Annotated in this window: 45 protein-coding genes (2 of these 45 running past the window's edge); 19 read left to right on the forward strand and 26 right to left on the reverse strand. The window is 60.0% G+C overall.

The features are described from left to right. From KGB18_RS06330 to KGB18_RS06350, 5 genes are all read right to left on the reverse strand, one after another. Positions 1 to 240, reverse strand: partial view of a vWA domain-containing protein gene (locus KGB18_RS06330; protein WP_223569546.1) — the 5' portion only. Its footprint begins 855 nt before the window's first position; the window shows 240 of its 1,095 coding nt (coding positions 1-240); the start codon lies at positions 238 to 240; the stop codon falls past the left edge of the window. Then, the gene (locus KGB18_RS06335) at positions 233 to 727 is read right to left on the reverse strand and encodes a DUF4381 domain-containing protein (protein ID WP_007901179.1); all 495 of its coding nucleotides are present in this window, start codon (positions 725 to 727) and stop codon (positions 233 to 235) included. Before KGB18_RS06335 ends, KGB18_RS06330 begins: the two co-directional genes overlap by 8 nt. Then, the gene (locus KGB18_RS06340; RefSeq protein ID WP_123722977.1) at positions 724 to 1,668 is read right to left on the reverse strand and encodes a DUF58 domain-containing protein; all 945 of its coding nucleotides are present in this window, start codon (positions 1,666 to 1,668) and stop codon (positions 724 to 726) included. The genes KGB18_RS06335 and KGB18_RS06340 overlap by 4 nt, the downstream gene beginning before the upstream one ends. Positions 1,669 to 1,673: 5 nt before the next feature. After that, on the reverse strand, positions 1,674 to 2,633 hold the full coding sequence (locus KGB18_RS06345; RefSeq protein WP_007901181.1) for an AAA family ATPase: 960 nt from the start codon (positions 2,631 to 2,633) through the stop codon (positions 1,674 to 1,676). Between the two features lie 289 nt (positions 2,634 to 2,922). Further along, positions 2,923 to 3,276 (reverse strand): hypothetical protein, encoded by a 354-nt coding sequence (locus KGB18_RS06350; RefSeq protein WP_123722976.1) that lies wholly within the window; start codon positions 3,274 to 3,276, stop codon positions 2,923 to 2,925. Between the two features lie 502 nt (positions 3,277 to 3,778). Here KGB18_RS06350 and KGB18_RS06355 point away from each other — a divergent pair. Further along, entirely contained in the window at positions 3,779 to 8,686 is a 4,908-nt protein-coding gene (locus KGB18_RS06355; protein ID WP_123722975.1) for an NAD-glutamate dehydrogenase, read from the forward strand. Positions 8,687 to 8,877: 191 nt separating this feature from the next. Here KGB18_RS06355 and KGB18_RS06360 read toward each other — a convergent pair whose 3' ends face one another. From KGB18_RS06360 to KGB18_RS06370, 3 genes are all read right to left on the reverse strand, one after another. Further along, the gene (locus KGB18_RS06360) at positions 8,878 to 9,297 is read right to left on the reverse strand and encodes a cupin domain-containing protein (protein ID WP_123722974.1); all 420 of its coding nucleotides are present in this window, start codon (positions 9,295 to 9,297) and stop codon (positions 8,878 to 8,880) included. A gap of 225 nt (positions 9,298 to 9,522) precedes the next feature. After that, positions 9,523 to 9,816: an antibiotic biosynthesis monooxygenase family protein gene (locus tag KGB18_RS06365; RefSeq protein ID WP_008010413.1), complete on the reverse strand. Its 294-nt coding sequence runs from the start codon at positions 9,814 to 9,816 to the stop codon at positions 9,523 to 9,525. 123 nt (positions 9,817 to 9,939) lie between these two features. Then, positions 9,940 to 11,373 (reverse strand): PLP-dependent aminotransferase family protein, encoded by a 1,434-nt coding sequence (locus KGB18_RS06370; protein ID WP_123722973.1) that lies wholly within the window; start codon positions 11,371 to 11,373, stop codon positions 9,940 to 9,942. A gap of 205 nt (positions 11,374 to 11,578) precedes the next feature. On the opposite strand from KGB18_RS06370, the gene KGB18_RS06375 reads away from it, so the two are divergent. Next, positions 11,579 to 12,019 carry a carboxymuconolactone decarboxylase family protein gene (locus KGB18_RS06375; RefSeq protein ID WP_123722972.1) on the forward strand — a complete coding sequence of 147 codons (441 nt, stop codon included), beginning with the start codon at positions 11,579 to 11,581 and terminating at the stop codon, positions 12,017 to 12,019. 169 nt (positions 12,020 to 12,188) lie between these two features. Continuing rightward, entirely contained in the window at positions 12,189 to 13,169 is a 981-nt protein-coding gene (locus tag KGB18_RS06380) for a LysR family transcriptional regulator (protein ID WP_123722971.1), read from the forward strand. Positions 13,170 to 13,295: 126 nt separating this feature from the next. On the opposite strand, the gene KGB18_RS06385 is transcribed toward KGB18_RS06380, so the two are convergent. From KGB18_RS06385 to KGB18_RS06410, 6 genes are all read right to left on the reverse strand, one after another. Then, positions 13,296 to 13,442: a hypothetical protein gene (locus tag KGB18_RS06385; protein ID WP_187326501.1), complete on the reverse strand. Its 147-nt coding sequence runs from the start codon at positions 13,440 to 13,442 to the stop codon at positions 13,296 to 13,298. Positions 13,443 to 13,624: 182 nt separating this feature from the next. Continuing rightward, positions 13,625 to 14,380 carry a metal-dependent hydrolase gene (locus KGB18_RS06390; RefSeq protein WP_223569547.1) on the reverse strand — a complete coding sequence of 252 codons (756 nt, stop codon included), beginning with the start codon at positions 14,378 to 14,380 and terminating at the stop codon, positions 13,625 to 13,627. Positions 14,381 to 14,383: 3 nt separating this feature from the next. Continuing rightward, positions 14,384 to 15,367 (reverse strand): fatty acid desaturase family protein, encoded by a 984-nt coding sequence (locus KGB18_RS06395; protein WP_223569548.1) that lies wholly within the window; start codon positions 15,365 to 15,367, stop codon positions 14,384 to 14,386. A gap of 3 nt (positions 15,368 to 15,370) precedes the next feature. Further along, the gene (locus KGB18_RS06400; protein WP_201060317.1) at positions 15,371 to 16,204 is read right to left on the reverse strand and encodes a fatty acid desaturase family protein; all 834 of its coding nucleotides are present in this window, start codon (positions 16,202 to 16,204) and stop codon (positions 15,371 to 15,373) included. 85 nt (positions 16,205 to 16,289) lie between these two features. After that, entirely contained in the window at positions 16,290 to 17,627 is a 1,338-nt protein-coding gene (locus KGB18_RS06405) for an MFS transporter (protein ID WP_223569549.1), read from the reverse strand. Beyond that, positions 17,564 to 18,358, reverse strand: a complete 795-nt coding sequence (locus tag KGB18_RS06410) for a hypothetical protein (RefSeq protein ID WP_223569550.1) — start codon at positions 18,356 to 18,358, stop codon at positions 17,564 to 17,566. Before KGB18_RS06410 ends, KGB18_RS06405 begins: the two co-directional genes overlap by 64 nt. Positions 18,359 to 18,687: 329 nt before the next feature. On the opposite strand from KGB18_RS06410, the gene KGB18_RS06415 reads away from it, so the two are divergent. After that, on the forward strand, positions 18,688 to 19,203 hold the full coding sequence (locus KGB18_RS06415; RefSeq protein WP_201060320.1) for a GNAT family N-acetyltransferase: 516 nt from the start codon (positions 18,688 to 18,690) through the stop codon (positions 19,201 to 19,203). Between the two features lie 126 nt (positions 19,204 to 19,329). On the opposite strand, the gene KGB18_RS06420 is transcribed toward KGB18_RS06415, so the two are convergent. Beyond that, positions 19,330 to 20,022 (reverse strand): aspartate/glutamate racemase family protein, encoded by a 693-nt coding sequence (locus tag KGB18_RS06420; RefSeq protein ID WP_201060321.1) that lies wholly within the window; start codon positions 20,020 to 20,022, stop codon positions 19,330 to 19,332. A 93-nt stretch (positions 20,023 to 20,115) separates the two neighbouring features. Between KGB18_RS06420 and KGB18_RS06425 the strand changes: the two genes are divergently transcribed. Then, complete coding sequence (locus KGB18_RS06425) at positions 20,116 to 20,892, forward strand: helix-turn-helix domain-containing protein (RefSeq protein WP_223569551.1); 777 nt, start codon at positions 20,116 to 20,118, stop codon at positions 20,890 to 20,892. Positions 20,893 to 20,962: 70 nt separating this feature from the next. Next, on the forward strand, positions 20,963 to 21,457 hold the full coding sequence (locus KGB18_RS06430) for a hypothetical protein (RefSeq protein ID WP_123359653.1): 495 nt from the start codon (positions 20,963 to 20,965) through the stop codon (positions 21,455 to 21,457). A gap of 55 nt (positions 21,458 to 21,512) precedes the next feature. Here KGB18_RS06430 and KGB18_RS06435 read toward each other — a convergent pair whose 3' ends face one another. Then, positions 21,513 to 21,734 carry a hypothetical protein gene (locus tag KGB18_RS06435; protein ID WP_050681889.1) on the reverse strand — a complete coding sequence of 74 codons (222 nt, stop codon included), beginning with the start codon at positions 21,732 to 21,734 and terminating at the stop codon, positions 21,513 to 21,515. Between the two features lie 15 nt (positions 21,735 to 21,749). Next, positions 21,750 to 23,177 (reverse strand): cytochrome-c oxidase, cbb3-type subunit I, encoded by a 1,428-nt coding sequence (gene ccoN / locus KGB18_RS06440; protein WP_123722964.1) that lies wholly within the window; start codon positions 23,175 to 23,177, stop codon positions 21,750 to 21,752. A gap of 478 nt (positions 23,178 to 23,655) precedes the next feature. Between ccoN and KGB18_RS06445 the strand changes: the two genes are divergently transcribed. Further along, entirely contained in the window at positions 23,656 to 24,624 is a 969-nt protein-coding gene (locus KGB18_RS06445) for a hypothetical protein (protein WP_123722962.1), read from the forward strand. A 274-nt stretch (positions 24,625 to 24,898) separates the two neighbouring features. Further along, positions 24,899 to 25,570, forward strand: coding sequence for a DUF3313 domain-containing protein (locus tag KGB18_RS06450; protein WP_223569552.1), 672 nt, complete (start codon positions 24,899 to 24,901; stop codon positions 25,568 to 25,570). A 143-nt stretch (positions 25,571 to 25,713) separates the two neighbouring features. On the opposite strand, the gene KGB18_RS06455 is transcribed toward KGB18_RS06450, so the two are convergent. Continuing rightward, a complete protein-coding gene (locus KGB18_RS06455) occupies positions 25,714 to 26,139 on the reverse strand; it encodes a YciI family protein (RefSeq protein WP_201060324.1) in 426 nt (141 codons plus the stop codon). A 257-nt stretch (positions 26,140 to 26,396) separates the two neighbouring features. Here KGB18_RS06455 and tpx point away from each other — a divergent pair, with 257 nt between their 5' ends. From tpx to KGB18_RS06490, 7 genes are all read left to right on the forward strand, one after another. Continuing rightward, positions 26,397 to 26,897: a thiol peroxidase gene (gene tpx / locus KGB18_RS06460; protein ID WP_048397645.1), complete on the forward strand. Its 501-nt coding sequence runs from the start codon at positions 26,397 to 26,399 to the stop codon at positions 26,895 to 26,897. 178 nt (positions 26,898 to 27,075) lie between these two features. Further along, complete coding sequence (locus tag KGB18_RS06465; RefSeq protein WP_223569553.1) at positions 27,076 to 28,392, forward strand: MdtA/MuxA family multidrug efflux RND transporter periplasmic adaptor subunit; 1,317 nt, start codon at positions 27,076 to 27,078, stop codon at positions 28,390 to 28,392. Further along, complete coding sequence (locus tag KGB18_RS06470) at positions 28,389 to 31,493, forward strand: MdtB/MuxB family multidrug efflux RND transporter permease subunit (protein ID WP_223569554.1); 3,105 nt, start codon at positions 28,389 to 28,391, stop codon at positions 31,491 to 31,493. Before KGB18_RS06465 ends, KGB18_RS06470 begins: the two co-directional genes overlap by 4 nt. Continuing rightward, entirely contained in the window at positions 31,490 to 34,597 is a 3,108-nt protein-coding gene (locus KGB18_RS06475; RefSeq protein WP_123722957.1) for an efflux RND transporter permease subunit, read from the forward strand. Before KGB18_RS06470 ends, KGB18_RS06475 begins: the two co-directional genes overlap by 4 nt. Continuing rightward, positions 34,594 to 36,075 (forward strand): efflux transporter outer membrane subunit, encoded by a 1,482-nt coding sequence (locus KGB18_RS06480; protein WP_223569555.1) that lies wholly within the window; start codon positions 34,594 to 34,596, stop codon positions 36,073 to 36,075. Before KGB18_RS06475 ends, KGB18_RS06480 begins: the two co-directional genes overlap by 4 nt. A gap of 336 nt (positions 36,076 to 36,411) precedes the next feature. Next, positions 36,412 to 38,493 carry a putative bifunctional diguanylate cyclase/phosphodiesterase gene (locus tag KGB18_RS06485; protein WP_223569556.1) on the forward strand — a complete coding sequence of 694 codons (2,082 nt, stop codon included), beginning with the start codon at positions 36,412 to 36,414 and terminating at the stop codon, positions 38,491 to 38,493. Positions 38,494 to 38,724: 231 nt separating this feature from the next. Further along, a complete protein-coding gene (locus KGB18_RS06490; RefSeq protein WP_123722954.1) occupies positions 38,725 to 39,471 on the forward strand; it encodes an SDR family oxidoreductase in 747 nt (248 codons plus the stop codon). A 151-nt stretch (positions 39,472 to 39,622) separates the two neighbouring features. On the opposite strand, the gene mapR is transcribed toward KGB18_RS06490, so the two are convergent. The 3 genes from mapR to KGB18_RS06505 form a co-directional block, all read right to left on the reverse strand. Further along, positions 39,623 to 41,032 (reverse strand): GntR family transcriptional regulator MpaR, encoded by a 1,410-nt coding sequence (gene mapR, locus KGB18_RS06495; RefSeq protein WP_201060330.1) that lies wholly within the window; start codon positions 41,030 to 41,032, stop codon positions 39,623 to 39,625. 146 nt (positions 41,033 to 41,178) lie between these two features. Next, the gene (ccoG, locus tag KGB18_RS06500; protein WP_223569557.1) at positions 41,179 to 42,591 is read right to left on the reverse strand and encodes a cytochrome c oxidase accessory protein CcoG; all 1,413 of its coding nucleotides are present in this window, start codon (positions 42,589 to 42,591) and stop codon (positions 41,179 to 41,181) included. A 195-nt stretch (positions 42,592 to 42,786) separates the two neighbouring features. Further along, complete coding sequence (locus tag KGB18_RS06505; RefSeq protein WP_123722951.1) at positions 42,787 to 43,020, reverse strand: DUF3203 family protein; 234 nt, start codon at positions 43,018 to 43,020, stop codon at positions 42,787 to 42,789. A 130-nt stretch (positions 43,021 to 43,150) separates the two neighbouring features. Here KGB18_RS06505 and KGB18_RS06510 point away from each other — a divergent pair, with 130 nt between their 5' ends. After that, positions 43,151 to 43,651, forward strand: coding sequence for an MgtC/SapB family protein (locus KGB18_RS06510; RefSeq protein WP_201060333.1), 501 nt, complete (start codon positions 43,151 to 43,153; stop codon positions 43,649 to 43,651). Between the two features lie 18 nt (positions 43,652 to 43,669). Here the strand turns inward: KGB18_RS06510 and KGB18_RS06515 are convergent, their stop codons facing one another. Further along, on the reverse strand, positions 43,670 to 43,843 hold the full coding sequence (locus KGB18_RS06515; RefSeq protein ID WP_201060485.1) for a hypothetical protein: 174 nt from the start codon (positions 43,841 to 43,843) through the stop codon (positions 43,670 to 43,672). Between the two features lie 214 nt (positions 43,844 to 44,057). Between KGB18_RS06515 and KGB18_RS06520 the strand changes: the two genes are divergently transcribed. The 3 genes from KGB18_RS06520 (at position 44,058) to glgB (ending at position 51,792) form a co-directional block, all read left to right on the forward strand. Beyond that, a complete protein-coding gene (locus KGB18_RS06520; protein WP_223569558.1) occupies positions 44,058 to 46,055 on the forward strand; it encodes an alpha-1,4-glucan--maltose-1-phosphate maltosyltransferase in 1,998 nt (665 codons plus the stop codon). Positions 46,056 to 46,216: 161 nt separating this feature from the next. Then, a complete protein-coding gene (gene treS / locus KGB18_RS06525; protein ID WP_223569559.1) occupies positions 46,217 to 49,558 on the forward strand; it encodes a maltose alpha-D-glucosyltransferase in 3,342 nt (1,113 codons plus the stop codon). A gap of 2 nt (positions 49,559 to 49,560) precedes the next feature. Continuing rightward, the gene (glgB, locus tag KGB18_RS06530; protein WP_123722947.1) at positions 49,561 to 51,792 is read left to right on the forward strand and encodes a 1,4-alpha-glucan branching protein GlgB; all 2,232 of its coding nucleotides are present in this window, start codon (positions 49,561 to 49,563) and stop codon (positions 51,790 to 51,792) included. A gap of 49 nt (positions 51,793 to 51,841) precedes the next feature. On the opposite strand, the gene KGB18_RS06535 is transcribed toward glgB, so the two are convergent. The 4 genes from KGB18_RS06535 to glgX all read right to left on the reverse strand — a co-directional run. Beyond that, complete coding sequence (locus tag KGB18_RS06535; RefSeq protein WP_223569560.1) at positions 51,842 to 52,909, reverse strand: autotransporter outer membrane beta-barrel domain-containing protein; 1,068 nt, start codon at positions 52,907 to 52,909, stop codon at positions 51,842 to 51,844. Positions 52,910 to 53,335: 426 nt separating this feature from the next. Next, entirely contained in the window at positions 53,336 to 54,136 is an 801-nt protein-coding gene (locus KGB18_RS06540) for an endonuclease/exonuclease/phosphatase family protein (protein WP_223569561.1), read from the reverse strand. Positions 54,137 to 54,397: 261 nt separating this feature from the next. Then, positions 54,398 to 55,156 (reverse strand): PIG-L deacetylase family protein, encoded by a 759-nt coding sequence (locus KGB18_RS06545; RefSeq protein ID WP_123722944.1) that lies wholly within the window; start codon positions 55,154 to 55,156, stop codon positions 54,398 to 54,400. Positions 55,157 to 55,588: 432 nt separating this feature from the next. Continuing rightward, a protein-coding gene (gene glgX, locus KGB18_RS06550) for a glycogen debranching protein GlgX (protein ID WP_038983511.1) crosses the window boundary here: on the reverse strand, positions 55,589 to 57,671 show its 3' portion. Its footprint extends 77 nt past the window's final position; the window shows 2,083 of its 2,160 coding nt (coding positions 78-2,160); the start codon falls outside the window, past its right edge — the gene reads right to left on this strand; it ends in the stop codon at positions 55,589 to 55,591.

Raw genomic sequence — 57,671 nt, forward strand, 5'->3', positions numbered from 1 at the left:
GCCGAGCCATTGCGGGCGCGCGGCGGCGATCAGCAATAACAGCCACAGCAAAATGAACGGTGCTTGCTGACGCCACGCTGGCAGATTCGCCCGGGCACGGCGGCGAGCGAGGCCTTCGAGGTCGCTGAGGAAGCTGACTTTGAGCGCCGGTTCGCCACTGTCGGCGACCGGCAGCAGCACCCGCATCAGCCACGGCAGTGGCAGCAGGGCGAAGATCCACGGCCAGGCGAACTCAAACATGTTTGCGAATCCAGGTGTCGACGGCTTGAGTCAGGCCGGCGATGGCCTTGTCGTCGAGTTTGCATTCGGGTTTGTAGGCGCCTTCCACCAGCACCATCCAGCGTGTAAGGCCGGCGGCCGGGCAGCGGTTATCAAGGAACGCCAGCCATTTGCGTCCGTTAAGGGTGTGGCTCTGGCTGTAGGGGTAATGGTTGCGGCACAGGCGTTTGAGCAAGCCATTGAGTTGCTGCAGCCAGGCACCGGCCGGGGCGCCGTCGTAGGGCTTGGGCATCCGGGCGAGTTCGGCCAGCGCCGCGAGACGCACCGGGTCCAGCGGTTGTTCGGCGCGGACGATAGGGCGCTTGTTCGGAATGAAACGGCGCAACTGCCACAGGCCGAAACCGATCAATGGCAGCAATAACAGCAGCAGCCACCAGCCCGGCGCCGGGGGCCAGAAGCCGATCGGTGGCGGGGAAATCAGCGGTTGCAGTTGATCGAGGCTGCTCATCGACCTTTCCCCGGACGCTGCGGGTTCAGGTATTCGCGCAGTTGCTCGACCATTTCGCTTTGGGTGCTCAAAGGCATCAGCAATACCCGCAACTTCTGCGCCAGCAGCTCCCAGCGGGCGATACGCGCTTCCGCTTGCGCGCGATAGGCCTGGCGCAAGTCGAAATTCAATGTGTCGAGTTCCAGCTGCGCCCCCCGTTCCGCGAAACGTAAAAGCCCGGCAGCGGGCAGGGCGTGATCCAGCGGATCGGACACGGGCAGCAGCAACAGGTCGCAATGACGTGACAACAGGCTCAACTGCTGCTCGGCACCGTCGGACAAGGCGCGTTCATCGCAGATCACGATCACCAGGCTGCCGGGGCGCAATACTTCCCGGGCGCGACGCAGGGCAATGCCGAAGGCGTCGCGGTCCGGCTCGCGTTCGGTGTGCAGCGACTGATTGACCCGCACCAGTCGGTTGAGCAGTTGCAGCAGGCTCTGTTTGCTGCGTCGCGGCTTTATCTCGTAGTGCTCATCGTCGCCGAACACCAGCCCGCCGACCCGGTCGTTATGGCCCAAAGCGGCCCAGCCAATCAGGCTCGCTGCCTGGGCGGCAAGCACTGATTTGAACATCAGCCCCGAGCCGAAAAACAGCCGGCGGCTTTGTTCGACCATGATGAAAATTGGTCGCTCGCGTTCTTCGTGGAACAGCTTGGTGTGGGGTTCCTGAGTCCGTGCGGTGACGCGCCAGTCGATGCTGCGCACGTCATCACCGGCCTGATAGACCCGCACCTGATCGAAGTCCACCCCGCGCCCGCGCAGTTTTGAGTGGTGCAGGCCGATCAGCGGGCTGCGCTGGCTCGGTGTGGAAAACAGCTGCACTTCACGCACGCGATGGCGCATCTCGATCAGCTCGGCGAGGCTGACACGGATGCCCGGCTCGGGCGGCAGGAGGGCGTTCATCGGGGTCAAGCGACGGCTACGACGTCGAGAATCCGCTGGACCACCCGGTCCTGGTCGATGCCAGCGGCTTCGGCTTCAAAGGAAAGAATGATGCGGTGGCGCAACACATCGAACAGCACCGCCTGAATGTCTTCCGGGCTGACGAAGTCGCGACCGGCGAGCCAGGCGTGGGCCCGGGCGCAACGGTCCAGGGCAATGGAGCCCCGCGGGCTGGCGCCGTAGGCGATCCATTCGGCCATTTCCGGGTCGAACTTGGCCGGCGTGCGTGTGGCCATGACCAGTTGCACCAGGTATTCCTCCACGGCGTCGGCCATGTACAACCCGAGGATTTCCTTGCGCGCGGCGAAGATCGCCTGCTGGCTGACCCGGCGCTCGGGCTTGGTTTCGCCGTGCAGCGCTTCACCGCGAGCCTGTTGCAGAATCCGGCGCTCGACGGCGGCGTCAGGGAAGCCGATTTTTACGTGCATCAGGAAACGGTCGAGCTGGGCTTCGGGCAGCGGGTAGGTGCCTTCCTGCTCGATGGGGTTTTGCGTGGCCATGACCAAAAACAGCGGCGACAGGTCGTAGGTGCTGCGCCCGACGCTGACCTGGCGTTCGCCCATGGCTTCGAGCAGGGCCGACTGGACCTTGGCCGGGGCACGGTTGATTTCGTCCGCCAGCACCAGATTGTGGAAAATCGGGCCTTGCTGGAACACGAAGCTGCCGGTTTCCGGGCGATAGATTTCCGTGCCGGTGATGTCGGCCGGTAGCAGGTCGGGGGTGAACTGGATGCGATGGAACTGTGCTTCGATGCCTTCGGCGAGCTCTTTGATGGCCTTGGTCTTGGCCAGCCCCGGGGCGCCCTCGACCAGCATGTGGCCGTCGGCGAGCAAGGCGATGAGCAAGCGCTCGATGAGTTTTTCCTGGCCGAGAATCTGCGTTGAAAGAAAGGTTCGCAGCGCGAGCAGCGCTTCACGATGTTCCATCGATGACTGTTCCTGGAAAGGGTGACCGAAGACGTTCGAATAACGCCAGGGCTGGGGGCGTTACTTTAATCCATCGCAGGGTGCGGCGACTAACGGCATTTTGTGCAAAGTGCGGGAATTGATGGGTGAAATTGTTGGAAATTTGTAGGGTGGGCCGGGCGGTGGCTGTTCTGGCCTCATCGCGGGCAAGCCCGGCTCCCACAAGTTTCAGCGGTGTGCTTGCAATCTTTGCAACGCATCAGGCCCTGTGGGAGCGGGCTTGCCCGCGATAAGGTCCGCCCGAACACCATCAGAGCTGGCTGATGTAAGTGCCGGTACCTTTAAGAATGTTCCGCAAGGTTTCTTCCACTTCCGCCAGATCCTGCGCATCGGTGCTATGCAGAATTTCCAGCGAATCTTCGCCATCGAGCACATCGACGTCCGCGGCGGCGATTTCGATCAGCAGGCGGTCAGGGCTGAGGGTGACTTTCACACCGTTGAGGGCCGAAGGCTTGTCGTGGAAGATGATCTCCAGCTCATCCTCGTCCGGAAAACGGCTCATCAGGAACATTTCGCCCTCGACGCTGTTGCAGCAGAGCATGGCCAAGTTGTCTTCTTCTTCGTCGCACGGGTTGACGATCAAGAGGTCAGTTGTCATTTGCATGGGAAAATCCTGGCTCGGCGAGCGTGGTGAACGTAACAAAAGGCAATTCTGCCAGCCCCGGGGAATTTCTGCTCGCCTGAGTGTCAGAAGATGTGTCGTGAACATTCTGGGTGTTACTGGTCATTTTTGGCACGCATGTACCGTAAAACCGGGCATAAAGCGCCCGTTTTGCTGCGCGGCTGCTAGTGTTGTTCGAGGCACATGCCGCGAGTTACGTGCCGATGACCGAATATGTCGCAGCGCTGCAAGCACGGCCCTTGCCGCACTCGTTAAGCTGCGCAACGGATGAGCACCCGTAAAGGCATTGCCTGTTGCCTCGGCAGTCGTTTTTGCAGATGCCCATTCAATGGAAGGTGAATGTGACCTGAGTGTCTCGTCCAGCTTCACCCACCTGTCATCCTGTTTCCTCTGCCCGAGAATCAGGAACAGGGTGACGGATTGCCCCGAAAGGGGTTTGCACGCGACGCTTCCATCAATAACAAGCCCAAGCGGAGTACCACAGATGGCGTTCTTCACCGCAGCCAGCAAAGCCGACTTCCAGCACCAACTGCAAGCGGCACTGGCGCAGCACATCAGTGAACAGGCACTGCCACAAGTGGCGCTGTTCGCCGAACAATTCTTCGGCATTATTTCCCTGGACGAACTGACCCAGCGTCGGCTGTCCGATCTCGCCGGCTGCACCCTTTCTGCGTGGCGCCTGCTTGAGCGCTTCGATCACGCGCATCCGCAAGTGCGCGTCTACAACCCTGATTACGAACGCCACGGCTGGCAGTCGACCCACACCGCGGTCGAAGTGCTGCACCACGACCTGCCGTTTCTGGTGGACTCGGTGCGCACCGAGCTGAACCGTCGCGGCTACAGCATCCATACCCTGCAAACCACTGTGCTGAGCGTGCGTCGCGGCAGCAAGGGCGAGCTGTTGGAGATCCTGCCGAAAGGCACCCAGGGCGAAGGCATTCTGCAAGAATCGCTGATGTACCTGGAAATCGACCGTTGCGCCAACACGGCCGAACTGAACGTCCTGACCAAAGAGCTGGAGCAGGTTCTCGGTGAAGTCCGCGTCGCGGTCGCCGATTTCGAACCGATGAAAGCCAAGGTCCAGGAGCTGATCGAAGGCATCGACAACAGCCAGTTCATCATCAACGCCGACGAAAAGTCCGAAATCAAGAGCTTCCTGGAATGGCTGGTGGGCAACCACTTCACCTTCCTGGGCTACGAAGAATTCGTGGTGGGCGAGGATCAGAACGGCGGTCACATCGAATATGACCAGAACTCGTTCCTCGGCCTGACCAAACTGCTGCGCGCCGGCCTGACCGTCGATGATCTGCGCATCGAAGACTACGCCGTGAACTACCTGCGTGAACCGACGCCGCTGTCGTTCGCCAAGGCTGCACACCCAAGCCGTGTCCACCGTCCGGCGTACCCTGATTACGTATCGATCCGTCAGATCGATGCCAATGGCAAAGTCGTTAAAGAATGCCGCTTCATGGGCCTGTACACCTCGTCGGTGTATGGCGAAAGCGTGCGGGTCATTCCGTACATCCGTCGCAAGGTCGAGATCATCGAACAGCGTTCGGGCTTCCAGGCCAAGGCTCACTTGGGCAAGGAATTGGCCCAAGTGCTTGAAGTGTTGCCGCGCGACGACTTGTTCCAGACCCCGGTGGACGAGCTGTTCACCACCGTGATGTCGATCGTGCAGATCCAGGAACGCAACAAGATCCGCGTGTTCCTGCGCAAAGACCCGTACGGCCGTTTCTGCTACTGCCTGGCCTATGTGCCGCGCGACATCTACTCCACCGAAGTGCGTCAGAAGATCCAGCAAGTGCTGATGGATCGCCTGAAAGCCTCGGACTGCGAGTTCTGGACTTTCTTCTCCGAGTCCGTGCTGGCCCGTGTGCAACTGATTCTGCGCGTCGATCCGAAGAACCGTCTGGATATCGATCCACTGCTGCTGGAAAAAGAAGTGGTGCAGGCCTGCCGCAGCTGGCAGGACGATTACGCCAGCCTGACAGTTGAAAGTTTCGGCGAGGCTAGCGGCACCAACGTGCTGGCCGACTTCCCGAAAGGCTTCCCGGCCGGTTACCGCGAGCGTTTCGCAGCCCACTCGGCTGTGGTCGACATGCAGCACCTGCTGAGCCTGAGCGAAAAAAATCCGCTGGTCATGAGCTTCTATCAGCCGCTGGCTCAGGTCTCCGGTCAGCGCATGTTGCACTGCAAGCTGTATCACGCCGATACGCCGCTGGCGTTGTCCGACGTGTTGCCGATCCTGGAAAACCTCGGCCTTCGCGTGCTGGGTGAGTTCCCGTATCGCCTGCGTCACAACAATGGCCGCGAATTCTGGATTCACGATTTCGCGTTCACCGCCGCCGAAGGCCTGGAACTCGACATCCAGCAACTCAACGACACCTTGCAGGACGCTTTCGTCCACATCGTGCGTGGCGATGCCGAGAACGATGCGTTCAACCGCCTGGTGCTGACTGCCGGCCTGCCATGGCGCGATGTGGCGCTGCTGCGTGCCTACGCCCGTTACATGAAGCAGATCCGTCTGGGCTTCGACCTGGGTTACATCGCCAGCACCCTGAACAACCACACCGACATCGCTCGCGAGTTGACCCGGTTGTTCAAGACCCGTTTCTACCTGGCGCGCAAGCTGACCAGCGACGATCTGGAAGACAAGCAGCAACGCCTGGAACACGCGATTCTGGCAGCACTGGACGATGTTCAGGTGCTGAACGAAGACCGCATCCTGCGTCGTTACCTGGACCTGATCAAAGCGACCCTGCGGACCAACTTCTACCAGACCGATGCCAACGGTCAGAACAAGTCCTACTTCAGCTTCAAGTTCAACCCGCACCAGATTCCAGAGCTGCCGAAGCCGGTACCGAAGTTCGAAATCTTCGTTTACTCGCCTCGCGTTGAAGGCGTGCACCTGCGCTTTGGCAACGTTGCTCGCGGTGGTCTGCGCTGGTCCGACCGTGAAGAAGACTTCCGCACCGAAGTCCTGGGCCTGGTAAAAGCCCAGCAAGTGAAGAACTCGGTCATCGTACCGGTGGGTGCGAAGGGCGGCTTCCTGCCGCGTCGCCTGCCACTGGGCGGCAGCCGTGACGAGATCGCGGCCGAGGGCATCGCCTGCTACCGCATCTTCATCTCGGGCCTGTTGGACATCACCGACAACCTGAAAGACGGCGCGCTGGTACCGCCGGCCAACGTCGTGCGTCATGACGACGATGACCCGTACCTGGTAGTGGCGGCGGACAAAGGCACTGCGACCTTCTCCGACATCGCCAACGGCATCGCCATCGACTACGGCTTCTGGCTCGGCGACGCCTTTGCGTCCGGCGGCTCGGCTGGTTACGACCACAAGAAAATGGGCATTACCGCCAAGGGCGCGTGGGTCGGTGTACAACGCCACTTCCGCGAGCGTGGCATCAATGTTCAGGAAGACAGCATCACTGTGGTAGGCGTCGGCGACATGGCCGGTGACGTATTCGGCAACGGCTTGCTGATGTCCGAAAAGCTGCAACTGGTCGCTGCCTTCAACCACCTGCACATCTTCATCGACCCGAACCCGGAGCCTGCCAACAGCTTCGCCGAGCGTCAGCGTCTGTTCGATCTGCCGCGTTCGGCCTGGTCGGACTACGACACCAGCATCATGTCCGAAGGCGGCGGGATCTTCTCGCGCAGCGCAAAAAGCATCGCGATTTCCCCGCAGATGAAAGAGCGCTTCGACATTCAGGCTGACAAGCTGACCCCGACCGAACTGCTGAATGCCTTGCTCAAGGCACCGGTAGACCTGTTGTGGAACGGCGGTATCGGTACCTACGTGAAAGCCAGCACCGAAAGCCACGCCGATGTCGGCGACAAGGCCAACGATGCACTGCGCGTGAACGGCAACGAGCTGCGCTGCAAAGTCGTGGGCGAGGGCGGTAACCTCGGTATGACTCAGCTGGGTCGTGTCGAATTCGGCCTCAATGGCGGCGGTTCCAACACCGACTTCATCGACAACGCCGGTGGTGTGGACTGCTCCGACCACGAAGTGAACATCAAGATCCTGCTGAACGAAGTGGTACACGCCGGTGACATGACCGACAAGCAACGTAACCAGTTGCTGGCGAGCATGACCGACGAAGTCGGCAACCTGGTGCTGGGCAACAACTACAAGCAGACCCAGGCATTGTCCTTGGCGGCGCGTCGTGCCTTGCCGCGGATCGCCGAATACAAGCGTCTGATGAACGATCTGGAAGGCCGCGGCAAGCTGGATCGCGCCATCGAGTTCCTGCCGGCTGAAGAGGCGATCAACGAGCGCGTCGCGGCGGGCCATGGCCTGACCCGTGCCGAGCTGTCGGTTCTGATCTCCTACAGCAAGATCGACCTCAAGGAAGCGTTGCTCAACTCCTTGGTGCCGGACGACGACTACCTGACCCGCGACATGGAAACCGCTTTCCCGCCGACGCTGGTGAGCAAGTTCTCCGCTGCCATGCGCCGTCACCGCCTGAAGCGCGAAATCGTCAGCACCCAGATCGCCAACGATCTGGTAAACCACATGGGTATCACCTTCGTTCAACGACTCAAAGAGTCGACCGGCATGAGCCCGGCGAACGTGGCCGGTGCTTATGTGATCGTGCGCGACATCTTCCATCTCCCGCATTGGTTCCGTCAGATCGAAGCCCTGGATTATCAGGTATCGGCCGACGTACAACTTGAGCTGATGGACGAGTTGATGCGTCTGGGCCGCCGTGCTACGCGCTGGTTCCTGCGCAGCCGTCGCAACGAGCAGAACGCTGCCCGTGACGTCGCGCACTTCGGTCCGCACCTGGCGGCGTTGGGCCTCAAGCTCGACGAACTGCTGGAAGGCCCGACCCGCGAAGGCTGGCAGACCCGCTACCAGGCTTACGTCGCTGCTGGCGTGCCTGAGTTGCTGGCGCGCATGGTTGCAGGCACCACTCACCTGTACACCTTGCTGCCGATCATCGAGGCTTCGGACGTGACCGGCCAGAACGCAGCGGACGTGGCCAAGGCCTACTTCGCCGTGGGCAGCGCGCTGGACATCACCTGGTACCTGCAACAGATCAGCGCTCTGCCGGTTGAAAACAACTGGCAGGCCCTGGCCCGTGAAGCGTTCCGTGATGACGTCGATTGGCAACAACGTGCGATCACCATCTCCGTCCTGCAACAGGGCGACGGCACCCAGGACGTGGAAACACGCCTGGCGCTGTGGATGGAAGAGCACGAAGGCATGATCGAACGCTGGCGCGCCATGCTGGTGGAAATCCGTGCTGCTAGCGGCACTGACTACGCCATGTACGCGGTGGCCAACCGCGAACTGCTGGACCTGGCGTTGAGCGGTCAAGCGGTGGTGCCTACCACTGCCAATATGACTGCCAGCGCCGAGCTGGAGCCGGCTGCCTGATAGGCGTTGAATGAAAAAGCCCCGTCTCGAAAGAGATGGGGCTTTTTTTTGTCTGAAGGTTTTGTGGTGGCTGGTCGGGCCTCTTCGCGGGCAAGCCTCGCTCCCACAGTGGATCGCATGCTTCTGGAACAACCCGGTCACCTGTGGGAGCGGGCTTGCCCGCGATGAGGCCATCAGCATCACCTCCGCGATCAGTTCTCCAAAGGAATCAACACTTTCTCATCCGGAGCCAACACCATGAACACCAACAACTTGGCGGGTTGGGTGGCACTGGCGTTCTTCGAGACCAGATGTTCCGACCCGGCCGGTTCGTACCAGAACTCACCGGCCTTGTAGGTGATCGCTTTTTCACCTTTGACTTGCGAAATGATCTCCCCCGAAAGCACATAGGCCATGGCTGTGCCTTGGTGTTTATGGGCGATGGACGATTGGCCCGGCTGGTAATCGACTTCGATCATCAAGGCTTTTTTACCGGGTGCGTTTTTCAGCATCTGGTCCTGCAGGACGGTGACTTTTTCTGAAGGGGGGGCGGTGTCGTGGGCAAATGCCGGGGCTGAAACGCTCAGCGTCAGGGCGGCGAAAGGGGCAGCAAAAAAACGAAGCGCATTCATCGTTGATTACCTGAGGTGGTGAGTCGTCAGCGACCACAGTAAGCCGCGCTATCGGGCAATCAAACGGCCAATTTTCGGGAAGGTGAGGGGACCAATCAAGCAGGTCAAAATCAAAAGATCGCAGCCTTCGGCAGCTCCTACACTGAATCGCGTACACCCTTGAAACATCGGGCGGACGCAAATTCTGTAGGAGCTGCCGAAGGCTGCGATCTTTTGATCTTGTTTTTAAACGATCGGAAAGCTGTTGAAGTCGACGGCATTGGCCAGGCGGCTGTCGATCAGGCCGATAAAGCCTTGCACTTCGGGGCAGTTGAAATGCGATTGCATGGCCGCTTCCGATTGCCAGCGAGCGCTGACTGTCCAGCGGGTGTCGTCCTCGGGGCAGCGGTCGACCATATAGGAGTCACAGCCCGGAAGTTCGCGCAGGGTGTCGACAATCTTTTGCAGTTGCTTACCCAGTTCGTCCGAGCGGCCGGCGGCGGCCTGCACCTTTACGGTGTTGATCACTTCGTTGGACATTGCTCACACTCCTGAATCAGGCCGGACGAATCCTGCTCATTGAGGGATAACGCCCAATCAGGATAGGCCTGCACCCCCAGACCGCCAATAGCCAATCGCCAGATAAAGCCGCAGACCAATCCCTCAGTCGAGCTGCTGCAAAATGTCCCTTAACCGGTCCAGGGCGATGTCGATGTCCAGGGTTTCGATCGCGCCGAACCCCAGGAAAAGCCCGGTCCGCGGCGCTTGCTGGTAAAAAAAGCTGTCCAGTGCATAGAGCCCCACTTCGACTTTTTTTGCCAATTCGATCACCAATGGAATATCCACCGGCACCTTACACAGCACCGCCATGTGGAACCCGGCCGTGGTCGGCACGGCCTCAAACCACGGCGAAAGGTCACCCGCCATGCGTGCCAGGATCCGTTCACGGCGCCCGGCGTAAATCGTATGGCAGCGCCGGATGTGCTTGAGCAGACAGCCCTCGGCGATGAACTTGGCGAGCGCCCATTGGGGCAGGGTAGATGTGTGCAAATCGGTGAGCTGCTTGGCGCGGATCACCGCTTCGAGAATCGCTGGTGGCAAAATCGCGTAACCCAGCCGCAACTCCGGCAACAAGGTCTTCGAGAAAGTGCCGACGTAGGCGACGATACCGCGCTCATCCAGGCTTTGCAGCGAGTCGGTGGGCCGGCCTTCGTAGCGGAATTCGCTGTCGTAATCGTCTTCAATAATGATCGCCCCCAGCTCATAGGCTCTTGCGAGCAGGGCTTCCCGGCGGGGCTGGCTCATGGGCATGCCCAAAGGGAACTGGTGGGACGGGGTGACGTAAATCAGCCGGGTGCCATCCGGAATGTGCTCGACCTGAATGCCTTGCGCATCCACCGGCACGCCAACCACCGTCGCGCCATGGCTCCCGAACAACAGGCGCGCCGGCGGGTAGCCGGGGTCTTCCATGGCGACGAGGCTGCCCGGTTGGGTCAGGACCCGGGAAATCAGGTCCAGCGCCTGTTGCGCGCCATTGCACACCACCACGTCTTCGTCCTGACAATTGACCCCGCGCGAAAACGCAATGTGCCGTGCGATGGCATTGCGCAGCGCCGGCAGGCCTTCGGGCAGGCTATAGAAACCTTTGGAACCGGCAATCTGGCGCAAGGCATGGGAGGTGCAGCGGCGCCAATCGTCCTGCGGAAACTGGCCCTTGCTGGTGGCGCCACCGATGAACTCGTAACGCAACGAGCCTTCCAGCGTCGGGTGGCGCAAGAATGTCGGCAGGCTGCGCCAGCGTTCGATGACATCAAAGCTCGCCAGCTCCGAGTGGCTCTGCTTGCGAACGGTTTTCGCCGGCCGGGCATTGACGTAAGTGCCTTTGCCGATCACGCCGGTGAGGAAGTTCTCGTAGGTCAGTTGCGCATACGTGTCGGAAATGGTCTTGCGCGAGATCCCCAGTTGTTCGGCCAGCAAGCGGCTGGGCGGCAGCTGCGTCCCGACTGTCAGGCGACCGGACTCGATGGCGTCGCGCAGTTGCCGGTACAACTGGCCTGCCAGGTCCTTGCGGCCGTTGATGACAACATGAAGTTCCATACCGGCGGGGCTCCTGGGGCGGTTGAGGCGACTGTGCGTCGCGCCAGATTACCCGCATGAACGGCTGCGCAGAAGTTGCGTGGGCGAAAAACCTGCGATTGGCCTGCTGCCGGGCGGTCCATGGTTTTTTCGACGAATTGGGTCTGTAACACGGGTGCATCGGCGGCTAGTGTGGAGGCACTGATTCGATCCATGAGGTCGCCCCATGAACGCCCGTCTTGATTACTACAGCGCATCGCCCAAAGCGATGAAAGCCATGATCGCCCTGGAGGCCTTGACCCGCGACCTGAGCATCGAACCGGCCTTGTTGCACCTGATCAAAATCCGCGCCTCGCAGCTCAATGGCTGCGCCTTCTGCACCGACATGCACTCGGTGGACGCGCGCCGCTTCGGCGAGAGCGATCGCCGGCTGTATGCGATTGTGGTCTGGCGCGACAGCAACTTCTTCAACCCTCGGGAGCGGGCGGCCCTGGCCTGGACCGAAGCGGTGACCCTGCTCTCGGAAAGCCATGTGCCGGATGACATTTACGCTCAGGCTCGGGAGCAGTTCAGCGAAGGCGAACTGGTCGATCTGACGATGGCCGTCAGCACCATCAACAGCTGGAATCGCCTGGCGGTGAGCTTTCGGCAAACGCCCAGCGGTTGATTCAAGCGCAAACCCTGTAGGAGCTGCCTTCGCGGGCAAGTCGGATCGCCGCACCGCTCGCTCGTGCAGGCATTAGGCAGTTGATTCAATTTTTGCCCGGTTGTCACATCAGGTTCATGAACGGTCAGCAGGATAAAACGCTCAAGGACAGATCGACAGGGAGTCATCAATGTCATTCATGGAATCCACCGGGCGTCAGGGTGTGGCCGAGTACCGCGGGCCCGTAAAACAACGTGAATCCTTGCACACGCTGGCGGCCAGAATCGATCCGGTGCTGGTGCAGTCTTTCCGGGTCAGTGCCCGTTGCGGCTGTTTCACGCAAGCGGCCCGCAGCCTCAACATCAAGTCGACCCAGTTGCGTAAACAATTGGCGCAACTTGAGGCGCAATTGCAGTGTTCGCTGTTCAGCCATTCGGGCAATGGCTTTGCCCTCAGTCGTGACGGCTTGCAGTTTCAGGCGCAGTTGATTGCCTTGGCCCATGAACGCAAGTTGCCAGTGATCGAACAGCCCTTGATTCGTCTGGCCGTGGCCGAATCAATCCTGCACCACATCCTCGGCCGTGATCTGGTCTCGCTGCTGCGGCGCAACGCCAGTGTGCGCCTGGACATCATCTCCCTGGACAGCGAACTGTCCCTGCGAGCGATCAGTGCCGATGTGGTGGTGTGGCTGGCAGGTACCGATTCGCCGTTGCCGGGCCCCAGTTTCGCCATCAGCGAGCCCCAGCGTCTGGCACGGCTGGACTATCTGCCGCACATCGCCAAACGGTATTCACGGGTCACGGCGCGGCCGGACAGCCTGGGTGACCTGGCCGATTTCATGCTGGTGCAATGGCAGCACGACCGTCAGGTCACCGCTTTCGGCCCATGGAACAGTCTGGTGGAGCAGCGTCTGGCGGGAGTGGTGCAACTGCATTCCTATGAGCTGATGCTGGAGATGATCCGTTGCAGCGCCTGCATCGGTTTGTTGCCGCACTACATGAGCCAATTCGACCGGGGGCTGGTGGCATTGCCCGGGCTCTTCAAGCAACCGATGCAGCGTCAGGTGTGGATGGCGGTCAATGCCGACTCCCGGAACGAGTCCGAGGTGCAGGGGATCGTCGAACTGATCCACAACACCTTCAACGAGCGGCGAGAGTGGTTTGAAGGGTAACCACTGTTCAAATGTGGGAGCGGGCTTGCTCGCGAAGGGGCCATCACATTCGACACCAATGTCGACGGTACAGGTCGCCCTCACGAGCACGCCCGTCCCTACACTCTGCGTGGAACATGGGAACGATCAATTTTTTTGGCTATCCCCTTGGAGATCGGCCGGTGTGGCGGTGAAGGCAGGCGCCGCATGACTGTGCACTGTCTGAGCACCGACACCACAACTTGCGAAAAGCGCCATCAGGCTGAATGCTGCGGCGCGAAGCAAACCTTTCATAGAGTTTTCCTCATTTTCCGAAGGTGACATTCAGTCCGGCCAATAACGTCGCTTCTCAAGTCAAAGTCCAGGTGGCGGCGCACGACTCCGGTGCTGGATAGTCGATGGGTATGCTTTTCACTCTAGCAGGTGGTTGTCACGTCAACCGTCTAGCCACGCCGCTCTTTTATCGAGCTGACCCCTTAGCTTTTTTTCAGTGGAAGAAAGTAGGCGGCCCATCTGATTGCCATCAACGCCAGATTGGCGCCATCGCGCAACAGCAAGCCGCCCGCGGCACGCCGTACTTCCTTAGAGCTGACGCGGCCGCGGGCGATGTCGAGGCGGGAAAAACTGTGCATGTGGCGAATGACATCGAACGCCATGAGCCCCGATGCTGCCAGGAAAAAGAAAATCCGCTGCCAATAGGGTATGCCCAGCGACCGCACCAGGTCCGTGGTGACGTGCTGGTGCGCCACCTCTTCAGCGCAATGCCATCGCCACAGGCGGGTCTGTGGTGACTCCTTGACCGAGAGCAAGCCGTTCTTACGCAAGGCGGCAGCGGACATAACGGCCGTCACGTGCTCGAACGCGGCAGCCAATGCCAATTGCGCATTGAGTGACAATTTCGACTGAAGAGCCTCGAGATCTTTTTCGATCATGTGCTCGAACTTCTTGACTTCAAACCCCTGGGTTTCCAGTTGCTGGTTGTACAACCTGTGCGCTCGTTGGTGGGCACGTTCCTCGGCCACGAAGTTGCGCGAATGTTCGGCAAGAGCCGACGTTTGCTGTAATCGCAACGCAGATGACTCCACCACCGAAATCACGAATTGCTCACCCGCAGGAAGCAGTACCGAACAGGCATCGAACAGATAGGTCTTGATCGATGTGTCGTTCCAGAATGGATTGAAGATAGTGGCCTCGCTGCTATTGTCGGACAGAGGCTGCTTTAGGTAATCCATGAGTCAATGCCTTGCAAATAGAGTGGGAGTACCGGTGGCAGCGATCTCGCGGATCAACCCTGAGAAATAGCCATAGGTGATTTGCGCCTGCCGGGCATGCGCCTCGTCTTTCGCGAGCACCTCATGCACCTGCCTAAGGCGAAAGCACGGCACGGCAGGATACAGGTGGTGTTCGGCATGAAAGCCGACGCCGTGGGGGGCGATCAACAAGCGTTCCCACCAGGTTGCAATCACCGTTCGGGATGCTCCAGGACCGGGGTTGGGCATGGCGAAGTGTTCTGCCACGTCGCGGAAATACAGCAAGGCCATCAACACGGTAAACAGTGGCAGGAGCCAGTACACCAAGACCGCCAACCAGAGGTGGAGCCAGGTGAAAACCACCGCGCAAAAAACGGCGAAAATCCATTGCCTATACCGCGTGGAAGGCGGGCATTGCGACGCCATTTTTGAAGTCACCAGGGCCGTTTTCAACTCATGGATGCCGTACAGCCCAGCGCAGTGTTTCAGCAACAGGATGGCAATGTTGAACGGAGATTTCGGAAACGTGAATCGGTCCTGTCCCATGCATGAAACCCAGTTGGGATCGCGGTCGGTCGCGGTATGCAGGTGGTGGGCGGTGTGGTCGCGACGAAACCCGAAAATGGTGATGGTGAATGGGATTGCCGTCAGGAAATCGCCAAGCGTGTCGTTGAGTACAGGGCGAGTCCGGCTGAACTGCCGGTGTGAAAACTCATGCATCAGGATGAGCAATGCATGCTGTCTTGTGCCGATGAACACAACGTCCAACACCGAGGCCCAAATCGTGCCGGCGTACATGGCCAGGCCTGCCGCACACAGGATAAGCACCCACTCGAAAACCGTGGCGACGAGTAACCGCAATGGGGCGGGTTTGCCCCACGCCAACAGCTGGGCGCGCTCCACAGTGCGGATGGGGTGTTGGGTCTCGGCAGTCTTTGTGTGTCGTGGTTCGATAGTTGCATTTGTCATGGCTTACTTCCAGAGTCGGGGACCGAGTCGCATCCAGGTCGCAAAGAAGGTGAGCAGGTCCGTCACGCCGCCGGGCATGCTTTTGGCCAGAGCCATCGATTGAGCGTGCGCATGGAACCAGCGGGTCGCCGGCGCGTGGTGATGAATGCGGTGCAGCGAGCGATGCAGAATGAGCCAGGACAGAGGCCTTGGCAGGTATAAATCCGTCGTGATGTCAGCGGGCGCGCGGCGCGAGCCTTGAGCCGAGATCGGTACGCCATAGTGCTCGGCCTGGGTCAACCAGAAATCCAGCCAGGCAAAAATGCAATACGGAAGCAAGTAGGCGCATACGATTTGTCGAGGCACCTCATGGATGCCCAAAGCCAGCGCTGCAACGAAAATGGCGAGAAAGGCATTGTTCCAGCGCCAGCGCCAGAGCGAATGAGGAGGTGTGTAGCGCCGGGAAAAAAAATTGATGGAAACGGCAACCCACAGTTGCTCAACGGCGCCAAACAGGCTGATCAGGCGTGTTCGCCATGTCTGTTGGTACAGCAACCCTTCGGGATCATCGGCCTGGCACGTTTTGCGATGGTGTTCGAGGTGAAAGCAGCGGTAGCCCACGAAGTTGACGCCGAAAATGGCAGCCGTGAACACACCCATTGCATCGTTCAGACGCGTGCCAACGAGGAACTGGCGATGCACACATTGATGTTTGGCCTCCTGAACTCCGATCATCAGGATCGCCTGAAGCACTATCAGCGGAGCAACGGCCAGCCATCCGAACGCCTCGTGCGCAGCCAGCCAGACAATCGCCACCGTATTCAAGACGCACAGGGCCATGAACAGATAGCTGGGCATGTTGGAGCGCAATGAATGAAAGGCTGCCAAGCCGGTATCTACATGACGGGCAGACCTCGTGGCACTGTTCAAAGGCTCTATTCGCTTAAACATCCGACAGCCTCCCAAGGCCCGAGCCAACGTAAAAAAACACCACCGTCGTCAATAGCAGCACACCGGATGCTACGAACACGGCTTCGATGGATACGAATTGCAAAACCCAGCCTGAAATCGCTGCCGAGATCGGCGCAAGTCCGGCAAACACCAGCATGAACAGGCTCATGCCGCGACCGAGCAATGCAGGCGGTAATGCTCGCTGCAGCCAGGTGTACGCCATGACCTGTACAAAGCCGCCGAAGATACCAATGGCGAACAGCAGTGCCACGCCTTGCCAGAGGGCGTATACCCATCCCAGCGGCATCAGCAGCAAGGCGATGACGGCATCCACTGCGAGCAGGGTGGTGCCTGAATTGATAATCCGCAGTTTCGGGTGGGCAGTGAACATCAGCATGCCGAGCAAGGTCCCCGCGCCTTGGGCACCGAATAGCCAGCCCAGGGCTTGCGCCTCGGGCGTGAAACGTATGTGAACCAGTAGCGGCACGGCGATCTGTACCGGTCCGGTCATGAACAGCGTCATGGCCGCCAAGTAGAGCAGATACGTGCGCAGCTGCCGATTCTGAAAGAAATAGCGCAGGCCTTCTGCCGAGGCCATGGGGCCGGAATCAGGGGAAGTCGCTCTGCGGATACGCAGAGTGCACAGCCCTAGCGCGGACACGGCAAAGGTCAGCGCATCGAGCGCAAATGCGATGGCATAGCCATCCAGTGCGCCGTTTGCGTCTGACCGCACACCGGAGGGCGAAAGAGCGCTGGCGATTAGCGCACCGGCGGCGACCGGGCCTAGTGCCATGGTCACCTGTCTCAGCGCAAGTAAAACGCCGTTGGCCTGCTCCAGATCGCGCGGGCTCACGATGCCCGGCACCAGCGCACTGCCCGCCGGTAAAGTGAGCGCGCTGAACAGTCCTAACAATGCGGCGCATCCATAGATCACGGGCAACGTGGCATGGCCTTGAAAAACCGCCCAGGACAAGCCGCATAGCGCCATTGCACTTGAACAGCAGCCGAACATCCACACCGAGCGGGCGCCAAAACGGTCGACCAGCGAGCCGCCAGCCAACAGGAACAAGGCGCGCGGCAATGCAAGCGCGGCAAAAGCCCAGCCGAGCGCCATCGGGTCTGGCGTTATCGCCATGACCAGCAGAGGAAAGGCGACGAGGGTGAACTGGTCTCCCATCATGGACGCCGCAGCGCAGGTCAGCAGCCGCCAAAAACGTCTGTCGCGCGCGAGGGGACGTGCTGCGCTTTCTGCTGTCAGGGAAGCGTTCACAAGCACACGAAGAACAGTTTTTTCATACGCTGCAGCCAAGGCAGCGGAACTCTCTTCCATATAAAGGAAAGGCCGGAGAGTGGCACTTTACCTACGATCAGCACGCCGACATCCAGCGAAGGCTCATGCGGGAAATAGTTGTCGTTGATGGCGACGATCTTGCGAAAGCCTTTTTTGAAGTAATACCGCAGTTGCGGATCCAGCGGCAGGCCCTTGCGTTCACCTCGCACATACTGCGCTACCGGAATATCAGGATTCTGCGAGATCCAACTACGAAGACCCGGGACCGGTGAGCCAAGATAGACGTCTGACCATCCTGCCTTCAGCGCATGGGGCCAAAAGAACTCGAAAATCGCTTGCGCCGCTTTCGGATCAACACTACTCAGGCTGATGCCAAACAGCACGCCGGTTTTTGCTGATTCATCGCCGTTCTGTTTTCTTGCACAGTCTGCCCATGTCGGGCACTTGCGTATGGTGTCGTGCCGGGTAGGTTTCATGAACAACGACGCCAGCGCAGTCCCCGTGCGAGTGCAAAAAGCGCCGATACTCAATGCAGGGAAAGAGGCGATCCGTGACGCCAGCATGGAGGCCTCGGCGCGCTGATCGCTTTCCCACTTCCTTTGCTCAAGTTCAAGCACCGAGGGGATGTCAGCTGGCGTTAGAAATCGAACGTTGATCTCAACATCGTTAGTGGGGCAGTAAGCCCCCACTTCATTTCTGCCAGCGTAACGATCAGGGACCTTTGCAATCCCGTTTTTCAAGGCAGCTTCCATCTCGGCAACAGGCAACATTACGTATTCGGCTCACAGATTGAAGGGGCGGGAAATCAATCTGCGTTACTGTATTGCGCTTGTGTGAACGTCTGATGATGGGGCCGCAATGACTGACCCCGCTCATTTGTGGCGAGGGGGCTTGCCCCCGTTGGGCTGCGCAGCAGCCCCAAAATCATTCAACCCGGTTGTATCTGATAAATCGCATTTGCCGGGTTTACGACTGCTACGCAGCCGAACGGGGGCAAGCCCCCTCGCCACAGGTGTATACACCTTCAATTGTTATCGCCACGCAGAGGGCGTGCGGTTTAGAGTGATCGGCCACACACCGATCAAGGACGAACACCGCCATGCCTGACCACGACCCCGCCATTCACCTCGAACGCTTCAACGAATCCCACATCGAGGGCATCACCGCGCTCTACAACGACCCGGCCGTGGCCCGACAGGTGCTGCAAATGCCGTTTCAATCCACCGAGGTCTGGCGCCAACGCCTGATGGCGGACAACGAGCGGGCGGTGAAACTGGTGGCGCTGCACCAGGGATCGGTCATCGGCAATATTGGCCTTGAGCAGTTTTCGCGGATCCGCCGCAGCCACGCCGGCAGCCTCGGCATGGGCGTCGCCGTGGCTTGGCAGGGCAAGGGCGTCGGCTCGAAACTGCTGGCAGCAGCGCTGGACGTCGCCGACAACTGGATGAACCTGCAACGGGTCGAACTCTCGGTGTACGCCGACAACGAAGCGGCCATCGGTCTGTACCAGAAATTCGGTTTCGAGACCGAAGGCCTGTTTCGCGATTACGCCGTGCGTGACGGCCGGCTGGTCGATACCCTGAGCATGGCGCGCCTGCGTCGCGCCAGTAAGTGAAGAAATGGGAGCGACGAAAGTCCTGTAGGAGCGAGGCTTGCCCGCGAAGAACGATGACGCGTAATACCTGAAAAACCGCAGTGCATTCTTCGCGGGCAAGCCTCGCTCCTACAGGTTCTGCGCGAGTCAGTCACCCAACGCGAACGCCACCGCCGCCTGCGCATGCAGTTCGGTGGTGTCGAGCAAGGGCAGGGCGCTGTGCTCGGGTTTGATCAGCAGGCCGATTTCGGTACAGCCGAGGATGATCGCTTGGGCGCCACGCTCGGTCAGCGATTCGATCACCCGTTGATAGGCCTGGCGTGAGGCTTCGCTGATCACCCCGACGCACAACTCGTCATAGATGATCCGGTGCACGGCCTGGCGCTCCTCGGCCTCCGGCACTAGCACCGTCAGGCCTTTGGCCGTCAGACGCTCCTTGAGAAAGTCCTGCTCCATGGTGAACGCAGTCCCCAGCAAACCCACCCGCATCGCACCGGCGTCCAGTGCCGCTTGACCGGCCGGATCGGCAATGTGCAAGAACGGAATATCGATCGCTGCCTGAATCTTCCCGGCCACCTTGTGCATGGTGTTGGTACACAGCACCACGCACTCGGCGCCACCCGCCTGCAGACGCTGGGCCGCATCCACCAGAATCGCCGCTGCATCGTCCCAGCGCCCGGCATGCTGGGCCTGTTCGACAGGGCCGAAGTCGACGCTGTACATCAACAGTTTCGCCGAGCGCAACGGCCCGAGGCGATCGCGTACCTGCTGGTTGATGAGACGGTAATACTCGGCGCTGGACTCCCAGCTCATGCCGCCGATAAGGCCGATGGTGCGCATGTCGTGCTCCTGTCAATGACAGACCCTTGCGAGAGCGGTCTTTATTCGAGAGTATCCCGTGGGTCTTCATGGCGATCTATCAGGAAATTTCACATGCCCAGTGTGCTGAGCCAGGGCCTTCCGGGGGGCAAAATCTGTCTGCAACTCTTGCCTCGTGCGGCGTACAGCGCGCGCGATCCGGTACAGTCGCAAACTCTCGGGGTGACGCTGGAACGTCAGCAAGGCGTGCATGCGATCGATTCTGACCGACGGACAGATTTTGATACCTTTGCGGGTGTATTGGCTTACACGCCGATCGGCGTAGAGGTGTTTTCCGAATCAGCCACTGGTGGTGAGTATCTGCTGATGCGGCTGGACGAGCAGTTTGCCAGTGAACAGTTACCCTCCGTCGCCCATCGCCTGCAGTCTTGCGGCAATCGACGGGCGCTGGCCCTGGCGCAAGAAGTACGGCGTCAGTTGCTTGCCACGCAACCCGATTTGCTGGCGCTTGAGCAATGTGCCGTGGCCCTGGTTGGCGTAGCGAATTCGAAAGCCGATACCACGCAGCGAGCCGCGCCCCGGGCCTTCGCCCGCGTCATGGAGCAGATCGCCGAGCAGTTCCAGCAACCTCTGACGCTGGAACAACTGGCCGCCACCTATGGGCAAAACGAGCTGCGCTTTCTGCGCGATTTCACCCAGGCTGTCGGCCTGACACCCCACGCTTACCTCATTGAAATGCGTCTTCAGGCGGCACGAAGGATGATCGAGCGTACTGATCTGTCTTTGGCCTGTATCGCTCTGGATGCCGGTTTCGCCCATCAGTCGCATATGGGCAGTGCCTTTCGCAAACACCTGGGCATGACCCCTCGCCAATACCGTTCACGCTTTTAGTCGTACGCCTGTGGCGCGCATCTGCCATGCTCAAAGTCCGCAGCAACGCTTCAACCAAAGGAACACCGCAATGGACGATGTACAGCAACTGGGCGAGATGCTTCGCCACTATGCAGATAGCGAAGCGCACAAGAAGCAACTGTTTGAGTCGCAATCGGCCGTGTGGGCGACGCGCATTGGTGAGTTGTTCGATCAGATCCAGCAGTGGCTTGCACCGGTCCTGACGCCGAATCTGCTGGAAGTGAGCCGTGAGGCGTATGTCGCGTCCGGGCCGAGCGTGCCGCTCGAGACGTCGACATTCAAGACCGAGAAACTGTCCATTGTGATCGCCGGTAAACCGGTGGAGTTTGTGCCGGACGTGATGGGCGCGGGTGGGCAGATTTCCCTCGCAGTGATGGGCTTGACCGCCGCGCGTTATGGCAGCATTTCGCTGGTGTGCCTGCCGCCCTCCAGCAGTTGGCAGTGGCGCAAGACCAATGGCTTGAAAGACCCGGACACCTTTGCCTTCGATGCGAATTTCCTGGCGCAGCAGCTGCAGAGCCTGATTCCCCGCGAGCGCGGCTGAATTCTCTGAGCATGATCGTTCCCACGCAGAGCGTGGGAACGATCATGGTGCTGCATTAAATTTCGAGGTTGCCCCAACCCGGCTTCACTTCTTCCGGTGCTACAGCGTTCACCTTCTTGCCCGTCGCCAACTCCACCCGCCGCGCCACTTCGGGGTCATCTGCAAACGGAATCAGGCTGGCATCGTCCAGGCTCTCGGCCGTCTGGTGTTTCAGGCAGTACTCGACCGCTAACCAAAGCCCCAAAACACCCAATAGATTCAACCCCATCTCGATCATGTCCGGCTCCTTGCCTCAGGCAATCTGCGCTTCAAGTTCGGCCATTTTCACGTCCGCCACACGCACCGTGCGCCAGGTGTTGTAGGCCATCAGCAACATGCCGCTGAGGAAGAACACCCCACCGACAAAGCGCACCACAAACCCCGGATGACTGGCCTGCAAGGCTTCAACGAAGGAGTAGGTCAGCGTGCCGTCATCGTTGATCGCACGCCACATCAAGCCTTGGGTGATGCCGTTGACCCACATCGAGGCGATGTACAGCACGGTGCCGATAGTCGCCAGCCAGAAGTGCGCGTTGATCAGGCCGATGCTATGCATCTGCGGGCGGCCGAAGACTTTCGGGACCATGTGGTAGATGGCGCCGAAGGTGATCATCGCCACCCAGCCCAGAGCCCCGGCGTGAACGTGGCCGATGGTCCAGTCGGTGTAGTGGGAGAGGGCGTTGACCGTTTTTATCGCCATCATCGGCCCTTCAAACGTCGACATACCGTAGAAGGCCAGTGACAGCACCAGAAAGCGCAGGATCGGGTCGGTGCGCAACTTATGCCAGGCGCCCGACAACGTCATCATCCCGTTGATCATCCCGCCCCAGCTCGGCGCCAGCAGAATCAGCGACATCGCCATGCCCAGCGACTGAGCCCAGTCCGGCAGCGCGGTGTAGTGTAAATGGTGCGGGCCGGCCCAGATGTACAGGGTGATCAGCGCCCAGAAATGCACGATCGACAAACGATAGGAATACACCGGCCGCCCGACTTGTTTCGGCACGAAGTAATACATCATCCCGAGGAAACCGGTGGTGAGGAAAAAGCCTACGGCGTTGTGCCCATACCACCACTGGACCATGGCGTCGGTGGCCCCGGAATACACCGGATACGACTTGAACCAGTCCACCGGAATCGACAGGTGATTGACCACGTGCAACATGGCGATCACCACGATGAACGCACCGAAAAACCAGTTGCCGACGTAGATGTGTTTGGTCTTGCGTTGCACCACGGTGGTGAAGAACACGATCGCGTAAGCGACCCAGACCACCGTCATCCACACCGCGCCGGAGAATTCGATCTCGGCGTATTCCTTGGTGGTGGTGTAGCCCAGCGGCAGGGTGATCAGCATGACCACGATCACCGATTGCCAGCCCCAGAAGGTGAAGGCGGCGAGCTTGTCGGAGTACAGCCGAACCTGGCAGGTGCGTTGCACCGCGTAGTAACTGGCGGCGAATTGCGCGCTGCCGGCAAAGCCGAAAATCACCAGGCTGGTGTGCAGCGGACGCAGGCGGCCGAAGGTGGTCCACGGCAGGTCGAGGTTCATCTCGGGCCATACCAGTTGCGAGGCGATCCATACCCCCATCGCCATCCCGACGACACCCCAGACGATGGTTGCCACGACGAATTGGCGAACGACCTTGTAGTTATAGGCCTGTCCGATTGTTGCTGTGCTCATGGTCAGTTCTTCCACGGTTGCAAAGTCTTGCCAGGCCACTCGGTCTGGCATGCCTTGAACTGTAGAAACCCCGCCGCAAACAAAACAGACTCAGAAAAACCGAGTTTATGCGGATCAGATGCGATGCGGGCCTGAGGCCAAAGGTCGCGCTCTGATACGGTTTTTTAGTGTGTAGCTGAATCTGTAACGTGCTGCGCTGCCGGTGCATAGTCGCCACATCAAGAACGAGCCGCAGAGTTCGATACACCGCAATCCCTGTGGGAGCGGGTATGTGGCGAGGGGGCTTGCCCCCGTTTGAGTGCGTAGCACTCACAAGATCTTTGGTATATCAGAGATTTTGGGGCTGCTTCGCAGCCCAACGGGGGCAAGCCCCCTCGCCACAGGGATCTCTCTTGTCTGGGTATTTTTGCTTGGGCCAATGATGGCATTTTGATAGAGTTCGCGTCTCATAAGGAGTCAGCAAAGAAAGGAGTCTGGTTTGAGCGTGGGCAAGAAGATTTTAGGGCTTTTCGCGTTGCTGCTGATGGCGGCGCTGTGGGGCAGTTACTTTTATGTGTTCAAAGAGAACCGTAACGGCCAGCTCGGGGAGACGTTCAGCAGCTACGCCTGGTGCGGCACGCCGCCGGCCAGCGATGCCACCGATTCGGGCAAGGACCGACTGTCGCTGCACATCACCAACAACGTTCACGGCGAGTTCATGCTCTCGGGCGCGGTGATCGTCTCCGAGCGCACCTTTGATCGCTATGACCTGGGCCGCAACGAACTGCGGCTGCGCATGGAACCCATGCAGTGGTCCTACGGCATTGCGCCGATTTTCATGGAACAGGTCAAGATCAAGCCCCTGAGCCGCAACCTGTCTTCAACCAACAAAAGTGCCTACGCGGAACTTGAGTCCAGACCCATCGGGGTCCAGGGGCGGTCGACGGACTTTCCGTTCGACACCTATCGCTACGGCTATAAACCGGTGCTCTACATCCTCAAGGGCAATGAGCGCATTGACCTGAAGTTCAGGCACATCACCACTGGCATGGAAATGTCGAACACCTTTACGCCGATCCAGAAGTACAACCGTGTGGAGTACATCAACGAGAAAAACTCGTTGATTCGCGAGGAAGACTACAAGCCCTACAGCACCAACGAATGCGCGTTCAGCGTCGAGCGCAAGGGCTCGTTCAAGGTGATTGTGCTGCTGTTGTTGCTGGTGATGTGCCTGCCGCTGCTGCATGTGTTTTATCGCGATGAGCCGGGCATCGATTTTCTCGCGACGCTGGTGAGTATTGGTGCGATCCGGGTGTTTCTGGTGGGGCCGTTGAACGACTTCCAGCTGTACAGCATCGACTTCCTGTTCGCCGCGGTGATCATCCTGGTGGGCACGGTGTCGTTGATCAAGGCGATGCGCGCGAACAGTCGACGGGAATTGGCAGCGAAAAGCGGATCTTCGTGGTGATTGACCAGGCTTTTCCAGATGAAGTCTGGTGTTGTTTGAGCTGATGTCTTCGCGGGTAAGCCTCGCTCCTACAGGTCCGGGTTGTATGCATTTCCTGCAAACAAATCAAACCCTGTAGGAGCGAGGCTTGCCCGCGAAGTGGCCTTTGATATCAACGATGTGCTGCAGCAATAGATGAATATTGTGTTTTTTGATAACAAAGCGCCGGGCATTGGCTATACCTGTAATTCCCCTATGCAATATTGTTGCCCGGCCTTCTGACAGGAGTTACAGCATGAAGCTTGCGTTAATGATGAGCACACTGTGCATCGCCTCTATCGGGGTGGTGGGTTGCTCCAGCAAAGTCGTCGAGCCAGACCAGTACTCCGGTTTTCTCAAGGACTACAGTCAGTTGAAGGAAGCCAAGTCGCCATCGGGCGCCGTGGTGATGCGCTGGATGGACCCCAAGCTCGATATCAACAAATTCACCAGTGTCTATATCGAACCGACTCAGTTCTATCCCAAACCGCAACCGACAGTGAAAATCCCTCAGACCACACTGAACGGCATCACCAGCTACTACGATCAAGCACTTAAACGCGAAATAGGTAGATCCCTGCCATTGGCTTCCGGGCCCGGCCCTGGCGTTATGGTGGTGCGTGCGGCGATCACCTCTGTCACCAGCAAGACCGAAGGCCTCCAGCCTTATGAAGTGATTCCGATCGCCCTGGTGGCGGCGGCAGTCAGCACAGCCAGCGGCATTCGCGATCAGGAAACCAATCTGGCCACCGAAGCGGTGCTTCTCGATGGCGGCAACAACAAAGTCGTGGCCCAAGTGGTGCGCAAGGGCATTGGCAAACCGCTGGAAAACTCAGATCAGGTGATGAAGCCCAATGACGTGAAAAACGTGATCGATGGCTGGGCGTCGGACCTGCATCAGTCGTATCTGAAACTCAAGTCCAAGTAATGCGGCGGGCCTGAGGCCTCATCGCGAGCAGGCTCGCTCCCACACTGGATCTGCTGTGAGCACACTATTTGCGAACACCAGAGATCAAATGTGGGAACGGGCCTGCTCGCGAAAAGCGGTCCTTCAGGCGTATCAAGTGAGTTTCAGTGCTTCTTCGCCTGCGCCCGCACTCGTTCTTCCTGCTCGCGCAACTGCGGTGTGAACTCGGCACCGAAGTCTTCGGCCTCGTACACTTGTCGAATCTCGATCTCGGCCTCTGTACCCGGCATCGGGTTAGGGCAGCGCTTGACCCACTCGATCGCTTCCTCTTTCGACTTCACCTGCCACAGCCAATAGCCGGCGATCAGCTCCTTGGTTGCGGCGAACGGTCCATCGATCACCGTGCGCTGGTCACCCGAGAAACGCACACGGGCGCCTTTGCTACTGGGCTGCAGGCCATCGCAATCGATAAGGATGCCGGCCTTGGCCAGTTCCTCGTTGAAATTGCCCATCGCGGTCATCAGTTCTTCGCTGGGCATCACGCCGGCCTCGGAATCCGGGCTGGCTTTAACAATGATCATGAATCGCATGGTCTTGTCTCCGCTGGATTTGAGTGACTCACTGCCTAGTCGAATAGCGACGGGCCAAATCGACAACGCGGCCAATGGAAAACCGCCTCGCTCCCACAAGCTTATGCAGTGTTAGTAAGTTTTGTTGAAACGCCTGTATCCAGTTTTGTGCGACGACATATCACAATTTGTATCTGACCATAGGTCGTCAGGCGATTTCGTGGTTAACTTCGGCCTCGTCAAAATTCTCCACATCAACGTTCAGAAGGACTCCGTTCATGGCTCAAGTCACTCTTAAAGGCAACCCGGTTCAAGTCAACGGCCAACTGCCACAAGCCGGTTCCCAGGCGCCAGCCTTTTCCCTGGTTGCCGGCAATCTGTCCGACGTGACCCTGGCGAGCTTCGCCGGCAAGCGCAAAGTGCTGAACATCTTCCCAAGTATTGACACCCCGACCTGCGCTACCTCCGTGCGCAAGTTCAACGCCCAGGCCAATGACATCGCCAACACCGTGGTGCTGTGCATCTCCGCTGACCTGCCGTTCGCCCAGGCTCGTTTCTGCGGCGCCGAAGGCCTGGAAAACGTCCAGAACCTGTCGACCCTGCGCGGTGCCGAGTTCATCGAGAACTACGGCGTGGCGATTGCCGATGGCCCGCTCAAAGGCCTGACCGCCCGTGCTGTCGTGGTTCTGGACGAAAACGACAAGGTCCTGCACAGCGAACTGGTCAAGGAAATCGCTGAAGAGCCGAACTACGACGCAGCGCTCGCCGTTCTGAAGTAAGCGAAGTTTACAATTGTTAACGGCCTGGCCCTGTCCAGGCCGTTTTCATTTGTGCTTCAGTGTCTTAGCCAAACCTCCTGTTACGTAAGCCAAAGGTAAATTGCCGGTAAAGGCGCTTTGCTTAATACCCGCCAGTGCTTATCGTTCAGCCTCCCGTAGAAAGAAGCTCACGCGCCCAATGGTTGATCATTCCATGCAATCCTCCGCTTCCCGCAATCCTCGTCGCTGGCTGTTCGGCCTGCTTGTCCTGTTGGTCATCGCTGGCCTGTGCTGGAAGTTCTGGCCCGCAGGTAGCAGCCCGAAGGAGGGCGCAGGGCAGAAAGCTGTTGCCGGGCATACAGGCCGGTCGGGGGGAATGCGTCCGGGGTTCGGCGGGGCGAGCGGGCCGGTTCCGGTGCGCGTGGCGCCGGCGGTCAAAGGCGATTTCCCTCTGTATTACAAGGCGCTGGGCACCGTGACCGCGCTGAACACCATTAACGTGCGCAGTCGCGTTGGCGGTGAGTTGATCAAGATTTCGTTCGAAGAAGGGCAAATGGTCAAGGCGGGCGACCTGCTGGCCGAGATCGACCCGCGTCCTTACCAGAATGCCTTGCTCCAGGCCGAAGGCACCTTGCTGCAGAATCAGGCACAACTGAAAAACGCCCAGGTCGATGTCGAGCGCTATCGCGGCCTGTACCGCGAAGACAGTATCGCCAAGCAAACCCTGGACACCGCCGAAGCGCTGGTCGGCCAGTACCTGGGTACGGTCAAGACCAATCAGGCGGCGGTCAATGACGCCAAGCTCAACCTGGAATTCACCAAAATTCGCGCCCCGATTGCCGGGCGCGTGGGCCTGCGTCAGCTGGACGTCGGTAACCTTGTGGCGGCCAACGACACCACGGCGCTGGTGATCATCACCCAGACCCAACCGATCAGCGTGGCCTTTACCTTGCCGGAAAACAGTCTGGACACCGTGCTGGCCCGCTATCGCACCGGCGCCAAGCTGCCCGCTGAAGCCTGGGACCGTGGCGATACCAAATTGCAGGCCACGGGCGTATTGCAGAGCCTGGACAACCAGATCGATGTCACCACCGGCACCCTGAAATTCAAGGCTCGCTACGAGAACCGCGATCAAGCACTGTTCCCTAATCAGTTCGTCAACGTCCACCTGCTGGCCGACACCCTCAAAGGCGTGGTGCTTGCACCTTCGGCGGCGATCCAGTTCGGCACCAACGGCACATTCGTCTATGCGATGGACGGCGACAAAAAGGTCACCATCCGCCAGTTGAAAGTCGGCGCCAGTGACGGTGACAACACCGTGGTCACCGAAGGCCTGGCCGCTGGCGATCGAGTGGTACTGGAAGGCACCGACCGCCTGAAAGAAGGCAGCGAAGTAGAGGTCGTCAACGACAGCAAGGATGTACCGACCACCCCGACCGAACACCTGCAAGGCAAGTCGGCCGCCACTGCACCTGAGGCGACGGTCACCGACAAGGCGAAAAAGGGCGGCGCATGAACATCTCGCGGCTGTTCATCCTTCGCCCGGTCGCCACGACCCTGAGCATGCTGGCGATTATTCTGGCCGGCGTGATCGCTTATCGACTGCTGCCGGTGTCTGCATTACCCCAGGTCGACTACCCGACCATTCGCGTCATGACGCTCTATCCCGGCGCCAGCCCGGATGTCATGACCAGCGCCGTGACCGCGCCGCTGGAGCGTCAGTTCGGGCAGATGCCCGGCCTGACCCAGATGGCGTCCACCAGTTCTGGCGGCGCTTCGGTGCTGACCCTGCGTTTCAGCCTAGACATCAACATGGACGTCGCCGAGCAGCAGGTGCAGGCCGCGATCAACGCCGCGACCAATTTGCTTCCCAAGGATCTGCCGGCACCGCCGGTGTACAACAAGGTCAACCCGGCGGACACCCCGGTGCTGACCCTGGCCATCACCTCCAAGACCATGCTGTTGCCCAAGCTCAACGATCTGGTCGACACGCGCATGGCGCAGAAAATCGCCCAGATCAGCGGCGTCGGCATGGTCAGCATTGCCGGCGGTCAGCGTCAGGCAGTGCGCATCAAGGTCAACCCCGAGGCCCTGGCGGCCAATGGCCTGAACCTGTCAGACGTGCGCACCTTGATCGGCGCCTCCAACGTCAATCAGCCCAAGGGCAACTTTGACGGCCCGACCCGGGTGTCGATGCTCGACGCCAACGACCAACTGACGTCACCCAAGGACTACGCCAATCTGATCCTCGCCTACGCTAATGGCGCGCCGTTGCGGCTCAAGGATGTGGCAGAAATTGTCGATGGAGCCGAGAACGAACGTCTGGCGGCGTGGGCCAATGAAAATCAGGCGGTGCTGCTGAACATCCAGCGCCAGCCCGGTGCCAACGTCATTGAAGTGGTCGACCGGATCAAGGCCTTGCTGCCGAGCATCACCGATAACCTGCCGGCCGGCCTCGACGTCACGGTACTCACCGACCGCACCCAGACCATCCGCGCCTCGGTCACCGACGTGCAACACGAACTGCTGATCGCCATCGCGCTGGTGGTGATGGTCACGTTCCTGTTCCTGCGGCGGGCCAGCGCCACGATCATTCCGTCGGTAGCCGTGCCGCTGTCGTTGATCGGCACCTTCGGCGTGATGTACCTCGCAGGGTTTTCGGTCAACAACCTGACCCTGATGGCGCTGACCATCGCCACCGGTTTCGTGGTGGACGATGCGATCGTCATGCTGGAGAACATTTCCCGATTTATCGAAGAGGGTGACAGCCCGTTGCAAGCGGCGCTCAAGGGCGCCAAGCAGATTGGCTTCACCCTGATTTCCCTGACGCTGTCGCTGATCGCGGTGTTGATTCCGCTGCTGTTCATGGCCGACGTGGTGGGGCGCTTGTTCCGCGAGTTTGCAATAACCCTGGCGGTGGCGATCCTGATTTCCCTTGTCGTCTCCCTGACCCTGACGCCAATGATGTGCGCGCGGCTGCTCAAGCGTGAGCCCAAGGAAGCAGAACAGGGTCGGTTTTACCGCTCCAGTGGCGCCGCAATTGATTGGATGATCGCGGCTTACGGACGCAAGTTAAAGTGGGTTCTCAAGCACCAACCGCTGACCTTGATGGTGGCTATAGGCACGCTGGCGCTGACGGTGTTCCTGTACATGGTGGTGCCCAAGGGCTTCTTCCCGGTGCAGGACACCGGGGTGATCCAGGGTATTTCCGAGGCACCGCAGTCGATTTCCTTTGCGGCGATGAGCGAGCGGCAGCAGGAACTGGCCAAGGTGATCCTCGCCGATACGGCGGTCGAGAGCCTGTCGTCCTATATCGGGGTCGACGGTGACAACTCGACGCTGAACAGCGGCCGGCTGCTGATCAACCTCAAATCCCACAGCAATCGCGAGCTGAGCGCCACCGAAGTGATTGCGCGCCTGCAACCGGAGCTGGACAAGCTGATTGGCATTCGCCTGTTCATGCAGCCGGTGCAGGACCTGACCATCGAAGATCGGGTCAGCCGCACGCAGTACCAGTTCAGCATGTCGTCGCCGGATTCCGAGTTGCTCAGCCTGTGGAGCGGGCGTCTGGTGGAAGCGTTGGCGCAACGGCCGGAGTTGACCGACGTCGCCAGCGATTTGCAGGACAAGGGCTTGCAGGTGTATCTGGTGATCGATCGTGATGCGGCGTCGCGGGTCGGTGTATCGGTGTCGAACATCACCGACGCGCTGTACGACGCCTTCGGTCAGCGACAGATTTCCACCATTTACACCCAGGCCAGCCAATACCGCGTGGTGCTGCAGTCGCAGTCCGGCGAGAAGATCGGCCCGGATGCGCTGAACCAGATTCACGTCAAAACCACCGATGGCGGTCAGGTGCGCCTGTCCAGCCTGGCGCATGTCGAGGAGCGTCAGGCACAACTGGCGATCACCCACATCGGCCAGTTCCCCGCGGTAATGATGTCCTTCAATCTGGCGCCCGGCGTGGCACTGGGGCATGCGGTGGAGATCATCGATCAGGTGCAGAAAGACATCGGCATGCCGATTGGCGTGCAGACCCAGTTCCAGGGCGCGGCCGAAGCGTTCCAGGCGTCGCTGTCGAGCACCTTGCTGCTGATTCTGGCGGCGGTAGTGACCATGTACATCGTACTCGGCGTGCTCTACGAGAGTTACATTCACCCGATCACCATTCTCTCGACCTTGCCCTCGGCGGCGGTCGGCGCCTTGTTGGCTTTGCTGTTGAGCGGCAATGACCTGGGGATGATCGCGATCATCGGCATCATCCTGCTGATCGGTATCGTGAAAAAGAACGCGATCATGATGATCGACTTCGCCCTCGAGGCGGAACGTAACCAAGGCATGGATCCGCAAACCGCGATCTATCAGGCCGCGCTGCTGCGCTTCCGGCCGATTCTGATGACCACCCTGGCGGCGTTGTTCGGCGCGGTGCCGCTGATGCTGGCCACCGGTTCCGGCGCGGAACTGCGCCAGCCTTTGGGTCTGGTGATGGTCGGTGGCTTGCTGGTGAGTCAGGTGCTGACGCTGTTTACCACGCCCGTCATCTACTTGTACTTCGACCGCCTCGGGCGGCGCTGGGGCCGTAAGTCCGAGTCTGTGGAACCGGTAGAACAGCCATGAACCTGTCCGGACCTTTCATCAAGCGCCCGGTCGCAACGATGTTGTTGAGCCTGGCGATCATATTGCTGGGCGGCGTGAGCTTCGGCCTGTTGCCGGTATCGCCGCTGCCGCAGATGGATTTCCCGGTGATCGTGGTTCAGGCCAGCTTGCCCGGTGCGAGCCCTGAGGTCATGGCCTCGACCGTGGCCACGCCGCTTGAGCGTTCCTTCGGCGCCATCGCCGGGGTCAACACCATGAGTAGCCGTTCCAGCCAGGGCTCGACCCGGGTGATTTTGCAGTTCGACCTGGACCGCGACATCAACGGCGCGGCGCGGGAAGTGCAGGCGGCAATCAACGCCTCGCGCAATTTGCTGCCGAGCGGCATGCGCAGCATGCCCACCTACAAGAAGGTCAACCCGTCCCAGGCGCCGATCATGGTGCTGTCGCTGACCTCGGATGTGCTGGAAAAAGGCCAGCTCTATGACTTGGCCTCGACCATTTTGTCCCAGAGCCTGTCGCAGGTGCAGGGCGTGGGCGAAGTGCAGATCGGCGGCAGTTCGTTGCCGGCGGTGCGCATCGAACTCGAGCCCCAGGCGCTCAACCAGTACGGCGTGGCGCTGGACGACGTGCGCAACACTATCGCCAACGCCAACGTGCGCCGGCCCAAGGGCTCGGTCGAAGATGGCCAGCGGCTGTGGCAGGTTCAAGCCAACGATCAACTGGAAAAAGCCAAGGATTACGAGTCGCTGATCATTCACTACGCGGACGGCGCGGCCCTGCGCCTGAAGGATGTGGCCAAGGTCAGTGACGGCGTCGAGGACCGCTACAACAGCGGGTTCTTCAACGACGACGCGGCGGTGTTGCTGGTGATCAACCGCCAGGCCGGTGCCAACATCATCGAGACGGTTAACGAGATCAAGGCGCAACTGCCGGCGTTGCAGGCCGTGCTGCCGGCCAGCGTCAAACTGAACCTGGCGATGGACCGTTCGCCGGTGATCAAGGCCACTCTGCACGAAGCGGAAATGACCCTGCTGATTGCCGTGGCGCTGGTGATTCTGGTGGTGTTCCTGTTCCTCGGTAATTTCCGTGCCTCACTGATTCCAACCCTGGCGGTGCCGGTGTCGCTGGTGGGCACGTTTGCGGTGATGTACCTCTACGGGTTCTCCCTGAACAACCTGTCGCTGATGGCACTGATCCTGGCCACCGGGCTGGTGGTGGACGACGCCATCGTGGTGCTGGAGAACATTTCCCGGCACATCGACAAGGGCGTGCCGCCGATGAAGGCCGCGTACCTCGGGGCCGAGGAAGTCGGCTTCACGCTGCTGTCGATGAACGTCTCGCTGGTGGCGGTGTTCCTGTCGATCCTGTTCATGGGCGGGATCATCGAAAGCCTGTTCCGCGAGTTTTCCATCACCCTGGCGGCGGCCATCGTGGTGTCGTTGCTGGTGTCGCTGACGCTGACGCCGATGCTCTGCGCCCGCTGGCTCAAGCCGCACACGCCGGGGCAGGAAAACCGCCTGCAACGCTGGAGCCAGCGGACCAACGAGTGGATGGTCGGCAAATACGCCAGCAGCCTCGACTGGGTGCTACGTCACCGTCGGCTGACCTTGCTCAGCCTGCTCGTGACGATTGGTGTGAACATAGCGTTGTATATTGTTGTTCCTAAAACATTTTTACCTCAGCAGGACACCGGCCAGTTGATCGGTTTCGTGCGCGGCGACGATGGCCTGTCGTTCAGCGTGATGCAGCCGAAGATGGAAATCTTCCGCCGCGCCGTGCTCAAGGACGAGGCGGTGCAAAGCGTCGCCGGGTTCATCGGTGGCAACAACGGCACCAACAATGCCTTCATGCTGGTGCGGCTCAAGCCGATCAAGGAACGCAACCTGTCCGCGCAGAAAGTCATCGAACGCCTGCGCAAGGAAATGCCCAAGGTGCCCGGTGCGCAATTGATGCTGATGGCGGATCAGGATCTGCAATTCGGCGGCGGCCGCGAACAGACCACTTCGCAATATTCCTACATCCTGCAAAGCGGCGATCTCGGCGCATTGCGCGAGTGGTATCCGAAAGTCGTCACCGCCCTCAAGGCGCTGCCGGAGTTGACGGCGATTGACGCACGTGAAGGCCGTGGCGCCCAGCAAGTGACCCTGATCGTCGATCGCGATCAGGCCAAGCGTCTGGGCGTGGACATGGACATGGTCACCGCGGTGCTGAACAACGCCTACAGCCAGCGGCAGATTTCGACGATCTACGACAGCCTCAACCAGTATCAGGTGGTGATGGAGGTCAACCCGAAATACGCGCAGGACCCGATCACGCTCAAGCAAGTGCAGGTGATCACCGCCGACGGTGCGCGGATTCCGCTGTCGACCATCGCTCACTATGAAAACAGCCTGGAAGACGACCGGGTCAGCCACGAAGGCCAGTTCGCTTCGGAAAGCATCGCTTTCGACATGGCCGAAGGCGTGACGGTGGAGCAGGGCTCGGCGGCCATCGAGCGGGCGATTGCCAAGGTCGGTCTGCCGGAAGACGTGATCGCGAAAATGGCCGGTACCGCCGATGCGTTCGCCGCTACCCAGAAGAGCCAGCCGTGGATGATTCTCGGCGCGCTGGTGGCGGTGTATCTGGTGTTGGGCGTGCTGTATGAAAGCTACATCCACCCGCTGACGATTCTTTCGACCTTGCCGTCGGCCGGAGTCGGAGCGTTGCTGTCGATTTATGTGCTGGGCGGCGAGTTCAGCCTGATCTCCTTGCTCGGGCTGTTCCTGCTGATCGGCGTGGTGAAGAAAAACGCGATTCTGATGATCGACCTGGCGCTGCAACTGGAACGGCACCAGGGCCTGGAGCCGCTGGAGTCGATCCGTAGTGCTTGTCTGCAACGGCTGCGACCGATTCTGATGACCACTCTGGCGGCAATCCTCGGCGCCTTGCCGTTGTTGCTGAGTCGTGCCGAAGGGGCGGAAATGCGTCAGCCGCTGGGCCTGACCATCATCGGCGGGCTGGTCTTCAGCCAGGTGCTGACCCTTTACACCACCCCGGTGGTTTACCTCTATCTCGACAAACTGCGCCATCGCTTCAACCACTGGCGTGGGGTGCGTACCGATGCTGCTCTGGAAACTCCGCTATGACTGACCGTTCGCTTATCAACCTGGTTGCACCGCTGATCACGGCCCGAGGCTCGCGTTTGCTGAGCCTGTCGCTGTGCGTGGCGATGCTCAGTGCCTGCGCCATCGGCCCGGATTACCAGCGCCCGCAAGCCGCCGCGCCGGCACAGTACAAGGAAGCGGCTGGCTGGCGTCAGGCCAACCCCAGCGACTCTCTGGCGCGTGGTGCCTGGTGGGAGCTGTATGGCGATCGGCAGCTCAATGGGCTGATCGAAAAACTCAACAGCGCCAACCAGACCGTCGCCCAGTCCGAAGCCCAGTACCGACAGGCCCAGGCCTTGGTGCGCAGTGCCCGGGGGGCGTTTTTCCCGACGGTGGACCTGACGGTCGGGAAAACCCGTTCCAGCCAGGGCACCGGTAGCAGCAGTTCGAGCCTGAGCAGTTCCTCCAGCGGTATTCGCGACACGTACACCGCGCAGGCCGGGGTCAGTTGGGAAGCGGACGTCTGGGGCAAATTGCGCCGAGGCCTGGAAGCCGACACCGCCAACGCCGAGGCGAGTTTTGCCGATCTGGCGGCGATGCGCCTGAGCCAGCAATCGGAGCTGGTGCAGAACTATCTGCAATTGCGGGTGATCGACGAACAGAAACGCCTGCTGGAAGCGACGGTCGAGGCTTATCAGCGCTCGCTGACCATGACCGAAAACCAGTACCGCGCCGGTGTCTCCGGCAAGGACGCGGTGGCCCAGGCCACCACGCAGCTCAAAAGCACCCAGGCGGAGATGGTCGACCTGATCTGGCAGCGCGCGCAGTTCGAGAACGCCATTGCCGTACTGATAGGTCTGCCGCCAGCGGAGTTCAGCCTGGCTGAAACCAAGGACATCCCGGCATTGCCGCAGGTGCCGCTGAGCCTGCCTTCGCAATTGCTGGAACGGCGCCCGGACATCGCCTCCGCCGAGCGCTCGGTGATGGCCGCCAACGCCAACATCGGCGTGGCCAAAGCTGCCTACTACCCGGACCTGACCCTGAGCCTGAACGGCGGTTATAGCAGCAGCACCTCTAACAACTGGATCAGCGTGCCGAACCGCTTCTGGTCGGTCGGCCCTCAACTGGCCATGACCCTGTTCGACGGTGGGCAGCGCTCGGCGGAAGTCGATCGCAGCGAAGCGGCCTATGACGAGACCGTCGCCAAGTACCGCCAGACCGTGCTCGACGGCTTCCGTGAAGTGGAAAACTATCTGGTGCAGCTCAAGGTGCTGGAAGACGAAGCCAAGGTGCGCCAGGAAGCTCTGGATGCAGCGCGCGAATCCCTGCGGTTGACCCAGAATCAGTACAAGGCCGGGGTGATTGCTTATCTGGATGTGGTGGTGGTTCAGGCCACGGCGTTGAGCAACGAGCGTAACGTGCTGACTTTGCTGCAGAGCCGCTTGATCGCCAGCGTGCAATTGATTGCCGCATTGGGCGGCGGGTGGGACGGGCAGCTTCAGGTGAGCGACAAGGAATAGCGCAACCCCTGTGGTGAGGGGGCCTAATGCCGGTAAGCCCAGAAATTTGAGCGACGAAGATCCTGTGGGAGCGTGGCTTGCCCGCGAAGAATGCGCCGCGGTTTTTCAGGTAGTACGCGTCATCGTTCTTCGCGGGCAAGCCACGCTCCCACAAGTTATGCGCCTTGACTTACCGGCATTAGGGCCAGCCCCCTCGCCACAGTGCAGCGATTGCACAAACGTTTCATCACCTTGATGGCCTTTTGATGACTTTGTGAGTGCGTTCATCCGCGGAATCAGTACAATCGCCGACTTTGCTCCCCGAGAATGGATGCGGGGGCGGTCGCGAGAAGTCCCATGCTCATCGGTAGCTATTCCTTTACCCTGGTTTTCATATCGCTCTGTGTGGCGATACTTGCCTCTTATACCGCGCTCGACCTCACCGGTCGCATCGCCACGGCCAAGGGTCGGGCGGTGCATCTGTGGACGGCGGGCGGCGCTTTTGCGATGGGGATTGGCGTGTGGTCGATGCATTTCATCGGCATGCTCGCCTTCACATTGCCGATCGATCTGGGCTACGACGTTACTCTCACGGCGCTGTCCCTCTTGATCGCGGTCCTGTCTTGCGGCTTTGCCCTGTGGCTGGTCAGCCAGCCACAATTGCCGGCCTGGCAACTGGTGTTCGGTGCGCTGATCATGGGCGCAGGCATCAGCGCGATGCATTACACCGGCATGGCCGCCATGCGCATGCAGCCGGGCATCGATTACGACCCCGCATTGTTTAGCGCGTCGCTGCTGATTGCCGTTGGCGCGTCGGGCGCGGCGTTATGGATCGCGTTCCGCCTGCGCCAGCACGCGCCATATGTTCGCCTGATTCGCGGCGGTGCAGCGGTGATCATGGGCATCGCCATCGTCGGCATGCACTACACCGGCATGGCCGCGGCGCGTTTTGTCGACGGCAGTTTCTGTGGCGCGGCGGTCGATGGCCTGAACGGCAAGGGCCTGGATAATCTTGTTCTGATCACCACCTTGGCGGTGTTGAGCATTGCCTTGCTGACCTCGATCCTCGATGCGCGGCTAGAGGCTCGCACCGCGGAGCTCGCCCAATCACTGACCGAGGCCAATCGCGAACTCACCCAACTGGCGCTGCACGACACCCTGACCGGGCTGCCGAACCGAGTGCTGTTGGCCGATCGTATCGATCAGGCGATGTCGAGGGTGCAGGAGCAGGGTGGCTGTTTTGCGTTGATGTTCATTGATCTGGACGGCTTCAAACCGGTCAACGATGCTTTTGGGCACCACATGGGCGACCAGTTGCTGCGTGAAGTCGGCCTGCGCCTGCGCGAGGATTTGCGCAGTCAGGACACGCTGGCGCGGATCGGCGGCGATGAGTTTGTGCTGCTGGTGCAACTCACCGAGCCGAATGACGCGCTGAACCTGGCGGCGCGACAGGTGGGGCTGATCGGGCGCTCGTTCCGGGTCGCGGAACATGACTTGCAGATTTCCGCCAGCGTCGGTATCTCGCTCTATCCGGGCAACGGTCACACCGCCGAGGAGTTGCTGATGAACGCCGATGCCGCGATGTACCACGCCAAGGGCGCCGGGAAAAACGGCCACCGCTTCTTCGACGCCTCGATGAACAGCAACGCGCGCAAACAGCTGCAATTGCTGCAAGACCTGCGCAATGCCGTCGATCAGCAGCAGTTCAGTCTCTATTACCAACCCAAGTTCGACGCCGGCAATGGCCGAGCGGTGGGCGCCGAGGCGTTGCTGCGCTGGATGCATCCGACTCAAGGCATGCTGCAGCCGGACAGCTTCATCGATCTTGCGGAAAAGACCGGGCTGATCATTCCAATCGGCGAGTGGGTGCTCAACGAAGCCTGCCGTCAGATGCGCGAGTGGTATCTGCTCGGTTACACCGACTGGCGCATCGCGGTGAACCTCTCAGCCTTGCAGTTCTGCCACGCCGGGTTGGTCCAGAGCGTCGCCAAGGCCTTGGCCACTCATCATTTGCCGGCCAACAGCCTGACCCTGGAAATCACCGAAACCACCGCCATGAGCGACGCCGATGCGAGCATGACGGTGCTGCAGGAACTCTCGGAAATGGGCGTCGACCTGTCCATCGATGACTTTGGCACCGGCTATTCGAGCTTGATGTACCTCAAACGCCTGCCAGCCAATGAGTTGAAGATTGATCGGGGATTCGTCCGCGATCTGGAGCACGACAGTGATGACGCAGCCATCGTCTCGGCCATCGTCGCCCTCGGCCAGGCGCTTGGCTTGCGGATCGTCGCCGAAGGGGTGGAAACCGGTGTCCAGCAAGACTTCCTGACCCAATTGGGCTGCGACTCGTTGCAGGGTTACCTGCTGGGGCACCCGCTGCCTGCTGATCGCTTCATGGCCGATATTCATCGTGGGGAGCAATTGGCTACTGGCTGATGGACTCCTGTGGCGAGGGGGCTTGCCCCCGTTCGGCTGCGAAGCAGTCGTAAATTCAGGCAACTCGGTGATAATGGAAAATCGAAGGGGGGCCGCTTCGCTGCCCAACGGGGGCAAGCCCCCTCGCCACAGGTTTGTGTCATTAGAGTTGACGCAGGTTCATGCAAAACCGCGCAATGGCGGTTATTCTTGGCCCCGACTGCTTACGCTTGTAACGGGGGAAATGCCAGCATGGACAAAGTCATCGTCATCACCGGCGGCAGCCGCGGAATTGGCGCCGCCACGGCCCTGTTGGCCGCAGAGCAGGGCTATCGGATCTGTATCAACTATCAATCCGACGAACAGGCGGCGCACAGTGTGCTGGAACAAGTCCGCGCACTCGGCGCCCAGGCCATTGCCGTGCGCGCCGATGTCAGCATCGAAGACGAGGTGATTGGCCTGTTCCACCGCGTAGACACCGAACTCGGTCGGGTCACGGCGCTGGTGAACAACGCCGGCACTGTCGGGCGCAAGTCGCGGATCGACGAAATGTCCGAGTTCCGTATTCTGAAAATCCTCAAGACCAACGTTCTGGCGCCGATCCTCTGCGCCAAACACGCGATCCTGCGCATGTCGCCCAAACATGGCGGGCAGGGTGGCAGCATCGTCAACGTGTCGTCGGTCGCAGCCCGCTTGGGCGCCCCCAGCGAATATGTCGACTACGCAGCATCCAAAGGCGCGCTGGACACCTTCACCATCGGCCTGTCGAAGGAAGTGGCGGGCGAGGGGATTCGGGTCAACGCCGTGCGACCGGGTTACATCTACACCGATTTCCATGCATTGAGCGGCGATCCGGATCGGGTCAGCAAGCTGGAGTCGGCGATCCCGATGGCTCGGGGTGGGCGGCCGGATGAAGTGGCGGAGGCGATTGTGTGGTTGTTGTCGGATAAGGCTTCTTATGCGACGGGGACGTTTGTTGATCTTGGTGGTGGGCGTTAACTTTCGAGATTTTCGTTGTTCCGGCCGGCCCCTTCGCGGGCAAGCCCGCTCCCACAGTGTGCTGCGGTGTAAACACAATCGTGTTCTCAACATTGCACCTTGTGGGAGCGGGCTTGCCCGCGATGGCGATGCCCCAAACGACATCAAATCCTCAGAACGACCGCACAATCCGCCCCAACGTCTCCATCGCCTTCTCAGAATCTTCAGTCCAAGGGCTCCCATAATTCAGCCGAATACAATTCCTGAACCGCTGGGTCGGTGAAAAGATCGGCCCCGGCGCAATGCTGATCCCTTGCGCCAATGCCATCTGAAACAACTTTAACGAATCCATCTGCGGCGGCAGTTCCAGCCACAAAAAGTAGCCCCCTGCCGGCTGACTGACGCGCGTCTGCGCCGGGAAGTAGCGGGCGATGGCGGCGAGCATGGCGCTTTGCTGTTCTTCCAGGGCGTAACGCAGTTTGCGCAGGTGCCGGTCGTAGCCGCCGTGTTGCAGGTAATCGGCGATGGCGGCTTGGGCGGGCATCGAGGCGCAGAGCGAGGTCATCAGCTTCAGGCGTTCGATTTTCTGCGCATACCGCCCAGCGGCGACCCAGCCGATGCGGTAACCGGGGGCCAGGCTCTTGGCGAACGAACCGCAATGCATCACCAACCCTTCGGTATCGAAAGCCTTGGCCGGTTTTGGCGCCTGTTGGCCGTAATAGAGCTCGGCGTAGACGTCGTCTTCGATCAGCGGTACCTGATGGCTGCGCAACAGCTCCACCAGCTCCTGCTTCTTCGCTTCGGGCATGGTCGCGCCCATGGGGTTCTGGAAACTGGTCATGCACCAGCAAGCCTTGATCGGATGCCGTTCCAGGGTCTGGGCGAGAACGCCGAGGTCGATGCCGTCTCGTGGGTGGACGGGAATTTCCACTGCTTTGAGCTTCAGCCGTTCCAGCACTTGCAGGCTGGCGTAGAACGCCGGGGCTTCGATGGCCACCAGATCGCCGGGTTCGGTGACCGCTTGCAGGCACAGGTTCAGGGCTTCGAGGGCGCCGTTGGTGATCAGCAACTCTTCCATGGGCAACATCAGCCCGCCGACCATGTAGCGCAAGGCTATTTGTCGACGCAGTTGCGGGTTACCCGGCGACATGTCGGTGACCACCATGCGCGGGTCCATCTCGCGGGCGGCACTGGCCAGCGAGCGGGACAGGCGTTGCAGCGGGAACAGCGTGGGGCTGGGGAACGCCGAACCGAAGGGCACAGTGTTCGGATCCTTGATCGAGTCCAGCACCGAGAACACCAGTTCGCTGACGTCGACTTTGGTGGACTCGTTGACCTGGCTACTGATCACCGGCTCCGAGAACGGGCTCGGTGCATGCGCATTGACGAAGTAGCCGGAACGCGGCCGGGCGCGGATCAAGCCCCGGCGTTCGAGCAGGTAATAGGCCTGGAACACAGTGGACGGGCTGACGCCGTAGGTCTGACTGGCGTAGCGCACCGATGGCACCCGCTGGCCGGGACCGAGGACGCCGGAGCGGATCAGTTCAGCGATGTCGTCGGCGAATTTTTCGTAGCGTTTCATCGAGTGCCCGGGTGGTGTCATTCATTGAAAAAAGGGGTGGCAGTCAGGTCGCCAAGATCGCAGCCTTCGGCAGCTCCTACAATGGATCGGCGTACACCTGTAGGAGCTGCCGAAGGCTGCGATCTTTGGCTTTGCATCTTAAAGGCTCAACGGTTCATCGGCGCAACAAAGCGGCTCTTGGCCACGCTGTAGATCTCCGGCTCATCGCTGTCGACAATTTTGAAACTGATGGTCTGCGAGCTGCTGCTCGGACGATCCGTGGTCATCGCCACCGACACCGGTACGTCGACGATCTCACCGGGGGCCAGGCTCAGTTCGGTCTTGCCTTGCAACTGGAAGCCGTCGCCATCGACCAGTGTCAATTGATAATCCTGACGTTGCTGGGTCTTGTTGATGACCTTCAGGCTGTAGATGTTTTCGATCTGGCCTTCACTGTTCTCGCGGAACAGGCCACGGTCCTTGCTCACGTCCAGCGACACCATCGGCCGTTCCACCAGCGCCAGGGCGAGGGCGCCGATCATCACCAGCAGCACCGCGCTGTAGCCGATCAAGCGCGGGCGCAGCAGGTGGGTCTTGCCACCCTGCAACTCATGCTCTGAGGTGTAGCTGATCAACCCACGGGCATAACCCATTTTGTCCATGATCGAATCACAGGCGTCGATGCACGCGGCGCAACCGATGCATTCCATCTGCAAACCGTCGCGAATATCGATGCCGGTTGGGCAGACCTGCACGCACAATTGGCAATCAATGCAATCCCCCAGCCCGACCTCGGTGGGTTTGGCGTCACGTTTGCGCGGGCCACGGTTTTCGCCGCGGGCCACGTCATAGGAAATGGTCAGGGTGTCCTTGTCGAACATCACGCTCTGGAACCGCGCATACGGGCACATGTGCATGCACACCGCTTCGCGCAGCCAACCGGCATTGATGTAAGTGGCCCCGGTGAAGAACAGCACCCAGAACAGGCTGACACCGCCGATTTGCAAAGTCAGCAGTTCTTCAGCCAGGGGGCGGATCGGCGTGAAGTAGCCGACAAACGTCAGGCCGGTGAGCAGGCTGATCGCCAGCCACAGGGTGTGTTTGGCCGAGCGGCGGATCAGTTTGTTCAGGCCCCAGGGTGCGGCTTGCAACTTGATCCGCTGGTTGCGCTCGCCTTCGGTGAGCTTCTCGCACCACATGAAGATCCAGGTCCAGGAACTCTGCGGGCAGGTGTAACCGCACCAGACCCGGCCTGCGAACACGGTGATCGCAAACAGGCCGAACGCGGCAATGATCAGCAGCGCCGAAAGCAGAATGAAATCCTGTGGCCAGAAGGTTGCGCCGAAGATGTGGAATTTGCTTTCGGAAAGGTCCCAGAGCACCGCTTGGCGGCCACCCCAGTTCAGCCACACCGTGCCGAAGAACAGCAGAAACAGAACCCCCGCGCCACTCATGCGCAGGGTGCGGAACAAACCCGTGAAGCTGCGAGTGTGGATCAGGTTGTCGCTGGATTTGGCCTTTATCTTTGGACGCAAAGGCTCGAACGTTTCAACGGTTCGGACGGGGATTCTATCGCTCATGGTCTTTCGCTCATCAGCCTCCATCAGGCCTGAGCACTATGACCAGCGATCTGTTTGCATAACAGACTCAGCTATAGCAATAAAAAGCGGATCAGATGAGTTTTCGGCACTCGCCTGCGACAACTTGATGCACCCGCAACGGCAGGCCGCAAACGCCTATGCCAGGTGTTTGCGGCGTGTGTTGATGCGGGTCAGTCAAATCACCGAATCACTGTCCGTGGCCTTCAAATGCCGGCGTTCATCCACTGCGCCTGCTACGGTCAATGCATCGGCTTCTGCTTCGGTGATGTAGATGCGCTGGCCGTCGAGGTCGACCGCCGACATGGATTTTTCCCCGTCGGTGAGGATGGTCACGTCGGGGCAAAGACGAATTTCTTCGCCGCTTTCGGTGGTGAAAAAGCAGGTCTGGTTTTCGATGCGCACGGTCATGGAGGCGTCCTTTTTTCGGCGGATTCTGAAGTGTTAGGGCGCATTCGCCGGTCATCGTTCTGTGCAACCGATTAATGGTGGGTGCGGTCCATCCTTTATCGAGTCATTAAATCATCACAAGGACTGCGCCATGGACGCCTGGTGGCATGAGGTTTGGGTGACGCTGCAAGCGGAGTTCGCCGACATTGGCGATGCTTCACAACTGACGCGCATTACGGTGCGCTTGCTGATCGCCGCTTTGCTGGGCGGCCTTCTCGGTTTCGAACGCGAGCAGAAAGGTAAGGCCGCCGGGGTTCGCACCCATATGCTGGTGGCGCTGGGCGCGGCGCTGTTTGTGCTGGTGCCGCAGATGTCAGGATCCCAGGCCGATGCCATGAGCCGAGTGGTGCAGGGCGTGATCGCCGGCATCGGCTTTCTTGGCGCCGGGACTATCCTGAAAAACACTGATGGCGATGAGGGCCATGTCAAAGGCCTGACCACCGCCGCCGGTTTGTGGATGACGGCGGCCATTGGTGTTTCGGCCGGAATGGGCCGCGAGGCGACAGCCGTGCTCAGTACGTTGCTGGCATTGGTGATTCTCGGTGTAATGCCTATCGTCGTGCGCCAGTTTGAAAAGGATCGACACCCATAATTTGAGTCTTCATGCAGTTTACGGACTCACGATTTCCGGCGGCTGGGAGCTAGGCGGCTCTTCCCGGGGTGGTGGGCTGGTGCCTGGCGGTTCCTGCTCGGGGACGGGGCCGGGTTCGGTTGGCGGTGTTGGCGGAATCGTCGGCTCATCGATGTTCGGATCGGGTGTCTCGGCCGGGATTGGAATGCTCATCGATAGTCTCCACTGGCAGATGGCGTGAGTCGTGCTTAAGTTGGTTGACCCGTACACAGGGAATTTGATTCCCCGAAAGACTTGGCAAATCCCTCTGAACTTTTACCGGCGCCTGCTGTTCGGAACTTAAGTGAGTTCATGTCGGGGCAGACCGCTTCGTGTGAACGACGACCAGGCACAAGAGCGTCCTTGGGGCGTTAAGGAGAGATGCTCGATGACCGCTGAAAAACCCACAGAGTTGAGCTACAACCCTCATATACCGCTGTCGCAAGCCTTGTTGTTGCCGCGCATCGTGATCGAAAACACCATGCCGATCCTCGATGGCGGCCAATTCGCCATTAAAGCCGTGATTGATCAGGATGTGGTGGTGACCAGCAAAGTATTTGCCGACGGTCACGACAAACTGGCCGTGCGCATCCGCTGGCGTGCCGACGGCGACGAAACCTGGCAGAGCGAGGTGATGGCCGAGCTGGGCAATAACGGCTGGCAGGGCCAGTTTCGTGTCAAGAAGCAGGGGCGTTATGTGTTCTGCCTCGAAGCCTGGATCGATCAGTTCGCCAGCTTTTGTTATGAGCTAGAGAAAAAACACGCCGTCGGCGTTCCGGTCAGCCTGGAATTGCAGGAAGGGCGCTCTCACGTCCAGCAGGCAGCCGAACGTTCCGAGGGCCCGCTCAGTGAACAACTGGCGGCGTTGCACCATGAGTTGTCCGGTCTGCTCGAAACCGAGCAGGTTGCCTTGTTTCTGCACCAACGTAGCGCGGATCTGATGGCCCAGGCCGACCATCGTCCGTTCCTGAGCCTGAGTCCTGAATACCCGGTGGACGTAGAACGAGCGCTGGCGCAGTTCGCCAGTTGGTATGAACTGTTTCCGCGCTCGATCACCGATGATCCGGCCCGCCACGGCACTTTCAACGACGTGCATTCGCGGCTGCCGATGATCCAGGACATGGGCTTCGACGTGCTGTATTTCACGCCGATCCACCCGATTGGCCGCAGCTACCGCAAAGGCCCGAACAACTCGTTGATCGCCGGCCCCGACGATCCGGGCAGCCCTTACGCCATCGGCAGTGAAGAGGGCGGGCATGAGGCGATTCACTCGGAACTGGGCACTCGCGAGGACTTTCGCCGGCTCGTCGCGGCCGCTGCCGAGCATGGGCTGGAAATCGCTCTCGACTTTGCGATTCAGTGTTCCCAGGATCACCCGTGGCTCAAACAGCACCCGGGCTGGTTCAACTGGCGGCCGGACGGCACGATCAAATACGCCGAGAACCCGCCGAAGAAATACCAGGACATCGTCAACGTCGATTTCTATGCCGTGGATGCCATTCCCAGCCTGTGGATCGAGTTGCGTGACATCGTGGTCGGTTGGGTCAAGGAGGGCGTGAAGCTGTTTCGCGTCGATAACCCTCACACCAAACCATTGCCGTTCTGGCAGTGGATGATCGCCGATGTGCGGGCGCTGTACCCCGAGGTGATCTTCCTGGCCGAAGCCTTTACCACCCCGGCGATGATGGCGCGCCTGGGCAAAGTCGGTTACTCCCAGAGCTACACCTATTTCACCTGGCGCAATACCAAGAGCGAGCTGGCAACCTATCTCACCGAACTCAACGAGTCGCCGTGGCGTGAATGCTACCGGCCGAATTTTTTCGTCAACACGCCGGACATCAACCCGGCGTTCCTGCATGAATCCGGGCGCGCGGGTTTTCTGATTCGTGCCGCGCTGGCGACCATGGGCTCTGGCCTGTGGGGTATGTATTCGGGTTTTGAACTGTGTGAAGCCGCACCGGTGCCGGGCCGGGAGGAATACCTCAATTCCGAGAAGTACGAAATCCGCCCACGGGACTTCAACGCGCCGGGCAACATCATTGCCGAAATCGCCCAGCTCAACCGCATCCGCCGGCAGAACCCGGCGTTGCACACGCACCTGGGCCTGAAGGTCTACAACGCCTGGAACGACAACATTCTGTACTTCGGCAAACGCAGCGTCGACGGCAGCAATTTCATTCTGGTGGCGGTCAGCCTCGATCCGCATCACGCCCAAGAGGCGAATTTCGAATTGCCGCTGTGGGAAATGGGCCTGCCCGACGATGCCGTCACTCAGGGCGAGGACTTGATGAACGGCCACCGCTGGACCTGGCACGGCAAGTACCAGTTCATGCGGATCGAACCATGGCATCTGCCGTTCGGGATTTGGAGGATTACTCGTTCCTGAGCCTAGCGAAGATCAATGTGGGAGCTGGCTTGCCTGCGATAGCGGTGGGTCAGCGCCGAACATGCTCACTGACAGATTGCTATCGCAGGCAAGCCAGCTCCCACACTGACCGCATTTCTTCAGGCAGTTGATGTTTTCCCAGAATTTTTCAGGAGTTACAAATGGCGAAGAAACCCAGGTCAGCCACCTTTATCAAGGACCCGCTCTGGTACAAGGATGCGGTGATCTACCAGGTTCACGTTAAGTCTTTTTTCGACTCCAACAACGACGGGATCGGCGACTTTCCCGGCCTTATCGCCAAACTCGATTACATTGCCGATCTGGGCGTCAACACCATCTGGCTGTTGCCGTTCTACCCCTCGCCACGACGCGACGACGGTTACGACATCGCCGAATACCGTGGCGTGCATCCTGACTACGGCACCATGGCCGATGCCAAACGCTTCATTTCCGAGGCCCATAAACGCGGCCTGCGGGTGATTACCGAACTGGTCATTAATCACACCTCGGACCAGCACGCGTGGTTCCAGCGTGCGCGCAAGGCCAAGCCCGGTTCGGCGGCCCGCGACTTCTATGTCTGGTCCGATGACGACCAGAAATACGACGGCACCCGCATCATCTTTCTCGACACCGAAAAGTCCAACTGGACCTGGGACCCGGTGGCCGGTCAGTACTTCTGGCACCGTTTCTATTCGCACCAACCGGACCTGAACTTTGACAACCCGCAGGTCATGAAAGCGGTACTGTCGGTGATGCGTTACTGGCTCGACATGGGCATCGACGGTCTGCGTCTGGACGCGATCCCGTACCTGATCGAGCGCGATGGCACCAACAACGAAAACCTGCCCGAGACCCACGACGTCCTCAAGCAGATCCGTGCCGAGATCGACGCAAACTATCCCGACCGCATGTTGCTGGCCGAGGCCAATCAGTGGCCGGAAGACACTCAGCTGTACTTTGGCAACACCGATGCCAGCGGCCAGAACGGCGACGAATGCCACATGGCCTTTCACTTCCCGTTGATGCCGCGCATGTACATGGCACTGGCTCAGGAAGATCGCTTTCCGATCACCGATATTTTGCGTCAGACGCCGGAAATCCCCGCCAACTGCCAGTGGGCGATTTTCCTGCGCAACCACGATGAGCTGACCCTGGAAATGGTCACCGACCGGGAGCGCGATTACCTGTGGAATTACTACGCCGCCGACCGTCGGGCGCGGATCAATCTGGGGATTCGTCGGCGTCTGGCGCCGTTGATGGAGCGCGATCGTCGCCGCGTGGAATTGCTCAACAGCCTGCTACTGTCGATGCCCGGCACGCCGACCCTGTATTACGGCGATGAAATCGGCATGGGCGACAACATCTACCTCGGCGACCGCGACGGTGTGCGCACGCCGATGCAGTGGTCGATCGACCGTAATGGCGGATTCTCTCGCGCCGACCCGGCCAGCCTGGTGTTGCCGCCGATCATGGACCCGCAATACGGCTACCTGTCTGTCAACGTCGAAACCCAGGCTGGCGACCCTCATTCATTGTTGAACTGGACCCGGCGCATGCTCGCGATACGCAAGCAGTCCAAGGCCTTCGGTCGCGGGACGCTGAAGATGCTCTCGCCGAGCAATCGACGGATTCTGGCTTATACCCGCGAATTCACCGGCCCTGACGGCAAGCACGAGATTATTCTGTGCGTGGCCAACGTGTCCCGCAGCGCGCAAGCGGCGGAACTGGATCTGTCGGCATACGTCGGCATGGTTCCGGTGGAGATGCTTGGCGGCAATGCGTTCCCGCCGATCGGCCAGTTGAATTTCCTGCTGACGCTGGCGCCTTACGGCTTCTATTGGTTCGGGCTGGCGGCGGAAAACCAAATGCCGAGCTGGCACGTGGAGCCGGCACAAAGCCTGCCGGACTTCACCACCCTGGTGCTGAAGAAACGCATGGAAGAGCTGCTCGAGGCGCCGTCCCGTCACACCCTGGAACAGGGCATCCTGCCGAGCTGGTTGCAGAACCGCCGCTGGTACGCCGGCAAGGACGGCATCATCGACAACGTCAACCTCGCTTACGGCGTGCGTTTTGGCGACCCGCAGCATCCAGTGCTGTTGGGTGAAATCGACGTCACCAGCGGCGGTCAGACCAGCCGCTATCAGTTGCCATTCGGTTTTATCTCCGAGGAGCAGGTCGGCGCGGCGTTGCCGCAGCAATTGGCGCTGGCCAGGGTCCGGCGCGGGCGTCAGGTCGGGCTGATCACCGACGCCTTCAGCCTCGACAGCTTTGTTCATGCCGTGTTGCAGAGCATGCAGGCCGGCATGGTGTTGCCGTCGGACGGCGGCGAGATCCGCTTCGAGCCTACCGACGAACTGGCCAAACTTGGCCTGACTGCCGAGTCGGAGGTGCGGTACCTGTCCGCCGAGCAATCCAACAGTTCGGTGGTGATCGGCAGCAGCCTTGTGCTGAAATTGATCCGCAAGGTCGCGTCAGGCGTGCACCCGGAACTGGAAATGAGTGCGTACCTGACCCATGCCGGCTTCCAGAATATTTCGCCGCTGCTGGGGGCGGTGATTCGTCGCGATGCGGCGGGCGAGGACACGTTGTTGATGATCGCCCAAGGCTACTTGAGCAATCAGGGCGACGCGTGGGAGTGGACCCAGAACAACCTCGAACGGGCACTTCGCGACGAACTCGCTGATGCCGTGTCGGAGCAGGAGCAGCACTACAACGCCCTCGGCGAGCTGAAGGATTTTGCCGGCATGCTTGGCCAGCGCCTGGGGGAAATGCATCAGGTGTTGGCGGCCCCGAGCGCTAACCCGGACTTCGCGCCACAAATCACCACCCAGAAAGATGCCCTGGCCTCGGCCAAGGACGTGGCGGCGCAACTGGAACATGCCCTGAAGTTACTCAAGCAGCATCAAACTGAACTGAACGCCGAGGATCAGGCATTGGTCAGTCGTTTGCTGGACAACAAAAAAGCCATCCTCAGCCATGTTCAGGAGTTGGGTAAGAAAGCGGCTGGTGGCCTGCGCATTCGCGTCCATGGTGACTTGCACCTGGGGCAGGTGCTGGTGATCAAAGGCGATGCCTACCTGATCGATTTCGAGGGCGAGCCGGCGCGGCCGCTGCATGAGCGCCGAGGCAAACACAGCCCTTATAAAGATGTCAGCGGCGTGTTGCGCTCCTTCGATTACGCCGCGGCGATGACGATCAACGTGCATAACGTCGATAACACCGTCTCCGCCCAAGAGGCGCGTCAACGGGTTGCCGAGCGTTATCTGAAAGAGGCAAGGCAAGCATTTGTCGACGCTTATCGGCTGGCGGCAGCTAGTCTTGCTCATGCATGGCAAGATCCTGAAGGCGAAGACGCCGCGCTGGCGTTGTTCGGTCTGGAGAAGGCAGCTTATGAAGTGGCCTATGAGGCTGAAAATCGCCCCACCTGGCTGCCCGTGCCGTTGCACGGTCTGTACGGGTTATTGAGTGGGCTCAAACCCTTTTCCGATCTTGGTGGAGAGTAGTCATGAGTATCTCGAACAAGGAACAGGGGCATGTGGGACAGGCGCTGCTACCCAGGGCGCGGGACATCGATGCGTTGGTACGCGCCGAGCACCAAGACCCCTTTGCAATTCTCGGCCCGCACGGCGATGGCGCCGGCGGGCAATTCATTCGAGCCTATCTACCGGACGCCTTGAGCGTGCAGGTGGTGGACAAAGAGTCCGGGGAGGAACTCGGCAGCCTTGAGACCACCCAAACCCCGGGGCTGTTCGTCGGACACTTCGAGCGGGACCGGCCCTATCTGTTGCGAACCCGTTGGGCCGGTGGCGAGCAACTCGCCGAGGATCCCTACAGCTTTGGCCCGTTACTCGGCGAGATGGACTTGTACCTGTTCGCCGAGGGCAATCACCGCGACCTGAGCAGCTGCCTCGGCGCGCAGTTGAAGACGGTCGATGGCGTGGATGGCGTGCGCTTCGCCGTGTGGGCGCCGAACGCAAAAAGGGTTTCGGTGGTTGGCGATTTCAACGTCTGGGATGGACGTCGGCATCCGATGCGTCTGCGCCACCCTACCGGTGTCTGGGAGTTGTTCATCCCGCGCCTGCCAGCGGGGGAGGCCTACAAATACGAAATCCTCGGTGCCCACGGCATTCTGCCGCTCAAGGCCGACCCGATGGCCCTTGCCACCGCTTTGCCACCGGACACGGCGTCGAAAGTCGCCTCGCCGCTGAAAATCGATTGGCAGGACCACGCCTGGATGCAGTCGCGGGGCGAGCGTCAGCGAACCAGTGCACCGCTGTCGATTTACGAATTGCATGCCGGTTCCTGGCAATGCGAGCTGGATGACCTGGGCGAGGTCGCCCGTCAGTACACCTGGCCCGAGTTGGCCGAGCGGCTGATTCCTTACGTGAAGGAGCTGGGTTTCACCCACATCGAACTGATGCCGATCATGGAGCATCCATTCGGTGGCTCCTGGGGTTATCAACTGCTGTCGCAATTCGCCCCGAGCGCCCGTTACGGCACGCCGGATGACTTCGCCGCGTTCGTCAATGCCTGTCACCAGGCCGAGATCGGCGTGATCCTCGATTGGGTGCCAGCGCATTTTCCCACCGATACCCACGGCCTGGCGCAGTTCGACGGCACCGCGTTGTATGAGTACGGCAACCCGCAGGAAGGTTTTCACCAGGATTGGGACACGCTGATCTACAACCTGGGCCGCACCGAGGTGCATGGCTACATGCTGGCGTCGGCGCTGCACTGGCTCAAGCATTTCCACGTCGATGGCCTGCGCGTGGACGCAGTGGCGTCGATGCTGTATCGCGATTACTCGCGCAAGGCCGGCGAATGGGTGCCCAACCGTCACGGCGGTCGGGAGAATCTGGAAGCCATTGATTTCGTCCGCCATCTCAATGATGTAGTGGCCCTGGAAACGCCGGGCGCGCTGGTGATTGCCGAAGAGTCCACGGCGTGGCCGGGTGTCAGCCAGAGCACGCAACAGGGTGGGCTGGGTTTTGCCTATAAGTGGAACATGGGCTGGATGCACGACTCGCTGCATTACATTCAGCAGGATCCGGTGTACCGCGCCCATCACCACAACGAGCTGAGTTTCGGCCTGGTGTATGCCTGGTCCGAGCGCTTCATCCTGCCGATTTCGCACGATGAAGTGGTGCATGGCAAGCATTCGCTGATTGACAAGATGCCGGGGGACCGTTGGCAGAAGTTTGCCAACCTGCGGGCTTATCTGAGTTTCATGTGGACGCATCCCGGCAAGAAACTGTTGTTCATGGGCTGCGAATTCGGCCAGTGGCGAGAGTGGAATCACGATCAGCAACTGGACTGGTATTTGCTGCAATACCCGGAACACCAAGGGGTGCGCAAACTGGTCGGTGACCTGAATCGGTTGTATCGCGAAGAGCCGGCGCTGCACGATCAGGACGACGCCCCGCAAGGCTTCCAGTGGTTAATTGGCGACGATGCGGTCAACAGCGTTTACGCCTGGCTGCGCTGGAGCAAGGACGGGCGGCCGGTGTTGGTGGTGGCCAACTTCACCCCGGTGCCGCGACAGGCCTACCGCGTCGGCGTGCCGTTTGCCGGGCGCTGGGTCGAGTTGATCAACAGCGATGCCGACACTTATGCCGGGTCCAACTACGGTAACGGCGGCGGGGTGTTCACCGACGAAGAACCGAGCCATGGCCAGGCCCTCTCACTGGAGTTGAACCTGCCGCCGTTGGCGGTGTTGATTTTGCGTCCGGAGGGTTAGGATCTTGATCGTTCCCACGCTCTGCGTGGGAACGATCATCGGCCAGGCTTCACCACCGCATCCGCACCCCAAGGCTGCCAATCAACCCGTTCAAATCATTGTCATCCACATCGCTGCTGTAATCGGCGCTGATATACAGGCTGACCAAAGGCGTCACTTTGGCCACCAAACCCAGACCCACATCCACCGTCGAGGATTTGCGACTGCTGCTGATTTTGTCGACCTGATCCAGGCTCACGGTATTGCCGGTGTACACCGTGTGCCACACATTGGTGCGCACATACGGTTCGACGGGCAGGCCGTTAATATCGTAACTGCCTTTCAAGCGCGCACCGACACGACCACTCCAGGACGTCAAGTCGCTGGATGACGCATTACCAGAACCGGCATTGGGCGTATCCAGCGTAATGCGTTGATTGATCAATTGTGCCTGGGGTTCGATCACCCAGTTATTACCCAGGCCAATCGGGAAACCACCTTCCACCGACAACGTCACCGCGCTGCCTTCGGCGGCTTGTCGCGCGCCTTGGTCATTGCGGCTGTAACCGTTGACCCGGCCACCGCTGGCCGACAAGTCCACGTGCCAGCCTTGCGGGCCGGTCAGGCTCCAGTAGGCGCCGAGACTTTGGCCTTGAAGGTTGAGCGTGTCATGGCCGGGGTCGGCAAGGGCGCGACTGGTCAGCAGCCCATTGTCATTGCCCTGGAATTGGGTGGTGCCGCCGATCAGTCCGACCCGTTGGGTATGGCCGCTATTGCTTTGTACGGTCAGCAGCGCCGGGCCTTTGAATTCGCTGGCGCCGGGGATAGAAGAACCTTGGGCCAGAGAGTCGGTTTGGGCCTGCCGTGAGGTTTTTCCATAGACGTGGTCCCAGGCTGAAGGCGAGGCATCTTCAACTGTCAGGCGTGAGCTTTGTAAGTCTGGATTGAAGCGTAAGCGGCCGGGATACGTGGCGGAGTCGGTTGGCAAGGTGAGGGACGGCAGTGCCTGGTTGTACCAGGGGGTTGGTTCGTCCTCGGCAGACGCGGCCCGCACCTCCATGGATGAACACAGCAGGAGTGAACCTGTGACAGTGCAAAAAGTGATTTTGATCTCTTGTGGGGTGAACGACGTTTTCATGGGGGTCTACCTTGCAATCGCATGCGTATCTCGCTTTGGCGTCTCTCCTACCCCGAATGAGGGGCGACCGAATGGATTGAGGCAAGGGCAGACCCGCCCGTTTTTACAGGAGTCTGGAGGCTTGCCCCTGATGGATTTCCGGGGGTAGTAAGGACTAGCTAAGAAGACTGCTGACGCTGCGTCAAGAAAGTGGCCGATAAGCGGTACGGCTATTTTAGGCGTTGTAAGTGACTGATTTTTGGCGCGTATATAAGTTGTTGTTTGTGCAAAAAATCATCCCGAAAGCGCGAGCCAGACGCGTTGGGTAGGGGGCTATCGGTTGTTTGGTGGATGATCCAGTGCAGGATAAACAAACGGCGTCGGCGCGCCATTGCTGTCATTTTTTCTGTCAGAGTTGGCAGTCCTTGCGACTGCCATTTGACGGTGTTACAGACGCACTTCCACCGCCAGCGGTAAATGGTCCGACAGATGCGTCCAGGGTTTGTGGCCGAGTATTCGCGGTTCATGACTGGTGGCATTACGCAGGTAGATCCGGTCCAGGCGCAGCAGGGGAAAACGCGCCGGGTAAGTTTTCGCCGGCCGGCCATGATGGCGTTCGAAGGCTTCATGCAGGTAATCGCGCTGGGCGAGGGCGGCATTGCCTTGCAACTGCCAGTCGTTGAAGTCGCCGGCAATGATCACCGGGGCGTCATCGGGCAGCGATTCGAGCAACAGGCAGAGCAACTGCAACTGGAGTTGTCGATGGCTTTCCAACAGGCTCAGGTGCACGCAGATGGCATGCACTTCGGCATGCCCCGGCACATCCAGCACACAGTGCAACAACCCACGCCGCTCGGGGCCGGTGATCGAGACGTCGAGGTTGCGAAATTCGCGGATCGGGTATTTCGACAGCAGGGCATTTCCGTGGTGGCCGTCGGGGTAGACCGCGTTGCGACCGTAAGCGAAGTCGCTCCACATGCTGTCGGCCAGGAACTCGTATTGCGAGGTCTGTGGCCAATCGTTGTAACGGGAAGAATGCCGGTCGTGCTCACCGACTACCTCCTGCAGAAACACCAGGTCTGCCGACGTGCTGCGTACCGCTTCACGCAGTTCCGGGAGGATGAAACGCCGGTTGAGGGCGGTGAAGCCTTTGTGGGTGTTGACCGTCAGCACTCTCAGTCGATGAATCGCCGGAGGCGTGTTCGGTGGCGTTGATTCGACGGCCTGTCGTTCGGCATCGCTGGTCACGTTCACTCCTCTGAATCAGGGCTGCTGTTTCCATGCGACTGATACGCGGGCGAGCAGTTCAGCGTGATGTGTCTTGTAACAACACATTCACGGCAACCTGGTAGCAGCTGTCGAGCTTGCGAGGCTGCGTACGGCTGCGCAGCAGTCGTAAAATCAGGCGACGCGGTGTGTCAGGCAAACCATAGATGCTGGACTGACGACTGCTGCGCAGCCGAACGCAGCCTCGCAAGCTCGACAGCTGCTACAGAGCCCGGTCGGGTTTCAGACAAACACAATTTCATACGGCAATCGCATGCGCTCCAGTATCACCGGGGGCAGCATTGGGGCGATGCCGATTGCCGGCTCGCCGTCGAGTTGGCTGGCGTAGGCGTAGGTGGCGTGGCTTTTGCGCGCGACGGTCCAGTTGTCGAGGCGTACCTTGCGTGCGCGATGCCAGGGGATCAGCCCGTGATCGCGTGTCGGCCAATGCCAGGCCCGGATCGGTATTTCGTTGAGCGTCGCGCCGACCAAAGCCGCTGCCCTGGCGCAGGCCCGGCCAACGGCATCGTGGTCGACGTTACCGTCTTCGCGCCAGGTGCTGAACACCACATCGCCAGGGCGCAGGTAGCGGACGATGAATTGGGTCAACTCAGACTCCCGCTCGCCCAGCCCGCTGTCGGTGAAGCCGCCGCGAATCCATTTCAGGCTGTGCATCGGCAACCCGAGCCGGCGCAACGCTTCGACGCTTTCCTGGGGGCGGATTACGCTCAGGCGTTTTTCCGACCACTGCCGCGACCCCGGATGACTGGAGCTACCGTCGGTGATCGAGATCAATTGCAGAGGATGGCCGAGGGAGCACAGCAACTGCAGCAGGCCGCCGCAGGTCACCACTTCATCACCGGGATGCGGCGCAATGACTACCGCGCGAGCGCCGGCCGGGACCAGCGTTTCGGTATTGATGACAGGGATATTGTCCAGTTGCGGGGCGCTGTTCCAGATCTGCGCTGGCAAACTGTTTTCAGTGATGGAAACCGATTTCATAGGCGCTACTTCCTTGTTCTGTCTTGCCCTCAGTCATGCTCATTACTTGCAAGGGAGCAAGCCTGGCAGACCCGTGAAGGCGGGGTAAATAGCAATTGCAGCGCTCCGAACCCTGGATTGCTGCGGGCAGAGTATTGCTCATGGAACGCTATTCGTCGCCTCAGCCTTTGGTCGGATACGGTTTTTTTAATCCGGGCTGTGTCAGATGTCGCAAATAGTCACCGAAATCCATTTCGGCAGCGATGCACGCCTTGTAGCAGCTGCCGAGCCCGCGAGGCTGCGTTCGGCTGCGCAGCAGTCGTGAATCCGGCTGACGCGGTTTGCCTGATGCATCGCAAGCTCTGGTTTGACGACTGCTGCGCAGCCGAACGCAGCCTCGCAGGCTCGGCAGCTGCTACAGATGGCATTACGGCTCACCCCTGAAGGTCCCTTTTACTCGTCCTCTTCGCGCTGCAATTCGAACAGCAGCAGCGAACGGCCGGTGACTGAATATTCGTGACCGAACTCGAAGCGTTCCTGGCCACGAATCGACGGCTGATTGGTGTCGATCATGCAGGTCCAGAAACCGCCGTCAGGCACTTCCGGCAGCAGGAAGTTGACGATGTCATGGTGGGCGTTGACCACCAGCAGCAGGGTCGCGTCGGCGCCCTTGCGGCGAATGCCGGTTTCCTGGGCGCGGCCATCGAGCAGCATGCCCAGGCAACGACCGTGGCCTTCCTCCCATTGTTCGGTGGACATTTCGCTGCCGTCCGGGGCCAGCCAGGTCACGTCCTTGACGCCGATGTCTTCGTTGTAATTGCCCACCAGGAAGCGCCCGCGACGGAGGATCGGATAGGCCAGGCGCAACTTGATCAGGCGTTTGACGAACTTGAGCAGCGCCTTACCGTCTTCGCTCAGGTCCCAATTGACCCAGCCGATCTCGCTGTCCTGGCAATAGGCGTTGTTATTACCTTCCTGGGTGCGGGCGAACTCATCGCCGGCCACCAGCATCGGCGTGCCCTGGGACAGCAGCAACGTGGCGAAGAAGTTACGCATTTGCCGCTGGCGCAGCTCGTTGATCTCGGGATCGTCGGTCGGGCCTTCGACGCCATGGTTCCAGGACAGGTTGTTGTTGCTGCCGTCCTGATTGTTTTCGTCGTTGGCTTCGTTGTGTTTGTCGTTGTACGACACCAGGTCGTTCATCGTGAAACCGTCGTGGGCGGTGACGAAGTTCACTGAAGCATACGGCCGCCGGCCACGCTGATTGAACATTTCGCCGGAGGCGGTCATGCGACTGGCGAAGTCCGCCAGTTGGCCGTCGTCGCCTTTCCAGAACGCGCGCACGGTGTCGCGGAATTTGTCATTCCACTCAACCCAACCCGGCGGAAAGTTCCCGACTTGATAGCCCCCGGGGCCGCAATCCCAGGCTTCTGCAATCATCTTCACCTGACGCAGCACCGGGTCCTGACGGCAGGCCACGAGAAAGCTGTGACGCTCATCGAAACCGTCGTGGTAGCGGCCAAGAATGGTCGCCAGGTCAAAACGGAAACCGTCCACATGCATTTCCGTGGCCCAGTAACGCAGGGAGTCGGTGACCATTTGCAGCACGCACGGGTGACTCAGGTCCAGGGTGTTGCCGGTCCCGGAATCGTTGATGTAGTAGCGCTTGTCGTCGGGCATCAAGCGGTAGTAAGAGGCGTTGTCGATGCCGCGCATCGACAGGGTCGGGCCTTGTTCGTTGCCCTCGGCGGTGTGGTTGTAGACCACGTCGAGGATCACTTCCAGATTGGCCTCGTGCAGGTGCGCGACCATCTCCTTGAACTCGGCGATCTTGCCGCTGGCCAGGTAGCGTGGGTCCGGGGCAAAGAACGCGATGCTGTTGTAACCCCAGTAATTGGTCATGCCTTTGTGTAGCAGATGCTGGTCATTGACGAAGGCATGAATGGGTAGCAATTCCACGGTCGACACGCCGAGCTTGCGGATGTGTTCCAGCACGTCATCGACCATCAACCCGGCGAAGGTGCCACGCAGGTTCTCGGGGACGGAGGGGTGACGCATGCTGATACCGCGTACGTGTGTTTCATAAATGATCGTTTTATCCCACGGCACGCTGACACGATGGTCATGACCCCAGGTGTGAGCCGGGTCGATCACTTTGCATTTGGGCACGAAGGGCGCGCTGTCCCGTTCATCGAAACTGAGGTCGGCGTCAGGGTGGCCGATGGTGTAGCCGAACAACGCTTCGGACCATTTCAATCGACCGACCAATTGCTTGGCGTAGGGATCGATCAGCAGCTTGTTGGGGTTGAAACGATGACCGTTGGCCGGGTCGTAAGGACCGTACACGCGATAGCCGTAGATCAACCCCGGGTGGGCGTCGGGCAAGTAGCCGTGGTAGATCTCATCGGTGTATTCCGGTAGCTCGATACGCTCGAGTTCCACCTCGCCGGAATCGTCGAAGATGCACAGTTCGACCTTGGTCGCGTTAGCAGAAAACAGCGCGAAATTGACCCCCAGGCCATCCCAGGTCGCGCCT

Origin of the sequence: Pseudomonas sp. BF-R-26, from assembly GCF_019947395.1 — a bacterium.
In the GTDB taxonomy this organism is placed as follows: domain Bacteria; phylum Pseudomonadota; class Gammaproteobacteria; order Pseudomonadales; family Pseudomonadaceae; genus Aquipseudomonas; species Aquipseudomonas farris.

Coding starts and splice junctions, on each gene's coding strand:
- KGB18_RS06335 (WP_007901179.1), bottom strand. CDS start 727: ATGAGCAGCCTCGATCAACTGCAACCGCTGATTTCCCCGCCACCGATC.
- KGB18_RS06340 (WP_123722977.1), bottom strand. CDS start 1,668: ATGAACGCCCTCCTGCCGCCCGAGCCGGGCATCCGTGTCAGCCTCGCC.
- KGB18_RS06345 (WP_007901181.1), bottom strand. CDS start 2,633: ATGGAACATCGTGAAGCGCTGCTCGCGCTGCGAACCTTTCTTTCAACG.
- KGB18_RS06350 (WP_123722976.1), bottom strand. CDS start 3,276: ATGCAAATGACAACTGACCTCTTGATCGTCAACCCGTGCGACGAAGAA.
- KGB18_RS06355 (WP_123722975.1), top strand. CDS start 3,779: ATGGCGTTCTTCACCGCAGCCAGCAAAGCCGACTTCCAGCACCAACTG.
- KGB18_RS06360 (WP_123722974.1), bottom strand. CDS start 9,297: ATGAATGCGCTTCGTTTTTTTGCTGCCCCTTTCGCCGCCCTGACGCTG.
- KGB18_RS06365 (WP_008010413.1), bottom strand. CDS start 9,816: ATGTCCAACGAAGTGATCAACACCGTAAAGGTGCAGGCCGCCGCCGGC.
- KGB18_RS06370 (WP_123722973.1), bottom strand. CDS start 11,373: ATGGAACTTCATGTTGTCATCAACGGCCGCAAGGACCTGGCAGGCCAG.
- KGB18_RS06375 (WP_123722972.1), top strand. CDS start 11,579: ATGAACGCCCGTCTTGATTACTACAGCGCATCGCCCAAAGCGATGAAA.
- KGB18_RS06380 (WP_123722971.1), top strand. CDS start 12,189: ATGTCATTCATGGAATCCACCGGGCGTCAGGGTGTGGCCGAGTACCGC.
- KGB18_RS06385 (WP_187326501.1), bottom strand. CDS start 13,442: ATGAAAGGTTTGCTTCGCGCCGCAGCATTCAGCCTGATGGCGCTTTTC.
- KGB18_RS06390 (WP_223569547.1), bottom strand. CDS start 14,380: ATGGATTACCTAAAGCAGCCTCTGTCCGACAATAGCAGCGAGGCCACT.
- KGB18_RS06395 (WP_223569548.1), bottom strand. CDS start 15,367: ATGACAAATGCAACTATCGAACCACGACACACAAAGACTGCCGAGACC.
- KGB18_RS06400 (WP_201060317.1), bottom strand. CDS start 16,204: ATGCCCAGCTATCTGTTCATGGCCCTGTGCGTCTTGAATACGGTGGCG.
- KGB18_RS06405 (WP_223569549.1), bottom strand. CDS start 17,627: ATGGAAGAGAGTTCCGCTGCCTTGGCTGCAGCGTATGAAAAAACTGTT.
- KGB18_RS06410 (WP_223569550.1), bottom strand. CDS start 18,358: ATGTTGCCTGTTGCCGAGATGGAAGCTGCCTTGAAAAACGGGATTGCA.
- KGB18_RS06415 (WP_201060320.1), top strand. CDS start 18,688: ATGCCTGACCACGACCCCGCCATTCACCTCGAACGCTTCAACGAATCC.
- KGB18_RS06420 (WP_201060321.1), bottom strand. CDS start 20,022: ATGCGCACCATCGGCCTTATCGGCGGCATGAGCTGGGAGTCCAGCGCC.
- KGB18_RS06425 (WP_223569551.1), top strand. CDS start 20,116: ATGCCCAGTGTGCTGAGCCAGGGCCTTCCGGGGGGCAAAATCTGTCTG.
- KGB18_RS06430 (WP_123359653.1), top strand. CDS start 20,963: ATGGACGATGTACAGCAACTGGGCGAGATGCTTCGCCACTATGCAGAT.
- KGB18_RS06435 (WP_050681889.1), bottom strand. CDS start 21,734: ATGATCGAGATGGGGTTGAATCTATTGGGTGTTTTGGGGCTTTGGTTA.
- ccoN (WP_123722964.1), bottom strand. CDS start 23,177: ATGAGCACAGCAACAATCGGACAGGCCTATAACTACAAGGTCGTTCGC.
- KGB18_RS06450 (WP_223569552.1), top strand. CDS start 24,899: ATGAAGCTTGCGTTAATGATGAGCACACTGTGCATCGCCTCTATCGGG.
- KGB18_RS06455 (WP_201060324.1), bottom strand. CDS start 26,139: ATGCGATTCATGATCATTGTTAAAGCCAGCCCGGATTCCGAGGCCGGC.
- tpx (WP_048397645.1), top strand. CDS start 26,397: ATGGCTCAAGTCACTCTTAAAGGCAACCCGGTTCAAGTCAACGGCCAA.
- KGB18_RS06465 (WP_223569553.1), top strand. CDS start 27,076: ATGGTTGATCATTCCATGCAATCCTCCGCTTCCCGCAATCCTCGTCGC.
- KGB18_RS06470 (WP_223569554.1), top strand. CDS start 28,389: ATGAACATCTCGCGGCTGTTCATCCTTCGCCCGGTCGCCACGACCCTG.
- KGB18_RS06475 (WP_123722957.1), top strand. CDS start 31,490: ATGAACCTGTCCGGACCTTTCATCAAGCGCCCGGTCGCAACGATGTTG.
- KGB18_RS06480 (WP_223569555.1), top strand. CDS start 34,594: ATGACTGACCGTTCGCTTATCAACCTGGTTGCACCGCTGATCACGGCC.
- KGB18_RS06485 (WP_223569556.1), top strand. CDS start 36,412: ATGCTCATCGGTAGCTATTCCTTTACCCTGGTTTTCATATCGCTCTGT.
- KGB18_RS06490 (WP_123722954.1), top strand. CDS start 38,725: ATGGACAAAGTCATCGTCATCACCGGCGGCAGCCGCGGAATTGGCGCC.
- mapR (WP_201060330.1), bottom strand. CDS start 41,032: ATGAAACGCTACGAAAAATTCGCCGACGACATCGCTGAACTGATCCGC.
- ccoG (WP_223569557.1), bottom strand. CDS start 42,591: ATGAGCGATAGAATCCCCGTCCGAACCGTTGAAACGTTCGAGCCTTTG.
- KGB18_RS06505 (WP_123722951.1), bottom strand. CDS start 43,020: ATGACCGTGCGCATCGAAAACCAGACCTGCTTTTTCACCACCGAAAGC.
- KGB18_RS06510 (WP_201060333.1), top strand. CDS start 43,151: ATGGACGCCTGGTGGCATGAGGTTTGGGTGACGCTGCAAGCGGAGTTC.
- KGB18_RS06515 (WP_201060485.1), bottom strand. CDS start 43,843: ATGAGCATTCCAATCCCGGCCGAGACACCCGATCCGAACATCGATGAG.
- KGB18_RS06520 (WP_223569558.1), top strand. CDS start 44,058: ATGACCGCTGAAAAACCCACAGAGTTGAGCTACAACCCTCATATACCG.
- treS (WP_223569559.1), top strand. CDS start 46,217: ATGGCGAAGAAACCCAGGTCAGCCACCTTTATCAAGGACCCGCTCTGG.
- glgB (WP_123722947.1), top strand. CDS start 49,561: ATGAGTATCTCGAACAAGGAACAGGGGCATGTGGGACAGGCGCTGCTA.
- KGB18_RS06535 (WP_223569560.1), bottom strand. CDS start 52,909: ATGAAAACGTCGTTCACCCCACAAGAGATCAAAATCACTTTTTGCACT.
- KGB18_RS06545 (WP_123722944.1), bottom strand. CDS start 55,156: ATGAAATCGGTTTCCATCACTGAAAACAGTTTGCCAGCGCAGATCTGG.